This window comes from Streptomyces prunicolor NBRC 13075 (genome assembly GCF_000367365.1).
GTDB lineage: Bacteria > Actinomycetota > Actinomycetes > Streptomycetales > Streptomycetaceae > Streptomyces > Streptomyces prunicolor.
Window position 1 is genome coordinate 112,706 of record NZ_BARF01000077.1, and the last position, 42,010, is coordinate 154,715.

The 42,010-nt window shown below is 68.5% G+C and carries 38 protein-coding genes (1 of these 38 only partly in view); 9 read left to right on the plus strand and 29 right to left on the minus strand.

What is annotated here, in order from left to right:
• Both SPR02S_RS32805 and SPR02S_RS32810 read left to right on the plus strand, forming a co-directional pair.
• Positions 1–235: the end of a hypothetical protein gene (locus tag SPR02S_RS32805; RefSeq protein WP_019061266.1), read on the plus strand. The gene continues 1,898 nt to the left of window position 1, outside the view; only the last 235 of its 2,133 coding nucleotides appear in the window; its start codon lies off the left edge, out of view; its stop codon occupies positions 233–235.
• On the plus strand, positions 232–1,773 hold the full coding sequence (locus tag SPR02S_RS32810; RefSeq protein WP_019061267.1) for an ABC transporter substrate-binding protein: 1,542 nt from the start codon (positions 232–234) through the stop codon (positions 1,771–1,773). The genes SPR02S_RS32805 and SPR02S_RS32810 overlap by 4 nt, the downstream gene beginning before the upstream one ends.
• A gap of 37 nt (positions 1,774–1,810) precedes the next feature.
• Here SPR02S_RS32810 and SPR02S_RS32815 read toward each other — a convergent pair whose 3' ends face one another.
• The 9 genes from SPR02S_RS32815 to hemL all read right to left on the minus strand — a co-directional run bounded on the left by SPR02S_RS32815 (position 1,811) and on the right by hemL (position 11,448).
• Positions 1,811–2,770, minus strand: a complete 960-nt coding sequence (locus SPR02S_RS32815) for a CU044_5270 family protein (protein WP_019061268.1) — start codon at positions 2,768–2,770, stop codon at positions 1,811–1,813.
• The gene (locus tag SPR02S_RS32820; RefSeq protein WP_020684233.1) at positions 2,767–3,387 is read right to left on the minus strand and encodes an RNA polymerase sigma factor; all 621 of its coding nucleotides are present in this window, start codon (positions 3,385–3,387) and stop codon (positions 2,767–2,769) included. Before SPR02S_RS32820 ends, SPR02S_RS32815 begins: the two co-directional genes overlap by 4 nt.
• A 98-nt stretch (positions 3,388–3,485) precedes the next feature.
• Positions 3,486–4,604: a c-type cytochrome biogenesis protein CcsB gene (gene ccsB / locus SPR02S_RS32825; protein ID WP_019061270.1), complete on the minus strand. Its 1,119-nt coding sequence runs from the start codon at positions 4,602–4,604 to the stop codon at positions 3,486–3,488.
• Positions 4,601–6,478, minus strand: a complete 1,878-nt coding sequence (gene resB / locus SPR02S_RS32830; protein ID WP_019061271.1) for a cytochrome c biogenesis protein ResB — start codon at positions 6,476–6,478, stop codon at positions 4,601–4,603. The genes ccsB and resB overlap by 4 nt, the downstream gene beginning before the upstream one ends.
• Before the next feature lie 3 nt (positions 6,479–6,481).
• On the minus strand, positions 6,482–7,249 hold the full coding sequence (locus tag SPR02S_RS32835; protein WP_019061272.1) for a cytochrome c biogenesis CcdA family protein: 768 nt from the start codon (positions 7,247–7,249) through the stop codon (positions 6,482–6,484).
• A gap of 6 nt (positions 7,250–7,255) precedes the next feature.
• Entirely contained in the window at positions 7,256–7,858 is a 603-nt protein-coding gene (locus SPR02S_RS32840) for a TlpA family protein disulfide reductase (protein ID WP_019061273.1), read from the minus strand.
• Between the two features lie 89 nt (positions 7,859–7,947).
• The gene (locus SPR02S_RS32845) at positions 7,948–9,252 is read right to left on the minus strand and encodes a polysaccharide deacetylase family protein (protein WP_019061274.1); all 1,305 of its coding nucleotides are present in this window, start codon (positions 9,250–9,252) and stop codon (positions 7,948–7,950) included.
• A gap of 166 nt (positions 9,253–9,418) precedes the next feature.
• The gene (locus tag SPR02S_RS32850) at positions 9,419–10,105 is read right to left on the minus strand and encodes a histidine phosphatase family protein (protein WP_019061275.1); all 687 of its coding nucleotides are present in this window, start codon (positions 10,103–10,105) and stop codon (positions 9,419–9,421) included.
• On the minus strand, positions 10,102–11,448 hold the full coding sequence (gene hemL / locus SPR02S_RS32855; RefSeq protein WP_019061276.1) for a glutamate-1-semialdehyde 2,1-aminomutase: 1,347 nt from the start codon (positions 11,446–11,448) through the stop codon (positions 10,102–10,104). The genes SPR02S_RS32850 and hemL overlap by 4 nt, the downstream gene beginning before the upstream one ends.
• 334 nt (positions 11,449–11,782) lie before the next feature.
• On the opposite strand from hemL, the gene SPR02S_RS60685 reads away from it, so the two are divergent.
• The gene (locus SPR02S_RS60685; protein WP_078623076.1) at positions 11,783–12,463 is read left to right on the plus strand and encodes a hypothetical protein; all 681 of its coding nucleotides are present in this window, start codon (positions 11,783–11,785) and stop codon (positions 12,461–12,463) included.
• A 250-nt stretch (positions 12,464–12,713) separates the two neighbouring features.
• On the opposite strand, the gene SPR02S_RS32870 is transcribed toward SPR02S_RS60685, so the two are convergent.
• Entirely contained in the window at positions 12,714–13,877 is a 1,164-nt protein-coding gene (locus tag SPR02S_RS32870; protein WP_019061279.1) for a PDDEXK family nuclease, read from the minus strand.
• A 156-nt stretch (positions 13,878–14,033) separates the two neighbouring features.
• Complete coding sequence (locus SPR02S_RS32875; protein WP_019061280.1) at positions 14,034–14,999, minus strand: AraC-like ligand-binding domain-containing protein; 966 nt, start codon at positions 14,997–14,999, stop codon at positions 14,034–14,036.
• Between the two features lie 209 nt (positions 15,000–15,208).
• Between SPR02S_RS32875 and SPR02S_RS32880 the strand changes: the two genes are divergently transcribed.
• Positions 15,209–16,228, plus strand: coding sequence for a phenylacetaldoxime dehydratase family protein (locus SPR02S_RS32880; RefSeq protein ID WP_019061281.1), 1,020 nt, complete (start codon positions 15,209–15,211; stop codon positions 16,226–16,228).
• A gap of 19 nt (positions 16,229–16,247) precedes the next feature.
• Positions 16,248–17,294, plus strand: coding sequence for a carbon-nitrogen hydrolase family protein (locus SPR02S_RS32885; RefSeq protein WP_019061282.1), 1,047 nt, complete (start codon positions 16,248–16,250; stop codon positions 17,292–17,294).
• 142 nt (positions 17,295–17,436) lie between these two features.
• On the opposite strand, the gene SPR02S_RS32890 is transcribed toward SPR02S_RS32885, so the two are convergent.
• The 12 genes from SPR02S_RS32890 to SPR02S_RS32950 form a co-directional block, all read right to left on the minus strand.
• Positions 17,437–18,528 (minus strand): hypothetical protein, encoded by a 1,092-nt coding sequence (locus SPR02S_RS32890; protein ID WP_019061283.1) that lies wholly within the window; start codon positions 18,526–18,528, stop codon positions 17,437–17,439.
• A 70-nt stretch (positions 18,529–18,598) separates the two neighbouring features.
• Positions 18,599–19,303 carry a hypothetical protein gene (locus tag SPR02S_RS32895; protein ID WP_218006590.1) on the minus strand — a complete coding sequence of 235 codons (705 nt, stop codon included), beginning with the start codon at positions 19,301–19,303 and terminating at the stop codon, positions 18,599–18,601.
• A 274-nt stretch (positions 19,304–19,577) separates the two neighbouring features.
• The gene (locus tag SPR02S_RS32900) at positions 19,578–20,831 is read right to left on the minus strand and encodes an MFS transporter (protein ID WP_218006591.1); all 1,254 of its coding nucleotides are present in this window, start codon (positions 20,829–20,831) and stop codon (positions 19,578–19,580) included.
• The gene (locus SPR02S_RS32905; protein ID WP_019061286.1) at positions 20,828–21,535 is read right to left on the minus strand and encodes a hypothetical protein; all 708 of its coding nucleotides are present in this window, start codon (positions 21,533–21,535) and stop codon (positions 20,828–20,830) included. The genes SPR02S_RS32900 and SPR02S_RS32905 overlap by 4 nt, the downstream gene beginning before the upstream one ends.
• Complete coding sequence (locus SPR02S_RS32910; RefSeq protein ID WP_019061287.1) at positions 21,535–22,305, minus strand: hypothetical protein; 771 nt, start codon at positions 22,303–22,305, stop codon at positions 21,535–21,537. The genes SPR02S_RS32905 and SPR02S_RS32910 overlap by 1 nt, the downstream gene beginning before the upstream one ends.
• Before the next feature lie 404 nt (positions 22,306–22,709).
• Entirely contained in the window at positions 22,710–25,340 is a 2,631-nt protein-coding gene (locus SPR02S_RS32920; RefSeq protein WP_019061289.1) for an AfsR/SARP family transcriptional regulator, read from the minus strand.
• Positions 25,341–25,658: 318 nt separating this feature from the next.
• Positions 25,659–26,303, minus strand: a complete 645-nt coding sequence (locus SPR02S_RS32925; RefSeq protein WP_026151068.1) for an MBL fold metallo-hydrolase — start codon at positions 26,301–26,303, stop codon at positions 25,659–25,661.
• Positions 26,304–26,673: 370 nt separating this feature from the next.
• The gene (locus SPR02S_RS32930) at positions 26,674–27,252 is read right to left on the minus strand and encodes an alpha/beta fold hydrolase (RefSeq protein WP_373283361.1); all 579 of its coding nucleotides are present in this window, start codon (positions 27,250–27,252) and stop codon (positions 26,674–26,676) included.
• Between the two features lie 181 nt (positions 27,253–27,433).
• Positions 27,434–28,495 (minus strand): aldose 1-epimerase, encoded by a 1,062-nt coding sequence (locus tag SPR02S_RS32935; protein ID WP_020684235.1) that lies wholly within the window; start codon positions 28,493–28,495, stop codon positions 27,434–27,436.
• Between the two features lie 32 nt (positions 28,496–28,527).
• Positions 28,528–29,334, minus strand: a complete 807-nt coding sequence (locus SPR02S_RS32940) for an ATP-binding cassette domain-containing protein (protein ID WP_019061293.1) — start codon at positions 29,332–29,334, stop codon at positions 28,528–28,530.
• On the minus strand, positions 29,331–30,368 hold the full coding sequence (locus SPR02S_RS32945; protein ID WP_019061294.1) for an ABC transporter permease: 1,038 nt from the start codon (positions 30,366–30,368) through the stop codon (positions 29,331–29,333). Before SPR02S_RS32945 ends, SPR02S_RS32940 begins: the two co-directional genes overlap by 4 nt.
• Before the next feature lie 200 nt (positions 30,369–30,568).
• Positions 30,569–31,699, minus strand: a complete 1,131-nt coding sequence (locus tag SPR02S_RS32950; RefSeq protein WP_019061295.1) for a substrate-binding domain-containing protein — start codon at positions 31,697–31,699, stop codon at positions 30,569–30,571.
• A 148-nt stretch (positions 31,700–31,847) separates the two neighbouring features.
• On the opposite strand from SPR02S_RS32950, the gene SPR02S_RS32955 reads away from it, so the two are divergent.
• Positions 31,848–32,915: a LacI family DNA-binding transcriptional regulator gene (locus tag SPR02S_RS32955; protein ID WP_019061296.1), complete on the plus strand. Its 1,068-nt coding sequence runs from the start codon at positions 31,848–31,850 to the stop codon at positions 32,913–32,915.
• 132 nt (positions 32,916–33,047) lie between these two features.
• Positions 33,048–33,869: an SAM-dependent methyltransferase gene (locus tag SPR02S_RS32960; RefSeq protein ID WP_019061297.1), complete on the plus strand. Its 822-nt coding sequence runs from the start codon at positions 33,048–33,050 to the stop codon at positions 33,867–33,869.
• Here SPR02S_RS32960 and SPR02S_RS32965 read toward each other — a convergent pair.
• The 3 genes from SPR02S_RS32965 to SPR02S_RS32975 all read right to left on the minus strand — a co-directional run bounded on the left by SPR02S_RS32965 (position 33,866) and on the right by SPR02S_RS32975 (position 36,688).
• Entirely contained in the window at positions 33,866–34,654 is a 789-nt protein-coding gene (locus tag SPR02S_RS32965; protein WP_019061298.1) for an alpha/beta fold hydrolase, read from the minus strand. The genes SPR02S_RS32960 and SPR02S_RS32965 overlap by 4 nt on opposite strands.
• 88 nt (positions 34,655–34,742) lie before the next feature.
• Positions 34,743–35,477: a GPP34 family phosphoprotein gene (locus SPR02S_RS32970; RefSeq protein ID WP_245607657.1), complete on the minus strand. Its 735-nt coding sequence runs from the start codon at positions 35,475–35,477 to the stop codon at positions 34,743–34,745.
• A 161-nt stretch (positions 35,478–35,638) separates the two neighbouring features.
• Positions 35,639–36,688 carry a zinc-binding dehydrogenase gene (locus SPR02S_RS32975; protein ID WP_026151071.1) on the minus strand — a complete coding sequence of 350 codons (1,050 nt, stop codon included), beginning with the start codon at positions 36,686–36,688 and terminating at the stop codon, positions 35,639–35,641.
• A gap of 74 nt (positions 36,689–36,762) precedes the next feature.
• Between SPR02S_RS32975 and SPR02S_RS32980 the strand changes: the two genes are divergently transcribed.
• Both SPR02S_RS32980 and SPR02S_RS32985 read left to right on the plus strand, forming a co-directional pair.
• Positions 36,763–37,338: a TetR/AcrR family transcriptional regulator gene (locus SPR02S_RS32980; RefSeq protein ID WP_043258634.1), complete on the plus strand. Its 576-nt coding sequence runs from the start codon at positions 36,763–36,765 to the stop codon at positions 37,336–37,338.
• 83 nt (positions 37,339–37,421) lie between these two features.
• Positions 37,422–38,810, plus strand: coding sequence for a histidine-type phosphatase (locus SPR02S_RS32985; protein WP_019061302.1), 1,389 nt, complete (start codon positions 37,422–37,424; stop codon positions 38,808–38,810).
• A 37-nt stretch (positions 38,811–38,847) separates the two neighbouring features.
• Here SPR02S_RS32985 and SPR02S_RS32990 read toward each other — a convergent pair whose 3' ends face one another.
• The 3 genes from SPR02S_RS32990 to SPR02S_RS33000 are packed head-to-tail and all read right to left on the minus strand — an operon-like array spanning position 38,848 to position 41,836.
• Positions 38,848–39,618 carry a GNAT family N-acetyltransferase gene (locus SPR02S_RS32990; protein ID WP_019061303.1) on the minus strand — a complete coding sequence of 257 codons (771 nt, stop codon included), beginning with the start codon at positions 39,616–39,618 and terminating at the stop codon, positions 38,848–38,850.
• Positions 39,605–41,053 carry a HAMP domain-containing sensor histidine kinase gene (locus SPR02S_RS32995; protein ID WP_019061304.1) on the minus strand — a complete coding sequence of 483 codons (1,449 nt, stop codon included), beginning with the start codon at positions 41,051–41,053 and terminating at the stop codon, positions 39,605–39,607. The genes SPR02S_RS32990 and SPR02S_RS32995 overlap by 14 nt, the downstream gene beginning before the upstream one ends.
• Positions 41,054–41,836: a response regulator transcription factor gene (locus tag SPR02S_RS33000; RefSeq protein ID WP_078623077.1), complete on the minus strand. Its 783-nt coding sequence runs from the start codon at positions 41,834–41,836 to the stop codon at positions 41,054–41,056.
• Positions 41,837–42,010 lie beyond the last annotated feature (174 nt).

Consider the following 42,010-nt stretch of genomic DNA (forward strand, 5'->3'; position numbering starts at 1 on the left):
GCATCTGACGGTACGGCGGCTGCTGCACGCGGTGTGGCAGGTGACGGATCCGCTGGTGCTGCCGGACGAGGAGGTCGCGGGGCGGATGCACTTCGATCTGGAGCAGTTGTCGAACATCTGGCCCGCGGGCAGTGAACCGCTGTGGCGGGCCGCCCAGCAGTGGCCCGAACAGGCCCTGGCCGGGCGCCCGTTGCGGGTGCCGGGCGGCGAAGACCGAGACGGGGGCGGGCGATGAGAGCGTGGCTGCACGAACTGGTCCAGCGGATCCGGACGCTTCCGATCTACCGCTACACGGCCCTCGTGCTCGCCGCCGCGCTGGTCTTCGGGCTGGTCCAGCTGACCCGCACCCTCCTGCACGACGACCGTTCCTGCGCGGCCGGGGTGGCCCGGCCCGAGGACAGCGGGGAGTGCGTGGGGGTGTCGACCTCGGCGTTCGACTTCGGGCAGCGCCGGTTCGCCGCCACCATCAGGGCGGTGGACCACGAGAACCGTTCCCTCAAGGCCGGTACGTACGTCACCGTCGCCCTGTACGAGCCGTTCAGTTCGAGCGACGCCGACAACCTGAACGACGTGCTGCACGAGTTGCAGGGCGCGTATCTCGCGCAGTACCGGGCCAACCACGACGACAACGGCGAGACCCCGTACATCCGGCTCGTGCTCGCCAACCCCGGTGCCGACGGCGCCTATTGGGAGCGGACGGTCGACCGGCTCTCGGCGATGACGGACACCTCCGACCGGCTGCGCGCGGTCACCGGGATAGGGACCAGCACCGACAACAACAAGAAGGCCGTCGCGGAACTGACCCGGCTCGGCATCCCGGTGGTCGGCTCCTCCATCACCGCCGACGACCTCGCCAACGGCCAGCAGGGCAAGGACCCTTACCCCGGCCTGGCCCGCGTCTCCCCCACCAACACCGACGAGGCCCGCGCCCTCGCCGCCTATGCCAAGGTGACGGCCGACCGGGCCCTGCTGGTCTACGACAAGCCCGGCGACCCGTACACGAAGACGCTCCAACAGGCCTTCGCCACCCTGCTCAAGGGCTCGCCGTACGGGTCGTGGCCGTTCACCCCGCCCGCGAACCGGAGCCAGGAGGGCAGTACGCCCAACACCTTCCGGCAGATCACCGACCTCGTCTGCGACACGGACGCCAAGCTGAACACCGTGTTCTTCGCCGGACGGCACACCCAACTCCGCCAGTTCATCAACGCGTTGGGCCGCCGCGGCTGCCAGTCCCGCACGTTCACCGTGCTCACCGGCGACGAGGGCTCGTACCTCACCGGCGACAAGAAGCTCGACCGCAGCGCCCTGCAACACGGCGTCGCCGTCCGCTACACCGCCCTCGCCCACCCGGACGCCTGGGTCAACAAGCCCCCGGCGACGGGTGGTTCGGCCCAGGACACCCAGGACCTGAAGAAGCTGGTGGCCGCCGCCAGGACCTCCCCCGTCGGCCCGATCGGCCCGGCGTCCCTCGACGACGGCCAGGCGATCATCGCCTACGACGCGATGCGCCTCGCCGTCCACGGCATCCGCGAGGCCACCCCCGACCAGCAGAAGATCCCGCCCCTCGCGGACGTCGGCCTCCAATGGCCGCAGGTGAAGGGGTCGTTGCGGGTGAACGGGGCGAGCGGCTGGATCTGCCTGGACATCCACGGCAACCCGTACGACAAGGCCGTACCGATAGTGGAACTCACGCCGAAGGGCACCGCCCGCTTCGTGAAGATCGCCTGGCCGGAGAACCGGCCTCCCGGGAAGGAGTGCCTGCCTCCGGCCTGAGCACCGCGGTTTGCTACGGCCTCAACACCCCTGTTTCCTACGGCCGTTCGCCCGCCTTGTCGACGATGGCCCGGCGCAGGACGGCGGTGTTCGCCGTGACCGTGCCCTTCTTCACGCCCGCGTTGTCCTTGGTGGCCACCTCGCGCTCACCGAGGAACTCGTAGGTCTTCGCGTCGAAGATCCACTCGTCCCTGAGCGGGTTGTAGGGGTCGGTCCGGGCGATGGCGACACCAGGGCGCCCGGTGGCGTCCTTCACCCCCTCGACCGTCGCCACTCCGGGAATCCTGGCCACCGCCCGGAACAGCGCCGCGCTCTGCTTCGGCGGCACGATGGAATCGCGGAGGAGATCGCCGACCAGCACGAACATGGCCTGGTTCTTGTCATCACCGCCGTACTTCGGGGCGGTGGTGGCCAGGTAGTCGTACATCGCGTCGGCGTCGGTCGGCAGCGTCTTCACGTGGTTGTAGAAGGACGAGACGTCCCAGCCGGCCTTGCCCGGCTTGACGTCGACCGGGACGGAGTGCGACCCCATGCCCGCCTGCCGCACCAGCCCGACGTGCAGGCCGTCCACCGACGTCCACACCTCCTGCCGGTGCAGCGGATCGATCGTGGCCTTCGTTCCCTCCCCGTCGTGTGTGTACGACACCTGGCTCTCCACGTACACGAACTGGTCGTCGCGGACCGTGCCGTAGGACTTCTCGTGCTCGGCCGCGAGCGCGATGTCCTCCAGGAGCGCGGCCGTCGACTTCCGGGGCGGCTTCGCGGGCGGCGTCGGCGAGGAGCCGGACGAAGGCAGCACCACGAAGGCGACGGCCGCGGCGGTGGCGACGGCGGTCGCCGCGATCGCGGGCCGTAGCCACTTGTTCCGCCGGGGCGCGGGCGCACCCTGCTGGACAGCTACAGCCTCGTGCCGGATCTCGGTCATCAGATGCTCCTTGAGGAGTCGGTGACGGCCCGGCGGGAGGTCTCTCTCGGGGAGTTCCGGGAGCTGGTTCATCGCTTGTCCTCCCTCAGGGGCCCGACCGCACTGCCGCGGTCACCTTTCATCTGTCCGTCCCTCGGGAGGAGTTCCGTACTTTTGAGATGTTTCGCGAGCTTTGCGCGCGCCCGCGAGAGCCGCGACCGTACGGTCCCCACGGGCACCCCGAGCGCCTCGGCGGCGGCCTGGTAGTCGAGCCCGGACCACACGCACAGGGCGAGCACCTCGCGCTCGGCGCGGCGCAGGGTGGCCAACGCGGCGCGTACGAGGGCGAGTTCGGCCCGGTCGTCGAGGCGGGCGGCGACCTCGTCGGCGAAGTCGCGCTCGACCTCGTCGCGGGGCAGCCGGGAGAGCGCCGCCGCGTGTCTTCGGGCGGCGCGGCGGGTGTTGCGCGTGACGTTGGTGGCGATGCCGAGCAGCCAGGGCCGTAGCGAACCGCCCTCCTCGTCGACCTTGCCGCGCAGGCGCCAGGCGTCCAGGAAGGTCAGCGACACGAGGTCCTCGGCCTGCGCCCAGTCCCCCGTGAGCCGGAAGGCGTGGTTGTAGACGGAGCGTGCGTACGCGTCGAAGAGCTCGCCGAAGGCGTCGTGATCCCCCGCGCGGATGCGTTTCCTCAACCGCAGATTCGTATCCACACCCCTTTACCTGTCCGGACGACGAAGGCCGGTTCCGGTGACCCATGTCACACGGAACCGGCCTCTGCCGTAAGGGAGTTGCGGCTTCGGGATACGGCTTACACGCCGGCGTAGGAGTGCTTGCCGCCGACGAAGATGTTGACGCCGTAGTAGTTGAAGATCCAGCAGCCGAAGGCGATCAGGGCCAGGTAGGCGGCCTTGCGGCCCTTCCAGCCGGCCGTGGCGCGGGCGTGCAGGTAGCAGGCGTAGGCGACCCAGGTGATGAACGCCCAGGTCTCCTTCGGGTCCCAGCCCCAGTAGCGGCCCCAGGCCGACTCGGCCCAGATCGAGCCCGCGATGATCGTGAACGTCCACAGCGGGAAGACGGCCGCGTTCACGCGGTAGGAGAACTTGTCGAGGTTCGCCGAGGCGGGCAGCCGCTCCATCACCGAGGTGGAGAAGGCGCCGGGCTTGCCGCCGTTCGCGAGCTTGCTCTCGTACGAGTCCTTGAAGAGGTACAGGAGCGTGCCTACGGCGCCCACGTAGAAGACCGCGCCGCAGATGATCGCGGTCGAGACGTGGATGTACAGCCAGTACGAGTGGAGGGCGGGAACCAATTGATCGCTGGCGGTGTACAAGACAGTGACGGCGATGCCGAGATCGAGGAGGACCGTCGTGACCAGGAACAGGCCGAGCCAGCGCACGTTCTTCTTGAGCAGCAGCAGCGTCAGGTACACGCCGACGGCGACCGTGGAGAAGGTGATGTTGAACTCGTACATGTTGCCCCAGGGCGCCCGCTCCACCGAGGCCGCGCGGGCGATGACGCCGCTCAGCTCGATGAGGAAGGCAAGCACCGTGAGGGACACGGCGATACGGCCGTAGAGGTCGCCCTGTTCGTCCCCGCCGTGCGCGCCGGGACCGTCCGGCACGTCACGCGAGCCGGACGCGGCCCGTACGACCACCTTCGGCCGCTCCAGCACGGCGGTGCCGCCGGCGTTCTGCACGGTGACGGCGGGCGCCGCCGCCTTCTTCGCCTCGGCACCGGTCAGCGCGGCGGCCGTACGGCCGATCTTGCTGCGGCTGCCGAAGGTCCATTCGGCGATGTACGCGAAGAAGGCCAGGGTGTAGACGGCCATCGACGAGTAGATCAGCGTGTTGCTGAGGTTGGCCAGGTGCTCGTTGGTGGCAGCGGCCAGATTGGTCACGGAGGCGATGTCGGTTGCGGCGGCGAGAGTCACTTCTCAGCCCCTTCGGCGGGTACGGGCGGTTCGACGCCGGAGTCGGAGTCGTGGGTGTCGGCGTCGGAGTTGGGGGTGTTCGGGTCGTCGGCGGGGGGTTTTGGGGCGTCGGCGGTCTTGGGGGCGTCGATCTTCGGGCCGTCGGCCGGCTTCGTCGGGGCCCGGTCGTGCACCAGCGCGGCCAGGTCGCCGAGTTCCTCGGGGAGTTTCGCGGACTCGCTGCGGCCGAGGCCGGCCATCTCGACGACCGTCACTCCGTCCGCGCCGCGCGTAGCCCGCACCCAGACGCGGCGGCGCTGGATGAACAGGGAGCCGGCCAGACCGAGGATCGCGGTGAGGGCGCCGGCCAGGGCCCAGGTGGTGCCGGGCTGCTGGACGACCTGGAAGCCCGCCCACTCCTTGATCTGCTTGTCGAAGGTGATCGACCCGGCGCCGTTCGGCAGCTTCATCGTCTCGCCGGGCAGCAGCTGGGCCTTGAGGATCTTGCCCTTGGAGTCCTTGAACTGCTTCAGGTTCTTGGTCTCCAGCTGGTACACGTTCTGCGGGATGCCCGAGTTGACGCCCAGATCACCGTGGTAGCCGGTCACGTTGAGCACCGGGTAGTCGAGCCCGGGGTACTGGGAGAACATCGTGCCGCTGCCCTTGGCGTACGTCGGCACGAACAGGGCGGCGAAACCGAGCTGTTCGGCGACGCCCTGGGCGTTCTTGTAGCCGTCGAGGACCTTGATGGCGCCCTGCGAGGTGACGTTGGAGTCGATCGGCAGCATCGGTACGGCCTGGTGGAAGACCACGTTGCCCTTGCCGTCCCGGACGGTGACGACCGGGGCGTAGCCGTGGCTGACGAGGTAGACCTTCGAGTCGCCGATCTCCAGCGGCTCGTTGACCTTGATGGTGTGCTTCTCGGACTTGCCGTAGGCGCCGATGCTGTAGCTGATGTCGGCCTGGAAGGTGCTCGGGGTGCCGCGGTTGGGGCCGGTGCGCTCGTACGTGCCGATGAAGTTCTTCAGGTTGAAGCTGAACGGCACGAGGTCGTCGTCGCTGAAGAGGTTGCCGGACTTGAAGTCGTCGTACTGGGTGAGGGTGTTGGAGAAGCCGTCGCCCTCGACGATCAGCTTGTCGCCCTCGGACTTGAAGAGCTGGCCCCAGGCAAAGGCGATCAGCATCACGATCAGCGCGAGGTGGAAGAGGAGGTTGCCGGTCTCGCGGAGGTAGCCCTTCTCGGCGGCTACGGCGTCCCCGGCGATGTGCGCGCGGAAACGCCGCTTCTTCAGCGCCGCGAGGGCGACTTCGCGGACCTGCTCGGGCTCGGCGGCGGTGCGCCAAGTGGCGTACGCGGGAAGGCGGTTGAGCCGCTTGGGCGCGCCCGGCGGACGGCCGCGGAGCTGGCCGACGAACTGCCAGGTGCGCGGGATGATGCAGCCGATGAGGGAGACGAAGAGGAGGACGTAGATCGCGCCGAACCAGGCGGAGCCGTAGACGTGGAAGAGGCCGAGCTTCTGGTAGATCGGCCCGAGCGTCTTGTGCGCGTCCTGGAACTCGGAGACCTTCAGCGCGTCGGTGCCGGACTGCGGGATCAGCGAGCCGGGGACCGCGCCGAGCGACAGCAGGAACAGCAGCATCAGCGCGACCCGCATCGAGGTCAGCTGGCGCCAGAACCAGCGCGCCCAGCCGAGCGCCTCGCGACCGGTCCAGGCGAGCCAGCCGGTGAGGCCGGGCCTGCGGTTGCCGCCGAAGGAGCCGGGCATGGCCGTCTCGACGGGGGCCGTGGAGAGCTGGGAGCCTGCGGCGCCGAGATCCTGGTCGTCGGCGGAGGAATCGGCCCGGGGCGAGTCAGCGGGCGTCTCGGCGGGCGAGTCGGCGGTCGTCTTGCTCATCGATCAGATCCCTACAGTGAAGCCGTCGGACCAGCCCTGCATGTCCTGCACCAGCGCGTCCCAGGCGCCGGTGAGCAGCAGCACGCCGGTCACGATCATCATGGTGCCGCCGACGCGCATCACCCAGACGTAGTGGCGCTTGACCCAGCCGAAGGCGCCGAGGGCCTTGCGGAACGCGACCGCGGTGAGGACGAAGGGGACACCCAGGCCGAGACAGTACGCGACGGTCAGTATGGCGCCGCGACCGGCACTCGACTGCTGCGAGGAGAGCGCGATCACGGAGGCGAGCGTGGGGCCGATACAGGGCGTCCAGCCGATCCCGAACAGCGCGCCGAGGATGGGCGCCCCTATCAATCCGGCGGTCGGCCTCTTGTGGAAACGGAACTCACGCTGGGTCAGCCACGGCATGAGCCCCATGAAGAAGACGCCCATGAGGATCATGAAGACGCCGAGGATCTTGGACAGGACGTCCTTCTGCTCCTGCAAGGTCTGCCCGAAGTAGCCGAACAGCGCCCCGCCGGACACGAACACAGCGGTGAAGCCAAGGACGAAGAGGGAGGCGCCGGCGACCATCCGGCCCCGCCGGGCATCGCCCAGGTCGGTGCCGCTGACCCCGGTGACGTAGGAGAGGTAGCCGGGGACGAGGGGCAGGACGCACGGCGAGAAGAAGGAGACGAGCCCACCGAGTACGGCGATCGGCAGGGCGAGCAGCAGGGCCCCGCTGAAGACCGTCTCGTTCTGGCCCGGCAGGGCGGCGGCGGCGAGCAGCACGTCAGCTCACTTCTCCGCGATGACCGGGTCGAGCATTTCGCGCAGCTTCTCCTCGCTGAGTGCCTGGAGTGCGCGCGCCGCGATCTTCCCGTCCCGGTCGATGACGATCGTGGAGGGGATGGCCTGCGGGTTGAGGGTGCCCTTCTTGAAGCGGAGCATCAGCTTGCCCGTCGGGTCGTAGAGACTCGGGTACGGGACCTGGTACTTCTTCTCGAACGCCACGGCCGGGTCGGTGCTGGTGTCGCGGGTGTTGAGGCCGACGAACTGGACGTCCTTGTTGGCCGTGGCCTTGGCGACCTGGACCAGGTTGTCCGCCTCGGCGCGGCACGGGGAGCACCAGGAGCCCCACACGTTGACGACGAGGACCTTGCCCTTGTAGTCGGCGGTGCTGAGGGTCTTGCCGTCGATGGTCTTGCCGGACAGATCGGGGGCGGCCTGGCGGTCGCCCTTCTTGACGGTCGCGATGCCGTCGGAGCCGGTGATGAAGTTGGTGTTGCCCGAACCTCCGGAGGTGCCTCCGGAGCTGCACGCGGACAGCACCAACGCGGCGACGGCAACACCGGCGGTCGACAGGACGGCGCGGCTACGGGCGCGACTGGCGGCACTCATGTGAAAAGTTTCGCATGCCCGTTCTGGGGATCTTGCGCGCCCCCCTCAACGGCGTACGGCGGGCGGAAAACCGCATTTCAGACGGCATTTCAGGCGGCGTCTCCAGTGGCCGTGGAGGAGGCCGACGAGGAGGTGCCGGGGCTCGCGGGCAGGAAGGACTTCCAGCCGCCGGCCGGTGCCTGGCCGACGTCGAGGGTGCGCAGCTTGGCCAGCACCTCGGGCTTCTGCACGTCGATCCAGTCGGTGAACTGCTTGAAGGAGACGAGCCGTACGTCCTCGCCCTTCTCCTTCAACTGGGCGATGTGCTTGAAGGCCTGCTCGACGGCGTCCATGTAGATGCCGCCGTTCCAGTGCTCGAAGTGGTTGCCGATGAAGAAGGGGGCGCGGTTGGACTCGTAGGCGCGCTGGAAGCCGGATATGTAGGCCTGCGCGGCCTGGGTACGCCAGCCCGGGTAGTTGTAGGCGGGCGCGTTGGTCGAGTTGACGGACTGGTTGGCCAGCATGTTGTAGTCCATCGAGAGGACTTCGAAGCTGTGCCCGGGGAAGGGGACCGCCTGGAGCGGGTAGTCCCAGACGCCGTTCCGCTTCACGGGCCAGACCTGGCGGCCGCCGGGCGAGGAGGCGTCGTAGCGCCAGCCGAGGGAACGGGCGGTGGGCAGCAGGTTGTCCTGGCCGAGGAGGCAGGGCGTCCGGCCGCCGACGAGCTCCTTCTCGTAGTCGAAGGGCAGGGACGGCAGGTCGGTCCAGCCGGTGTTGGTGCGCCACTCCTTCACGAAGGACTTGGCCTGGTCTATCTCGCTGCGCCACTGCTGAGGCGTCCAGTTGCCGACCGTGCCGTAGCCGGAGCAGAAGTGGCCGTTGAAGTGGGTGCCTATCTCGTGGCCCTCGAGCCACGCGCGGCGGACGTTGGTGAGCGTCGCCTTGACGTGTTCGTCGGTGAGGTAGCCGATGTCGGAGGCGCCCCGCGCGTTGTTCGGCGGGTTGTACAGGCGCTTCTTCGACTCGGGCAGCAGATAGATGCCGGAGAGGAAGAAGGTCATGCTCGCGCCGTGCTGCTTGGCGAGGTCGAGGAAGCGGGGGAACAGGCCGTTGCCCACCTCGCCCGCGCCGTCCCAGGAGAAGATCACGAACTGCGGCGGGGTCTGCCCGGCCTCCAACGGCACGGGCTTGGCGGGCTGCTTGGGCTGCGCGCCGGTGAAGGAAGTGGAGCCGTCACCGATGGGCTTGGCCCGGGGCTCAAGCGACTTGGTGGGACCGCCGGAGGACCCCTTCCCGGAACCGCCGGAGGAGGGCTTCGACCCGTCCGAACCGAGCGTCCCGCACCCCGCGAGTCCTACGGCCGCCGCGGCGCCCGCACCGACTCCGAGCGCCCCTCGTCGAGTGAGACTCCGCATTGTTTCCCCATCCGTCGCGTCCTCTGTGGTCTACCTGTGAGAGGACGCGCCGGACAAGAAAGTTCACCGTGAACGATGTGGGTTGCGAAACAAATGTCACAGGGCTGTCACCAGCCCTGCCCCTGACGAGTGGTCAAACCCGCCTTTCCCGCCTTTCCCGCCTTTGTCAGGCGCCGAACGCCTTGTCCTTCCCCTTGACCGGCTTGGCGCCGGCGAGGAGATGGGCCGGGACGAGGTCCCGGGCCGGCTCGGTGTAGCCGACGGACACGATCTTGTCGCCGCGGTAGGTGAAGGTCGTCAGGGAGGCGAGGGTGCACTGCCGCTTGCGCGGGTCGTGCCACAGCCGGCGCCGCTCGACGTACGACCGCACGATCCAGATCGGCAGCTGATGGCTGACCAGCACCGCTTCATGCCCGCGCGCGGCGTCCTTGGCGGCGTCCAGCGCGGCCATCATGCGGACGACCTGGTCGACGTAGGGCTCACCCCAGGACGGCTTGAACGGGTTGACGAGGTACTTCCAGTTGTCGGGCTTCTTCAACGCCCCGTCGCCGACCCCGAAGGTCTTGCCCTGAAAGACGTTGTCGGCCTCGATGAGCCGCCCGTCGGTCGCGAGGTCGAGCCCGTGCGCCTTGGCGATCGGCGTGGCGGTCTCCTGCGCGCGCTCCAGCGGGGAGGCGACGACGTGCGTGACATCGCGGGAGGAGAGGTGCTCGGCGACCCGGTCGGCCATCTGCCGCCCGAGTTCGGAGAGGTGGTAGCCGGGGAGACGGCCGTACAACACCCCTTCAGGGTTGGCGACTTCGCCGTGCCGCATCACATGCACGACGGTGATGTCACTGGTGTTGTCACTCATGCTGCTGTGGCCTCCGCCGCCGCTCGGGCCGCCGCCGGGAGGGCGTCGGCGATCCGCTGGATGGCCCGTTCGTCGTGGGCCGTGGAAACGAACCAGGACTCGAAGGACGAGGGCGGCAGATAGACGCCGCTCGCCAGCATCGAGTGGAAGAAGGCGGTGAAGCGGTACGACTCCTGCGCCTTGGCGTCCTCGTAGTTGCGCACGCTCCGGTCGGTGAAGAACACGGAGAACAGGTTGGAGGCGTTCTGCAGCCGGTGCGCGACACCTTCCTTGCTGAGCGCCTCGGTGACGAGCGACTGGATCTGCGCGGATACGGCGTCGATCGTGTCGTAGGCCGCGTCGTCGAGGAGCCGCAGCTGGGCGAGGCCGGCGGCGGTCGCGACCGGGTTACCGGAGAGGGTGCCGGCCTGGTAGACGGGCCCCGCGGGGGCGAGGTGCGCCATGATGTCGGCGCGCCCGCCGAACGCGGCGGCGGGAAAGCCACCGCCCATGACCTTCCCGAAGGTCATGAGATCGGGTACGACCCCGTCGATCCCGAACCACCCTGCCCGGCTGGTCCGGAAGCCCGTCATCACCTCGTCGGAGATGAAGAGGGCACCGTTCTTCGAGCAGGCGTCCTTGAGCCCCTGGTTGAACCCGGCGGCGGGCGGCACGACGCCCATGTTCCCGGGCGAGGCCTCCGTAATAACGCACGCGATCTCACCGGGATGCCGGTGGAAGGCCTCGTTGACGGCTTCGAGGTCGTTGTACGGCAGGACGATCGTGTCGCCGGCCTGGGCGCCGGTGACGCCCGGGGTGTCGGGCAGCGCGAAGGTGGCGACACCGGAACCGGCGGCGGCGAGGAGCGCGTCGACGTGACCGTGGTAACACCCGGCGAACTTGATCACCTTGGGCCGCCCGGTGAACCCGCGGGCGAGCCGGATGGCGGACATGGTCGCCTCGGTCCCGCTGGAGACGAGCCGCACCTGCTGCACGGGCTCGACGCGGGCGACGATCTCCTCGGCGAGCGCGACCTCGCCCTCGCCGGGGGTGCCGAAGGAGGTGCCGCGCGACACGGCGTCGTGGACGGCGGCGATCACGTCGGGCTGGGAGTGCCCGAGGATCATGGGACCCCAGGAGCAGACGAGGTCGACGTACTCGCGCCCGTCGGCGTCCGTCAGATAGGGACCGTTGCCGGAGACCATGAACCGGGGCGTGCCGCCGACGGCGCGGAAGGCGCGCACCGGGGAGTTCACGCCGCCCGGCGTGACGACCGACGCACGGTCGAAGAGAGCCTGCGAGACGGGTGCGTCGTAGGGATACGGCAGGGCGTGCGGCGCCCCGCTCGCCCCTCCGCTGGGCATTTCGCTGGGCGTTCCGCTTGGCGTTTCGGTCATGACCTGCGACTTCTCCGGCTTCTCGGACTTCTCGGATTACTGGGGCTCCGGTGACTCAGTGACCTCCTCAGGGTAGGCGGCGGGAGACCGGGCAGGGGCCCCCACCCGTCTGCGAGACTGGGACCTGATACACACAGAGACACACAGCTCATGCGGGCGCCGGTGTTCAGGGGTTGCGCAGATCCTGCGGACAGGTGTTTCAGCGCACGTTTCGGCGGGCGGCCGTGGGGGAGGTCACTGACACGATGATCGGGTTGCGCGGCGAGGGCCACGCGTCCTGGAAAAGCAGTCGGGTGGAGATATGCATCGCGGTGGCGGACTGGGCGAGGGGACTGACGATCTGGGTCCTCGGCGTGCCCGGCGGGGGAAGCACCGGCGCGACGCGGAGGAGGCCGCCGAGGCGGCACGGCAGAGTGGTCCCGGGTCCGGTGGATCAGGTGGGTCCGGTGGATCCCATGTGGGTTCGGATGAGTCGGATCGGGACGAGCGCCGTATCGAACGTCGGATCGATCAGTTGCGGGCGGGGAGCAGGAATGGTGGTCGGGTGGGGGTGACGTACAAATACTTCGGTGCGCCCGACGGCGCGACCGCGGCCCGCGTCCCGATCTCGATGCGCCCCGAGGAACTCGGCGGCGACGAGCTCGGGATGAACGGCATGTTCACCAAGATCAAGCCGGAGACGATGGCCGCGATGGTCCTCACCGGCATCGAGGGCGTCCCGCTCAACAAGGTGCCCCCGCTGGAACTGGTCGTCCTGCACCCGGACTACGCGGTCGTCAAACTCCCGATGACGGTCGTCGACCCCCTGCGCGGAATCGGCGAGGAGGCGGTCGGCGCGGCGGCGTTCATCTGGTCGACGGTGCCGGACCGGGGCGGGCCTCGGGATGCGTTCAATGTGTACCAACTGCTGCACGAGTGGCAGGACTTCAGCCACCGGCTGCATGAGGCGGGGCATCAGCCTTATTGCCTTGTTTGGCCGTGAGTTGGGGGTTCCTGGGTGATGGGCGAGGTCTTCGGGCCTCGCCTTTTTCATGTTTCTGGAGGGGGCGTCAGGCGGGCGCGCTGTCTCCCAAGGCGCCCCGGCCGAGGCTGCGCCGTAGGGAATGGGCGGCGCAGTTCTGCGCACGCGATCAGACAGAAGACTCCGGACAGTCGATGGCCTCTGGACCGTCGATGGTCTCTGGACCGTCGATGGTCTCTGGACCGTCGATGGTCTCTGGACCGTCGATGAACTACTGACCGTCAATGAGCTGCTGACCGTCGATGAGCTGCTGAATCGCGGACAGAATCCCCTCTACAGCGGAGGGCTCGGACGCGAGGACGGCCAGGGAGACGGATGGCCATCCGTTGTAGCCCTTCGCCGGCAGAGCCTCCAGCTTCTCCGCCAGGCCGGGGAGGGTCGGCAGGGAAGCCGCGAACGCCGCTGCCCGCGCATGGCCGAGGTGGTAGGTGATCGAGCCGAAGGCGAAGGAGAGGTCGTCCTTCGTCGGGTCGTCGCGCAGCGAGAGCGTCGCGATCGGTACGTCCCGACCGGAGACGCGGTAGTAGATGCGCATGCTCCGGTACTTGGCCGTACCGCACTCCAGCCGCCCCTCGCCCGCCGCGTGATCGAGCAGGGCGGTCGCGGTCCGCCGTACGTCCGGGTCGGGACGCGACGCGATCGCCGCGTCCATGTCGGCCCGGGTGGTCCGCTGCGTGGTGCGGTGACCCGAGGGCGACTTCGCCGCGGTGGCGACCTCGCCGTGCACACGTGGGACGAGGACACGGAGGTCGCCGCCACCGCGGTACTGGGTCAGCTCGACCGCGTACACGTCGGTCTGCCGCAGTTGGCGGTTCAGGAACTCGACGATCGCCCGCAGCTCCAGCGGAATCTGATCGGCGACGAACAGCAGCCGCATCTGCCCGGCGGCCAACCGCTCCTCGACCGTCGTCCAGAACTCCTCCGCGGACCGGTCGCCCTGGTCGCCGAGGAGTTCCCCGTACGCCTCCTGCAGCGATCGGCCGTCCTTGGCGCAGGTGTCCTCGAAGGAACGCCGGAGCAGTGCGGCCGGCCAGTAACGGGCGGCGTTCGCCGCGTAGTCGAGCATCTGGCCGACGACCTCACGCCGGATGCGGGTGTCCGTGGCCCGCTTGACCTCGACCAGGGTCGGTACGCCGTCGACGTCGACGAAGAGATGATCCAGCCAGTACGCCGGGGCGCTGTCCGTGCTCGTCGGCACCCCCATCTCCCGGGCCACCAGCACCAGCCGCAGCGGACGGCCATCGGCCAGCGAGCCGAAGTCCAGCACCCGTGGATGACGCGCGAGCAACTCCTGGAACTCCGCCTCGGTCTCGAACTCGGCCCGCTCCAGGGCCTGTAGTTCCTCGCCCAGGACGAACACCGGCTGGTTTGTCATGTGTTCCCGCCCCCGTGATCCGGCTTCCACGATCATTGATCGTTTTCTACGCCGGTGGATACAGGACGTTACCGACAACGACGCCCTGTCTCCCGCCACTTGACGGTTGTCTGTCGCATGGGCGTTGCGTCGTGGAACTGGGCGCCGGCCGGCCCATCAGGCACCGTCGCTCCTGCCCTGCCATTCGCGCGGGGACATCCCGTACGCCGCCCGGAACACCCGGCTGAAGTGCGCGGGGTTGGCGAAGCCCCAGCGGTGGGCGACGGCGGTCACGGTCGGGCTCATGCGGCCGGGGCGGCTCAGTTCGCGCCGGCATTCCTCCAGGCGACGGTGCTGGATCCAGCGGCTGACGGTGGGGCCTTCGTCCTGGAAGAGGCGGTGCAGGTAGCGGACGGAGATGCGGTGGGCGGCGGCGATCGATTCCGGCGAGAGGCCGGGATCGGCGAGGTGGTGGTCGATGAAGGCCCGGATCCGCACCAGCAGCGCGCGGTGGGCGGCGTCGCTGCCGGCGGTGTCCCGGCCGAGGTGCTCGGCGATGAGGGTGGTGAGCAGGTCCACGGCGTTGCGCGCGAGCATTTCGCCGATCTGGGGGCGGCAGGAATGGGCTCCGGCGGCGAGACCGGCCAGGAAGGGGGCCACCAGGGCGGCCGGTCCCTCGTCGCCGCGGAGGGTGATGCCGGTGATACGTCGCAGGTCGGACTCCCGGAGTCCGAGCGCCTGTCGCGGCAGCTGGAAGACCTTCATCTGGAAGCGGTCGGGGAAGCTCAGCGTGTACGGCCGGGTCGTGTCGTAGAGAGCGAAGTCGCCCGGGCGAAGGTAGGCGTCCCGGCCGTCCTGGGTGATGACGGCGGGGCCGCGCCCCTGCAGGCCGATGAGCATGTACTCGTCGCTGTCCCGGGCGATCAGCCGCGGCGTACGGAAGACCCGTTCCGGGTCGGCGTCCACGGTGGAGATCTGGAGGTGGCCGAGGCGGTCGGTCCTGACCGCTCCGGAGAAGGGCGCGTCCGCGGGGTCCTTCGGGGTGGAGACGTCCAGGGGCACGAACGTGCGCCAGACGGCATCGTGCCAGTAGGCCCGCCGCTCGCCTGCGGGCACGGAGTCCGTGGAAAGGACAAGGCTCACGGCGCCTCCACCGGATGTCCGACTTACTCGTCCTATATAGCCCGCCCCACCGCTTCTCCGAGGTCACGTGCGCGTATCGGTTTTGTGACCCACCGGCCCGCGAACCCGCGAGTTCACTCTCGGGCAAGTTCCGGTGCGCTGGTGGTCAAGCCGCGGCCGTCGGGCGGCCCACGCTTCGAGTCACGGACAGTTCGTCGAAGGAGCGCGCCATGCCGAGAACGGCCCCGCCGGGGCACACCCCTCGTTTCACCGCCTACAGTGCCCGGTTCCCGGAGGGCACGGACGCCTTCGTCTTCGCGCAGTACGGCTGCCAGGCGCCGTCCCGGGAGGAAGCCGAGCGGGGCGCGGCAGGCCTCGCCGCACTGTTCACCGGGCCGGACGGACCGGACCTGGTCGACCGCGGATCGTTCTACGACACCGCCGGAGCGCACAACGTGGCGTTGCTGGCGTACTGGTACGACCCGAGCCGCCACCGGCGCTGGCGGGAGTCGGAAGCCGTCCGCGCCGCCTGGGACGGCCTCCCCGTGCGGGGGCCGGTCGGGCACTGGCGCGAGGAGTCGGTCATCCCCGTCGAGCGGAACGAGACGCTGCACACCCACCGCCGTGAGGACTACGCGACCAGTGGTCTTTCGCAGTCCGGCGCCCTCGAACTCCCCGAGACCCAGGTGCACGACTACTGGGGTGCCGCCCGTGACCGTATCGCGGCGTCGGCCTCCGAGGCGCTGGAGCCCGAGATGCCGGCCTTCGAGCCGCAGGATCCCGGGTCCCAGGAGACTCGTGGCCGCCGCGTCAGTGTCGACGTACCGGGAAACGTGGCGCTGATCCGCACCGCGCAGGACTGGTCCGCCAGCACGCTCTACCGCGAGACGTACCTGGCCGACGTCAAGCCGGTCAAGGACCGGGGTGTCGACTTCCTGGCGCAGAACGTCGGGTCCGGCTGCATCGCCGCCCGCAACCTCGCCGAGGAGGCGGCCGACGGCGCGCCGCTCGACCGCGCCTGCACCATCGCCTGGTTCGCCTCGCTCGAACACCTGATGACCTGGTGCCGGTCGCACCGCACGCACCTGGACATCTACGCCAGCTTCTTCCGGATGGTCGGCGGCGGCGAGGGGCCGCTGGACGTCGCCTTCTGGCACGAGGTCTCCGTGCTGCCGACCGGCTCGGTGACCGCCGAGTACGTCAACTGCGATCCGCACACCGGCTTCCTGCCGCTGTCCCCAACCACCTGACAACAGAGGAGAGTTGACCATGGTCGAGTACACAGGGGCCTTCAAGGCGGCCGCCGTCCAGGCCGAGCCGGTATGGCTCGACGCCGACGCCACCATCGACAAGAGCATCGGCCTGATCGAGGAGGCCGCACGCGCGGGGGCACAGCTCATCGCCTTCCCCGAGACCTTCGTTCCCGGCTACCCCTGGTGGCTGTGGCTGGACTCCCCGGCCGCCGGCATGCGGTTCGTCGGGCGCTACCACGAGAACTCCCTGACCCTGGAAGGCCCGCGCTTCCAGCGACTGCTCGACGCCGCACGCGCGAACTCCATCGCGGTGGCCCTCGGATTCAGCGAACGCGGCGGCGGCAGCCTGTACATGGGCCAGGCAGTCATCTCCGCCGACGGCAAGCTCGTCGGCGCCCGTCGCAAGCTCAAGCCCACCCACGTGGAACGCACCATGTTCGGGGAGGGTGACGGCTCCGACCTGGTGGTCCACGACACCGAACTCGGCCGCGTCGGTGCCCTGTGCTGCTGGGAACACCTCCAACCGCTCACCAAGTACGCCATGTTCAGCCAGCACGAGCAGGTGCACGTGGCCGCCTGGCCCAGCTTCTCGGTGTACAAGGGGGCGGCCTACGCGCTCGGCCCGGAGGTCAACACCGCCGCCTCCCAGATCTACGCCGCCGAGGGCCAGGTCTTCGTACTCGCCCCGTGCGCCGTGGTCGGCGAGGCAGCCGTCGAGCTGTTCTGCGACACCCCCGTCAAGCAGCAACTGCTCCAGCGCGGCGGCGGCTTCGCCCGGATCTACGGCCCCGACGGCAGCCCACTGGCCGACCCGCTGCCCGAGGACGCCGAGGGCATCCTGTACGCCGACATCGACCTGACCGCGATCCCCTTCGCCAAGGCCGCCGCCGACCCGGTGGGGCACTACGCCCGCCCCGACGTCACCCGGCTCCTCCTCAACCGCACCGAGCGACGCCCCGTGGAGTACACCACCTACGCCGGCCCGCCGGCCGAGCACTTCGACGATGCCGAGGCGATCATCACGGAGCCGGAGCGAAAGCCGGAGGCGACAGCGGTGGGCTGAAGCCCCGCGCCATGCCGGGTGAGTGACCGCACTGCCCTGATCAAGCCCCGGTGGGCACAAGCCCTCGTCTCACGCGTGCCCCTGTGGGCGCCCACCCGCAGGGGCACATCCAGGGCACGTCGAGTTACTGCACGAGTCCGGGTCAGAACGGCTCGCTGCGGGCCGTTTTAGCTCCGACGAGCACGGACCGCTCCCAACCGGCCCACATGATCTGGTCGATCTCATCGACCCCGGGTGTGCCGGCGGCTGTCGGACTGATGCCGTATCCGGACTGCCAATCGTCGATCGCAGCGGCCAACGTCGCGGAGGTGGTGGCCACAGCGCGGCGTCGCTCCGGCACAGTGGCTACCTGCGCAGCGATGAGGGTCGGCGAGTTTTTCCCCATGCGCTGGCTCACTGCGGCGCCTATGGCTTCCCGCTGCCGATGGTTCTCCATGAGCCAACTGCCAGTGACCACGGCACAACCAGCGGTAGGAACGACGGAGCCGCCTCGGAAGCGAACCCCGACACGGTCGCCGACTGCGGCGAGCGGGCCTCGCCCATGCAGCAGGACCTGAGCGGCAAGCTGTACGGCCTCGGCGTTCTCCGGGGTGCTCAGGCGGAGCGGGATGCTGATGTAGACCCGGCTGTCGGCACCAGGCACGCCTTCTCCTGACCCGATACTTCCGCATTCGGGATGAGAAGTGGCTCTGCTGACTGCGGAGTTGGACGGTCTCATGGCTTTCGCCAGGAGCAGCCAGTCCTCCGGCGGTCTCGGGCCGACGATCACCATCCGCTCAGGAAAGGCAACGCATTGCAGGGCCGCATGCGTCTGCAGGTCCTGCTTCGCTATGGCCGAACTCGTTCCGATGCCGCACTCGTCGAAACGGGCCAGCTGAGGCCGCCGAGTGGCAAGCGCCGCAAGCTTGTAGCCGGCAACGAGCAGCGGATTCCCGAACCATTCGGCCAGTTCGACATCGATTGCACGGCATTCCCGCAGCCGGACGTCGTCATCGATCCTCCCTTCAGCCAGCATCCGGTGGGCAGTGGTCATCGCTGTGACAAGCTCGTGGTCCGCCTCGGCAAGCACCGTTGCCGAGACACTCATCGTGTCCGCGTGGGTTTGAGCCTGTGCCACCATCGGCGCTGTCATGATCGCGCGCAGTGTCACCAGATACAGATGCTCGTACAGATGGGCCACACCTGGCGCATGCATGGGATCGTGACCGAATCCGAACGCGTACGTGGCGATCACGGAAGTCGTCGGGGACCCAGGCCGGTGCCCCACGATCGCGCTGCCACCATTGCCCGGCAATTGGAAGATCTCACCATTCACGAACGGCCTCGCGCAGTTGGGTAATGGTCGCCTCCGGCAGTCGGCCGACCACGGCGACGGCGGGAGCGGACAGGCCGTCGGGTCCGGCAGGATCTCCTGCCGGGCCCTGAAAGGGATCTTCCGACGGGTGGATCGCCTCATAGAGTCCGGCGCTTGCCCGCAGGTGGGGCAGCTGCGTGTTGGGAATCCCGAAGTCTCGGATGCGGCGGAGTTCGTCTCGTACGGCTTCGAGGAGAGTGACCACGTGGTCCGCCACGGTACTGAGGCCGATGGTGAGACAGGCGGTGCCGTGCTCCTGAACAGGCATCGCAGCTGCCGCGTAGTACGGCACCTGACGCCGCGCGAGCGTCTGGACGAGGCTGCCAGGAGCACCGAGGCGTCCCAGATAGGTGGCCGCGATCAGCGCGGGCTCTGCTCCGGCGATCCCGCCGGGCCAGGGCAACTGCACGCCCACGGCAAGTCGTTGCAGGTCACGGGCGCCGTAGTACATGCCACCGCGCCACTGGAGCGCATCCTTCCATTCGCCCGGATGCGCTTCCGTGTGGATGAGTTCCGTGACGTCGTGAGCGTGCTCGACGATCTGCTGGTCGGTGATCGCGGCTGCTGCGGCCCCGCTGGGCAGTGCGTCCACACAGGCTTCGCCCCAGCCCGCCAGGTGAAGTGCGCGCTGGACGAGCTGGCCGCGGTCGTTCATCCGGTGGGCCCGCCGCGTGACGAGCGTGCGACGGAGCGTGCCGAGATCAACTTCGTTCAGCCGTTGGTTCAGCAGATCTCGGGTAGCGCCTGAAGGCACGCTGACCGCGGAGCAGCGATGACCCACCCGGTACGCATCGACACCGAAGAGGGCTGCGCAGGTCAGGGCCGTCAGCCCGGGCGCGTTGGACGGCTCGGTGGCCGTACCCCACGGGATCCACCGCGCTGCGGGTCCAGCGGGTGCTGGGGCGGTCAACCGCCCCAGAGATACGAAGCTACTCACCTCTGCCGTCCGTGCTTGCTCTGTAGTGCGGCAGCAACAGCAGCGTGGTGGTCGTGAGATTGACCGCACCCGCGACCATCAGGACCGGAGCAGGATGGTCAGTCACTTCTCCGATGAGGGGGACACAAATGTAGGACGCCGTCATGAGCAGGTTCAGCATTGCCCGGCGGAACGCGAAGATCCGGCCGATGACGTCATTGGACGTCGACGACTGATAGACCACGGTCGCGGCTCCAGCGATCATCACGTTGCCGGCTCCGCCGAGAAGGCCGACCACGACGACCGCGGCCCAACTCCAGGATCGGTCGCTGAGCACCAGCGCTACGGTTGCCAGGGTGGACACCGACGCCCCGGTCCACATGATGAGCGGCTGCCGGTTGAACCTGCGGACGAACAGGTACGACCCGACGATCCAGCCAATGCCCGCCAGTGTCTGGTAGACGGCCGCCGCGGCAACGCCCACCGTCTCCTTGAAGACCGCCAGAGCGATGACTGTTTCAGAACCGAGGAAGAGGAAATACGACGCTTCGGCGAGCGCTACCCGGCGTAGTTGTGGTTCGACACCACTCCAGCGCAGAGGTTCCAGTCGCGCCTGCGGCCGGCCGTCGCCGGACCGTACCGTTCGACCCGGTATTTCGGCTGTTGACGGGCGCAACAGCATGGCGAGGAGCCCGGAAACCACGAACGAGGCGAGGTTGGCCCACAACGCCCCTTCGATACCGACCCCCGCCGAGAGTGCCGCGCCGATCAGTGGTCCGAGGCTCATGGCAGCCCCGAAGACCACCTCGAACTTGGCGATTACCGGGCGGGCCTCGTCAGCGGAGATCCGTTCCTTGAGCAGAGCCTGGACTGCCGGAACCGACGCGCTGCCGACTGCTTTGAGGAGAGCCGAGATGACGTAGACGACAGCGAGGTTCTCGGCCCGTACGCCCACAACCAGGATCAGGACCAGCAGCGCGCAGAGCATCTCGCAGATGATGAACACCCGCAGCCGGTCGAACCGGTCGACGATCCGACCTGCGACTGGAGCGCAAAGGACCACTGGCAGGGTGCCTGCGGCGAAGGTTATGCCGGTAGCCGTATAGGACCCGGTGACCGCCAGCACCCACAGCGGTAGTGCGAGGCTCTGAACATAGTTGCCGAGCAAAGAGCATGCGTTCGCGAGCAGCAGGATGCGCCAGCTCTGCCATGGCCCTGCGGTCGGAGCCCGGACGTCGGACGCGGCCGCCTGGCTGTCCGTGGTCAAGGCCGGCTCCAACCGAGGCGGCTGGCGGCGAACTGCGGTTTCGTCGTCTGGGCGGGGGGACACCCGAAGTGCGCGGAGAACTTCTCGGCGACGTCGGCCAACTGGGCCAAGTCGACTCGGCTCGCCTGATTCGTCTCCACCTCGACAACCGCAAACGTGTCTACCAGACGTGAGGTGGGATCCCGCAATTCGACGGCATCACAGCTGAGGGCAACGATGGCCCCTTGCTCAGTGAGCAGAGCCGCCTTGGTGCGCCGTTGGGAGAGATACCCGAACACCCGTATCTCCTGCACTGCGGGAACCTTCCGCGCCAAGTGCCGACCGGGCCTCGCAGTGAGCGCACCCGTGCTTGACAGAGCCTTCACGTCGGGAACGTATTCCGACATCTCTAGTACGTCGCGGCGCCCGTCCACCCAATGGATGGTCTCCTTCGCCACCAACCACGACGGTCCCTGGTTCGTGTTGACCAGCGCGGTCAAGGAGCAGTCGGCCGTCGACAACGACCACTCCCTGTCGTCGAAGCACAGCGTGTGCTGCAAGATCGACGCCTGATCGTCAAGGCGCAGCCCGGAGACCTCGACCAGTTGGCCGCGCAGTTCGTCGCGCGCGCCTGTTTCGGCGAGCGTGGCCGCCGGCACCACCCACCGGTACTCGTGCTCCACACCGACCCGCGGTATCCGCAGAATGCGTTCCAGATCCATCATCACGTCGCTTCCACAAGTCGATAGGTCGAACTCACGTAGTCCTGGTCGGAGAAACCACCCACGGTGAAGACGTCAACTCGATGGGTCGGTACGCCGAACATTTCCGCGCACACCTCCCGCACGACGGCGCCTGTGGAGGGCGGCGGCCGGAAGTGACCGGATTTGGTATTCGCCACCACCGCATGCACCTGCGGCGCGCCGATCAGCACGATCTCGCCGGCCGTACGCACGCGCAGCCGGTCGGGCACCAACATGGGGTGGGCCACGGGAACGCCGTCGACCTGTGACTTGGCGCGCCCGAAAATGAGCTCACGGAGGCTGAACCGGCGTCGCCATATGAGGAGGCGTCCCCGGTCATCGATCACGAACATGTGCGGCGCGCCTGTGACGAACTCGGCCGGAACCTCGGGAGAACGGACATGCCACGTCTGCTTGATCGCCGTCTCGGCTGCCATGGCATAACGCTCCTGGAACACCTCGCGATCGAACTCGATGACCAGCGGGTCTCTGTGCACCACACGGGTGGGGTGGTCATGGCGAACCGTCAGCTGACGGGCATAGGCCGCGCGGATGTCGTCAGCGGTACGGGCCAGCCGATCGCGCAGGCCGGGGACAGGGCCGCCGCACATGTGCGCGTGCCATAGCCGGACCAGCTCCTCATACTTGAGAAAGACCACCGCCTGAGAGGACGGCCCGTACTTGACGGCTGCTTGTGCGGCAGCCGTGCGCAACTTGTCGGCTTCGTCAAGGTAATGCGCGTCAGCAACCATGAGTTGAGCCCTCCCTTGGCAGTGGAAGGGCACCCGGCCCTGAAAGGGCCGGGTGCCGGTGAGAGGCCGCGTGCGCCTGTTAGCTCCAGGTCTCGGCTGCCTGCACGGACATCAGTGCGTCCAGGCCGTCCTCGGTCCCGTCGAGAGACTCGATGACCTCGATGATCTCCACAACCTGCTCCATGGTGACTTCTCCTCTCGAAAATGCCCGAATCATGTGACAGCGGATGAACGAGACGTAAGGCGATGAATTTCTCACCGCACTCCGCCCCGCCGTCTGTCAGCGGTTAGCTTCGTCCGAGCTTGCATCGCGTCGTCATCCACTTTTCATCCACAGGCGCTGACCAGGGCGGACGGCATTCAGTGAGGCATGCAGACGATCGGGCGAATTCATCAGGGGCAGTTCACGCCGGACGGCGATCGCCATCCAGTTCACCGAGCAGGCGCTCCATCTCCATCTCACCCGTGACGTCGTTGTTCTGGCGGTAGACGTCCTGCGCCTTCCGAAACCACTCTTCTGCGACGGCAAAGTCGCCGGAGCCGAGAACTGCGTGCCCGATGCGGGCGAGGGTGTCCGCCTCGGCTGTGCGGAACCCGGACTTCCGCATCAGTGCAAGCCCTTCGTGCAGGTACGCCAGGGCTTCCGGATAGTTCTGCTTGCGGATGAACAGCGCACCGATGCTGCTGAGAATCTGAGCCTCGTGGTGCCGGAGACGGTGCTCCCGGGCGAGGGACCGTCCGGCCTGCAACCGTTCCAGCCCCGCCTCGATGTCGTCGAGGGCTATCAACGCGTCCGCCGAGTTGTTCAGCGCGTGCACGATGAGCGTGGTGTTCTGTGCTGCTCCGGCGAGACCGAGTGCCAGCTCGTGCTCGGCCAGCGCGTCGTGGTACCGGCCCTGCAACTCGTAGGCGAACCCAAGGCCGAGACGTGAGCCGGCAGCGCCGTCCGGGTGCCCTTCCCGCTCATAGAGCTCGGCCGCCGGGAGGAGGTGCTCGATCGCGCCCTTGAGGTCATGCGTGACCACAAGGGCACCACCAAGCGCATGGTGCAGGTGGGCCCGGAGCAGTGGATCGTGGATCCTGTGTCCGTTCGCCCCGCACTGCTTCCAGGCATCCAGGTCCGCGGTGGAGAAGCCGGTACGCAGGAAGTAACTGTGCAGGTGATAGAGCAGCTCCACTGCCCGGTCGATATCGTGACGGACCGCGGCATCGGTGACCGGTGCCAGGTTCTCCCTCTCCTGGTCGAGGAACGTGATGGCGTCGACATCCTTGGCGAATGGCCCGATGAAGGTCTCTATCAGCGGTCCTCGATCGGCGAAAGCATCGCGATCGGGCCGCAGCACGCCATTGGCCATGGCAGCCACCGACACGTACCAGCTCAAGAGACGATCAAGGGCCTCGGCCGATCGGTCATCTCCGGCCTGGGCGTCAAGACATTCCGCGGCGAAGGAACGGACCAGGTCATGCATGGTCAGGTAGTGGTCACCAGTCCTGGCAAGCAGGTGCAGCGCGATCAAGTTGTTGAGGCTGCGCTGCGCGGCCGACAGCGGAACCGCCGCGATCGCCGCCGCTGACTCCGCCCGCACCCGACGACCGGGGTGAACCGCCAGCAGTCGAAAGAGCCGTGCGTCATCCGCTGACAACGTTGCGCAGCTGTTCGCCAATACTGAGCGGACACTGCGCGTGTCGCCGTCGATGGTGAACCCGTCGAGTGGCACGTCGTCGCGAGAGAGGCCGGCAGCCAGTTCCTCGACCGTCAGGGAGCTGTCCGCCATCATCCGCGCGGCGAGGATACGCAGCGCCAGCGGCATCCCGTCGCACAGATCGAGCAGACTCTCCAGCGCCGGACTGTAGCTCGCCGATGGTTCGTCCGCGGCTCTCGTGAGAATGGAACCACTTTCCATCCGGCCGAGTCCGCCAAGGGCCAGCCCCTTGACCGCGACATGGGCGTAGAGGGCCGCAAGGTTGTTGCGGCTGGTCACCACCAGTTGCGAGCGCCCGCTGGGCGGCACGGCCGGCAGAATGTGATCGATTGTGCCGGCGTTATCCAAAATGATCAACAGCTTCATGTCGGCCACGATCGAGCGGTACAACGCAATTCGCTTCTCCAGCGAGCCGGGTATCTTCTGCGGCGGGAGGTTCAGGCTCTCCAGGATATATTCGAGCACGCTTCCCGCCGAACGGCTGGTATCCGCGCTGTGGCCGCGCAGGTCGAGGAATATGTGGCCGTCAGGGAAGTTGTTCCGGACCTGGTGCGCCCACTGCACGGCGAGCGACGTCTTACCCATGCCGGCCGCGCCGGCGACTACAAGCACCTGTGCCTCCCCGCGGTATTGCGAGAGCAGGGACAATTCCCCTTGACGTCCAGCGAAGGAGCCGTCCGACGGAGGAATCTGACTCGGTACCGGCGGTGAGTGCATCGCATTGACGGGAGGCGTGGCGACCGTGATCACCTCGTCGGCCGTCGGCCCCAACAGAATCGGATCGCTTTGCAGAATTCTCTTGTGCAGCTCTTGCAGCACGGGGCCGGGATCGATTCCCAACTCGTCATTCAGCCGGGCGCGTGCCTGCTGATAGGTCTGCAGTGCGGCCGTCTGCTGGCCCGTGCGATACAGCGCCGTCATGAAAAGTCCAGTGAGCTGCTCACGGAATGGGAATTCCGCAACAAGTGCGGCCAGCTCGGTTACCGCACGACCATGCAAGCCGATCTGCAGCTCCAGTCGCATGCATTCTTCCCAGGCTGCGGAACGCTCCTCGTTAATAAGCACGGCGTTCCTCTGGATGACCTGGCTGTCGACGCCGGCGAAGGCAGGTGCCCGCCACAGCGCCAGCGCCTCCCGCAGTTTACCGACTGCCTCAGGCAGATCGCCCGTCTCGGCGAGACCACTGGCTTCGGCGACCAGAACACGAAAGACGTGGAGATCTATACGGTCCAAATCAACGTCGAGGGAGTATCCGGCCCGGCCCGTTCGGATGACCTCGTTTGCCTCGGTCACACCGGCGCCCAGCCACGCCTGACGGAGTTGCGACGCCACATTCTGGACCTGCCGTTCCGCTGATGCGGGCGGCGCGCCGTCCCAGAGTGCCTCCGCGAGCGCACCGATTGACACGAGTGTGTTCGGGCTCAGCAGCAGACGCGTCAGGAATCGCGCGTGGCGAGGGCGGAGCGGAGGGAGTCGACGCTCAGACCTTCGTATCTCCAGATGCCCGAGCACTCGAAATCTCATTGACCCTACCTTCGACAAATAACCTCAACGAAGATAGCGCGAGAAGGACTCTGCCGAGTGGTCCGGTCACCTCCCAGCCAATTACCTCACAACGCCCCCGCGCGCTCGTCGGAATTCGAGAAGAGCCTACCAACCGCGCGTCTTCCATTCGGCGAGTGAAGGCCGTTCGACGCCGAGTGTCGTATCCCGACCGTGTCCCGGATAGACCCACGTCTCGTCTGGCAGGTTACCGAAGATCTTCCCCTCGACGTCCTCGAAGAGGGAGGCGAATGCGCCGGAGTCACCGAAGGTATTTCCCAATCCGCCAGGGAACAGCGAATCACCGGTGAACAGGTGCGGATGACCGTCCGGGTCGTCGTACAGCAACGCGATACTCCCCGGGGTGTGACCGGTCAGCCGGATCACCCTCAACTCGAACGCGCCACAGGTAATGATGTCGCCGTCGCTCAATGGAACATCAGTGGGCACAGAAATACCCGGTACATCAGGCTCTCCGGCGTAGGTCGTGGCTCCTGTCGCATCAACCACTGCGGCAAGCGCGCGCTCCCAGTGGTCCCGATGTTGATGAGTGGTCACGACAGCATCAAGGCGGCGATCGCAAAAATCCAGCAAGACTTCCGGCTCATTCGCCGCATCGATCATCAACCGTTGTCCGGTCGAAGAGCAATGAAGCAGGTAACAGTTGTTGTCACCAGGTCCGACTGAGACCTTGCTAATGGTCAGCGCGGAAAGCTCACGAACTCCTGGGGCCGCACCCGTGTATACCGTCATGCCCCGATCATAGATGACCACAGGAGGAAGACCAGGAGCTGTGGCCTGAACCACTCGACGAATAGCCCGGCTTGGACAATATTCAGAGGATCCTCAAAGCGGCCGCACATCCCGCCCTAACCGTAAGCCGTGCCTCTGGGATCGTCTCGGCGTTCCATAGGTAGCGGGACCGCTGGACACCCTCGGAGAACCTGGCCGAAAATCTCTCGCGGACCATGCCGCGCCCGACGATAGGCGACAAAAGCCAGAATGTGTCCAGAGGATACCGACTTGCCCGATCCTTCCGCTTTTAAAGGCACGCTCGACCCTTCATTGGGCTCTCGGAACGCCGTACCCCTCACCGAGCTGCGCCAATTCGGATCAGAGGACGTCAGGCGACCCGAGGCCAGACGATCTCGTCGAGGAAATCCTCCACCGCTGTCGCGACGCGGCCGAGCACGGCGGCGGATTCAGCAAGGCGCCCAGGCACGTGCATGCCGTGATCGGCCCCCTGAACTTCCAGCACATGTGGTGACAACTCGGCGGCGAGGGCTCTATCCCAATGCCTGTCCGCTGTGCCGCCGACCAAGAGGAAAGGAGCTGTGGCCACGCGAAGGGACTGGATCACCTCGGTGGTGGTCAACAACGGGGTGAGCCAGATCGCCGGCAGTCTCCGTTCGGCGGCGACGGCAGCCGTGTGGGTGCCAAGGGATTTACCGATCACAACGGGCACACTGTCCGGTGAATTCGCGGCCACATGGTCGATTACCGGGGCAACCTGGCCAAGGACCCAGGAGTTGACATGGCTGTCGTCCTGCTGTGGCGGATCCCAGGTGATCCGCTCAATCCTGGCCCCCCTGACTTTGGCGGCGTAGGCCGCGTACGCGAGAAGGGGGACATTGGGGCCGTACATTCCGCCGGGGATCACCACCGCAGCCCTCGGCGCCGCTGTCTGCTCACTCACGACCATAACCATATCCAAGGAAGACCGGTGCCTCCGACGGGATCTTGGACGAGAGGCACCTGGCCCAGGTGCCGCCAAGGCCCGGGGAGCCCCTCATCTGTGGCCGTGAGCTGGGGGTTCGTGGCGTGTGGGCGGGGTTCTCGGACCCCGCCTTCTTCATGTCCTGGCGGGGCCCTCGGGCGACAGCTCAGTGCGTCGAGGGCAAGTACCCGACCCCGAAACGGAATTCCCGCTGCCGGCCGGGCTCCAGTGACAGGGCGCTGGCGTGTTCCGGACGGTTGTAGGCGTCGGTGGGTACCTCGACGGGTTCCAGCGCGATGGAGGCGCGCCGGTCGCGGGCGAGGGTGTCGCCGGTGAAGACGTGCATGTAGCCGCCGTACTGCCACACCCGTAGGGCGTCTCCGGTCGCGGGGTCGCTCAGTACCGTCTCGGTGCGGCCGTCAGGTCCGGGGGCCAGGTCTGCGAAGCAGGCGTCGATGACGGCGTCGCCGAGCCTCCTGGGCGTGCGGAAGTCCATGTCGGGGCAGCGGTCCAGGGGCAGCAGGGCCTCCTTTCCGGGCAGGGGGATGAGGGAGGCGTCGGTGCGGATCAGGGTGTGGGCGGGGATCTGCAGGACGAGGTCGTCGATGAGACGGGGGTGGGGGCGGGACAGGGTGAAGTAGGGGTGCCAGCCCGACGCGTAGGGAGCGGTGGACTCCCCCACGTTCGTCGCCCTGATCTCTATGCCCAGCTCGCGGCGGCCGATCGTGTACTCCACGTCGAGGTCGAGCGCGAACGGGTAGCCGGCGTAGCGGCCCGGTCTGATGCTCGTGCTGCGCAGAAGTAGCCGTGCGGAGTCGGCCGTCGTGGTGGCCGCGACGAGCCGGAACGGCGCTTCGCGCGCGAAGCCGTGGTAGATCGTGCGGTCCTCGACGCGGCCGGGCAGCAGGTCGTGGTCGCAACCGCCGTGGTGGTAGCGGCCGTTGGCGACGCGGTTGGAGAACGGGGCGAGCAGGCCCGCCCGTACGCCGTCCTGCGACCGCAGTTCCGCCTCGTCGCGGTAGCCATCCGTCAGTTCCGTGAGCTGCCCGGCTGCTCCGCGTGCAACCTGCCAGCTCAGCAGCGTCGCCCCGCGCAGGGCGAGGACGACGCGTACGGCACCGTCCGGCGCGGAGACGGTCACGGTGGGTTCGTCGCCGAGACGGCCTTCGGTGATCCGGTACTCGTAGGGCATCCGGTGCTCGTCGGCCGTACCGCCCCCGCCTGTCACCCAGCTTCCGGAAGGAGCCTCCTCACTCCCCGTCACCTCGCTTCCGCAACAAGCTTCTTCGCCCCCGTCATGATCGCCACCGCGTCCTCCATCGAATGCGACTGCGGGGTGATGACCCCGGCGCAGCCGCCGAGGCGTTGGATGTGGATGCGGTCGGCCACGTCGAAGACGTTGGGCATGTTGTGGCTGATCAGGATGACGCCGAGGCCCTGGTCGCGCAGGTCGCGGACGAGTTTGAGGACCTGGCCGGTCTCGCGGACGCCCAGTGCGGCGGTGGGTTCGTCGAGGATGACGACCCGGCCGCCGAAGGCTCCCGCGCGGGCGACGGCCACCGACTGGCGCTGGCCGCCGGAGAGCGTCTCCACGGCCTGGTTGATGTTCTGCAGGGTGCTGATGCCCAACCGCTTGATGTGGTCGGCCGCCTGACGCTTCATCTCGCCGGTGTCGAGCATGCGGAACACCGAGCCGAGCACACCCTTGCGGCGGATCTCGCGAGCGAGGAACAGGTTGCTCGCGATGTCCAGCGCCGGGGCCACGGCGAGGGTCTGGTAGACCGTCTCGATGCCGGCCTCGCGGGCGTCCTGCGGGCGTTTGAAGTTCACCTCGGAGCCGTCGACCAGGATGCTGCCCTGGTCCGGGACGAGCGCCCCGGAGAGACACTTGATCAGGGTGGACTTGCCGGCGCCGTTGTCGCCGATGACGGCGAGGACCTCGCCGGGGTAGAGCGTGAGGTCGACGTCGTTCAGGCCGACCACCCGGCCGAAGACCTTGACCAGGCCCTTGGCCTCGAGAACGGGGGCGGAGGTGGGGGTGGGTGTGGGTGTGGGCGCAGTCGTCATGCCTTCACGCTCCTTATCCACTGGTCGACGGAGACAGCCGCGATCACCAGCACGCCGACCGTCAGGACTTGGTAGTTGGGGTCGATCCCGGCCAGCGCCAGGCCGTTGACGAAGACCTGGACGATGAGCGCGCCGATCAACGAGCCGAGCACCACGCCCCGTCCGCCGAACAGGCTGGTGCCGCCGATGACAACCGCGGTGATGGACTGCAGGTTGGCGTTGAGGCCGCTGTTCGGGTCGCCGCCGCCGACCCGGCCGACCAGGATCCAGGCGCCCACCGCGATGGCGAAGCCGCCGACCACATACGCGCTCAGCAGGACCCGGTTGACGGAGATGCCGGCGAGCCGGGCTGCCTCGATGTCGTCGCCCACGGCGTACAGGTGCCGGCCCCAGGCGGTGTAGCGCAGCGCGTAGCCGATCACCGCGTACAGGGCGATCATGAGCAGGACGCCGGTGGTCAGGTTCAACTGCCCGATGGAGACCGTGTCCGCGCTCCACATGAGGATGTTGCCGGGCTGCAGCGAGACAGTCTGGCCCTTGGCGTAGATGAGCGTGATCGCGGTGAAGATGCTGAGGGTGCCGAGCGTGACGATGAACGGTGGCAGCTTGATCTTCGTCACCAGCAGCCCGTTGACGGCCTGCGCGGCGATCGCTACGGCCGCTCCCGCGAGCAGGGCCAGCACGCCCGGCACGCCGTTGTCCGCGACGAGCTTCGACATCAGCAGCGAGGCCAGCACCATGACCGCGCCGATGGACAGGTCGATGCCGGCGGTGAGGATGATGACGGTCTGGCCGACGGCCAACGAGCCGATGACGGCCACCTGTTGGGCGACGAGCGACAGGTTCTGCAGCGCGTAGAAGCGGTCGTTGATGAGGGAGAACACGATGGCGGCGAGCACCAGGACGATCGCCGGGCTGAGTGCCGGCTGACGGTGCAGCACCGACTGGATGCGTTGGGCCGGCGTGGCGGGCCGGTTGAGGAAGTCCTCCGCCGGCGCCGGTGTCGCTTCACTGTCCACGTGGGTGGTGGTCACAGGGGGTCCTTCCGGTTCGTTCCCTCGTGCAAGGCTTCGTACGGGACTTGGTGCCGGCCTGCGTACGGGACTTCACGCCGACCTTCGTACGGGCTCGTCGACTCGTACGGTGCGGATGCGCCGCCGGTGCCATGACGGCTACCGGCACCGGCAGCCCACCCGACCGACCAGCCGGCCGATCAACCAACCAACCGACCGGATCAGCTCCCCCAGCAGGCGGAAGCCGCCTGCTCCGGCGACTGCACCGTCAGCCCCCCAAGCGCCTTCGCCGCGACCAGCGCGGTCCCGGTGTCGTAGAACGACTTGCCGTTCGTGACACTCGGCTTGCTGCCGCCGCGGGCCAGCTTCGCGATGGAGCTGACACCGAGGGCCGCCATCTTCCCCGGGTACTGCACGGCGTCGGCCGCGAACTTGCCGCTGGTGACGTTCTTCAGGCCCGAGCAGCTGCCGTCGATCGCGTAGATCGCGACGCTCTTCTCCTTGCCCGCCGCCTTCAGCGCGTTGTACGCGCCCTCGCCCGCCGGCTCGTTGATGGCGTAGACGACGTTGATGTCCGGGTTGGCCGACAGACAGTTCTCCATCGCGGTGCGGCCGCCGTCGATGGCGCCCTGGGTCGGCTGGTGGCAGGCGATCTTGTACGTGCCGCCCTTGCCGCCGGTGTACTTCCCGGACTTGGCCTCCTTGCCGTTCTCGGTCTTGCTGCCCGGGTCGATGCCCATGCCCTCCAGGAAGCCGTGGTCACGGTCGATGTCCACCGAGACGACCTGGTTGTTGAACAGGTCGAGCATGGCGATGACCGCGGGCTTGCCGTCCAGGGCCGCCGCCGCGTACTGGCCGTCGAGCTTGCCCGCCTGCTCGTTGTCGGTCGCGTAGGTGATGTCCGCGACGTTCGCCGGGTTCGGTGCGGTGTCCAGGGCGATCACGAAGAGGCCGGCCTGCTTGGCGCGCTTCAGCGCGGTGTTCACCGCGTCGCCGTTGGTGGTGATCAGGATGCCCTTGTCGCCGCGCGAGACGGCGTTGTCGATGGCGGTGATCTGGGTCTGGGTGTCGCCGTCCGACGTTCCCGCCGCCACCGTGAGGCTCACCTTGTCCTTGGTGGCCTGCGTCTTGGCGTCCTTCTCCATGCTCACGAAGTACGGGTTGCTCAGCGTCTTCAGGATCAGTGACACGCCCACCTTCCCGCTGCCGGACGACGAGGAGCTGGAGTCGGAGGAACCGCAGGCCGCGAGGGTGGCGCCGAGGCAGAGGGTGACGCCGACGGCTGCCGCCCGGGTGCGCCGACTGCGGAGGCCCGATGCCTGGGTGGAGGAGAGGTTCATGACGTGGTTCATGACGTGATCCCTTTCGAGCCGGCCCTTGGTCGACGCTGAGACAACGTTGACTCGACGGGATAGTGGGCCCGTATGGACGAGCGCGTCAAGACACTGGTAAACATGCGTCGGCAACGAGTCGGTAACGCGCAATCAGGGGGAGACAACGATGACTCAGGGCGAGCCGCCGTCCCCGTCCCCCCGCAGCCGCCCCACGATGCGCGAGGTCGCGGCACTTGCGGGCGTCGCCATCAAGACGGTCTCGCGCGTGGTCAACGAGGTGCCCACCGTCGATCCGGCCATCGTCGCCCGGGTGCGGGAGGCGGCCGACAAACTGGGCTACCGGCCCAACCTGACCGCCAGCAGTCTGCGCCGCGGGGACGGCCGTACGGCCACGATCGGGATGCTCGTCGAGGACTCGGCGAACCCCTTCTCGGCGGCCCTGAGCCGCACCGTCGAGAACGTGGCGCGCGAGCGCGGAGTGCTCGTGCTGGTCGGAAGCCTCGACGAAGACCCGGCCCGGGAACGGGAGTTGGCCCGCGCCCTCATCGATCGGCGGGTCGACGGCCTGGTGATCGTGCCGGCCGGCCGTGACCACAGCTATCTGATCAGCGAGCAGCGGTCGGGCACCTGCCTGGTCTTCGTCGACCGCGAGCCCAGCCTGCTCGACGCGGACACCGTCCTCTCCGACAACCGGCAGGGCGCCGTCACCGCCGTCAACCACCTGCTGAAGGCCGGCCACCGCCGCATCGCCTACCTCGGCGACCGCGCGACCATCTCCACCGCCGCCCAGCGTTTCGACGGTTACCGGCACGCCCTGGAGGTCGGGCACATCGAGTACGACGACGAGATCGTCCGGCACACCGGGGCCAGCGAGGAATCCGCGATCACCGCGACCGAGCGGCTCCTGGCGCTGCCGAACCCGCCCACCGCGCTGTTCACCAGCCAGAACGTCGTCACGATAGGAGCCGTACGCGCCCTGCGCGCCCTCGGTCTACAAGACACCGTCGCCCACGTGGGCTTCGACGACTTCCCCCTGGCCGACATCCTCAGCCCGGGGATCTCCGTCATCGCCCAGGACGTCGAGCAGTTGGGCAGGACGGCCGCCGAGATGCTCTTCCGCAGACTGGACGGCGACCGCTCCCCCACCCGCGCCGTCACCATTCCGACCCGGCTGATCGAGCGGGGATCGGGCGAGATCACGGCACTCGCGCCATCACCGAGGGCGTCGATCTGACGGTCTCCCGGAAGCCGTCCTACGGCCGACGGGAACTTCGGGAACCGTATTGCCCAGTGCGGCCCTGTGTTCGACGGCAGACATGTCAGGATGATGATCTGACAGCCACTGACCAAGACGGAGCCTGGCCCCATGACCTCTCCCAGCGGGGACGGCAGTGGCGCGCAGCCACTGATCATCGACACCAGCAAGCCCCACCCGGCACGGATGTACGACTACTTCCTCGGCGGCAAGGACAACTATCCGGTCGACCGGGACGCCGCCGAGCAGTTCATCAAGGCGGCGCCTGAGGTGCGGGAGGGCGTGCGGGCCAACCGGAGCTTCATGCACCGGGCCGTCCGGCATGTGGTGGAGGAGGGCGGGGTCCGGCAGATCATCGACATCGGGACCGGGCTGCCCACCGAGCCGAACGTGCACCAGATCGCGCACGCCGTCGCCCCGGACACGCGGATCGTCTACGTCGACAACGACCCGATCGTCAGCACCCACTCGATGGCCCTCATGGAGGACAGCGACACCTCGGTCATCCTGGCCGACCTGCGCGACCCCCGCTCGATCCTCGACCACCCCGAGGTGCGCGAGGCCATCGACTTCGACCGGCCGGTCGCGGTCCTGCTGGTCGCCGTCGTCCACTTCCTGTCCGACGAGGGTGACGACCCCTACGGCATCGTCGCCACCCTGCGCGACGCGCTGCCGGCCGGTTCCTACCTCGTCCTGTCGCACGCCACGGGCGACGTCCACGAGGACGGCCGGCACGACGCGGCCTCCGTCTACAACCGGGCCACCGCCACCCTCAACCTCCGCTCACACGCCCAAGTCCTGGACTTCTTCGGCGACTTCACCCTCGTCGACCCGGGCCTGGTCCGCGTCACCCACTGGCGCCCCGAGGAGACTCCGGCCCCCGGCGCCGCGCCGATCGGCATCTACGGCGGGGTGGCCCGCAAGGACGCCTAACGATCCGACCGGAACGACGACTCAAGGACAGCCTCGCGCAGGAAGTCGGCCAACAGGGCCGTCACCTCAACCGGCCTTTCCAGGCTGGGGAGATGACCGGCCCACGGCAGTTCGACGTGCCGGGTGTCGGCGAACAGGTCCGGGAGCCGGGCCGCGATCAGCCGGAAATCGGCGAGGTCGCGGCCACCGGACACGGCGAGACACGGCGCCTCGACCGCCGCGAGATCGACCTCCACCTTGTTCCGCCCGGCCCCCTCGGGAGCGGCCAACTGCACGTCGAAAGCCCGCCGTTGCATCCCCCGCACCGCCTCCCGGGCCGCCTCGTCGGCGTCCGGCCCGAGCCAGGTCTCCACGTTCAGTTCTACGGCCCCGTCGACATCGCCCGCCTCCAGCAACTCGTCCTCCCGCTGGCCGAACTCCCGTAGCGCATCGGTGGGTTGATGCCCCGGCAGCCCGCCGCACAACAACACCATGGCGGTGACCCGTTCCGGACGGCGCGCGGCGATCTCCACGGCGACTTCTCCGCCGTACGAGGAGGCGATCAGGGCGGCCCGCTCGATACCGAGGGTGTCCAGCAGGTCGAGTACGTCCTCGGCGTCGTTGTGCCGCCGGTCGGGCAAGGGAGTCTCGCCGAAGCCGCGGAAGTCGGGGCGCACCACCCGGTATCCGGCGTCGACCAGGGCCGCCCACTGCGGATCCCACATCCTCCGGTCACACACCCCGGAGTGCAGCAGCACCAGGGCGGGGCCGTCGCCGGTCGCGTCGTAGTCGTACTCAAGAGTCATGCGGGCGACCCTAGGGGGCGAGGGACAGAAGCGCCCTTGGTTTTCCGGCAACGGCGACGGCACCGACGTCCACGCCCACGCCCGGCGATCAGTCGCCGATGGTGATCGTCCTGCCCTGCCGGGCCGGCAACGAGAAGCCCAGCACGGTGCTCGTGTCGCGCAGGGTTTCCGGGAGGGCTCCGGCGGCGCCGATGCCACGGGCGCGTTCGAGACGTTGCGGGCGGGTCAGGGTGAGACCGAAGTCCTTGGCGAGACCGGCGCCGTCCAGCAAGTCGCAGAGGAACAGCATGTGTTCGTCGAGGGGTACGTGTTCGGCACGGACGGCGCGGACGCCGTTGAGCAGGGCGGCGCGGAGGGCGGGGTCCGGGTAATGGCGGGTTCTGGTGAGGAGGGCGCCGGGTCTGTGGCGCAGTACGCCCCGCTCGGTGAGTGCGGTGGTGTGCAGTGCGAGCGCTTCCCGGCCGCGTTCTCTGAGCCAGCGGGTCACTGTCAGAGGGCGGGGGACGAGGGTGGCGGTACGGGTGTGTAACGCGGAGAGCAGGTCGTCCGCCCAAGTAAGGCCTGTGCCAGGCGGGTTGGGCATGGTGGGCGCGTTGGGCCTCAGCTCGATCTCGCCTCGCAGCCGGTAGACCTCCAGGCCCAGTTTTCTGGTCTTCCGCGGTCTGACCAACAACCGTCTACGCAGAGCCAGTTCACCGAGTTCCGCCGCCGCGCAACCGGCCGCCGTCTGCGCGGAGTTGGGCACCCTGCCGTTCTCCCCGTACGACAACAGGGCGAACTCCTCGGGCAGGGACAGGCGTTGGAGCGGTGCGGGTCCGAACATGCGGTGCATTCTGCATGGCGGGGCGGCCGTCCGGGGTCAGGTCGCGGCACCGGGCAGGTCGAACCACACCGCCTTGCCCTCCGGGCGGGACGGGCCGTCGTACGGTACGGCGACGCCGTGGCCCCAGCTGCCGCGGGTGAGTGGAGCCGGATGGAACGAACTCAGGGGTGCATGACGATCTTCCCCACGTGCTCCCTGCGAGCCAGTTCTTCCTGCGCCTGAGCAGCCTGGTCCAAAGGGAAGGTCGCGGCGACGACGGGCTGGACCTCGGCCCGGCGGGCCAGGTCCATGAGGAGGTCGAAGTGTGTGGGCGTGTGCATCGAGGACCCGACGACCTGGGCGTTGTGCAGGTACAGGCGGCGCACGTCGAAGGTCACGTCGTATCCGCCGAGTGCGCCGGCGATGACCCACCGGCCCCCTTCGCACAGCAACGGCAGCCCCTCGCCGACCAGTTCACCGGCCACGACGTCGAGGGCGACGTCGATGCCCTCCGGGGCGGCGGTGCGGATCTGCTCGGCGACGTCTCCCGCGCGGTCGATGACTTCGTGCGCGCCCGCTTCGCGCACCGCGTCGATCTTGGTTCCGCTGCTGATGGCGAGCACCCTCGCGCCGCGCGCGCGGGCGATCTGCACCAGCGCGAGGCCGACGCCGCCGGACGCTCCCGAGACCAGGGCGGTCTCCCCCTTCCGCAACTGGCCCCGCTCGATCATGCCCAGCGCCGTGCCGTAGGCGGTCGGCAACGCCGCGAGCTGGTCGTCCGTGAGCGGGGATTCCGTCACGTCATGCACGCGCTCCACCGGCGCTGTCACGTACTCGGCGTATCCGCCGTCGCGTTCGCTCCCCATCAGGCCCACCGGGTTGGCGTCCGGTCCGTCGGTGTCGTAGATCGCGGGGTCGACGACCACCCGGCGTCCGACGAGGCTCCCCTCCACCCCGGTCCCGACGGCCACGACGCGGCCGGCCACGTCAGCGCCCTGGATTCGCGGGAAGTCGATCGGGCCGCGCCAGCCCGACAGCGCCTTCGGGTCTCCCGGACGGCCGTAGGCGCCCTCCCGGGTCCACAGGTCGGTGTTGTTGAGGGCCACCGCGCCGACCTGGACCAGTACCTCTCCGGCCCGCGGGGCAGGGACGGCGACCTCCGCCGACTCAAGGACCTCCGGCCCTCCGTGCCCTGTGATCCGCACCGCTCGCATGAACCTGGGCGCACTCATCGCTCGAACCTCCTCGCAGGTATACTGATCAGTGAACATCTCTCACCGTACACCGATCAGTGAAGGGGCCTGCAGTGCAGGAAGCGCGGCCTTTGACCCCGGCCGGCCGCCGCATCGTGGCGGCCGCGGAGGAGCTGTTCTACGACCGCGGAATCACAGCGGTCGGTGTGGATCTGATCGCCGAGCACTCAGGGGTGACCAAGCGGACCCTGTACAACCAGTTCGGTTCGAAAGACCACCTCGTCGCGGCTTATCTCACGGGCCGCGACCAGCGCTGGCGGTCAGTGGTCCGTGCGGCCGTCGACGCCGGTGACACTCCCGTCGAGGCCGTCACCGCCCCCTTCGAGGCACTGCGGACCTGGTGCGAGACCAACACCCGCGGCTGCGCCTTCATCAACGCACTCGCCGAACTCCCCGACCCCGCCCATCCCGCACACCTCATCGCCGCGAACCAGAAACTCTGGCTCCTGAACCTGTTCAAGGAACTCGCCGTCGCGGCGGGCTGCGCACACCCGGCCACCCTCGCCACCCAACTCCTCGTACTGCACGAGGGCGCTCTCGCCACACAGCCCCTCCCCCTCGACACCCTCGCGGAGAGCACCGCCCTGGCACGAGCCCTGGTCCGAACCGGCACATCGCCCCACCGCTAGCCGGGAAAATGCAGAGCAAGCCAGGCCCCCGTAGTCACCCCCAGTGCACCCGCCATTCACGTCCCCCGCGAACCATGCGCCTCATGAGACGTGTCACTCCCGCCCTGGTCCTCGGCATGACCGCGCTGCTGGCCACCCCGTTCGCCGCCCAGGCCGCCCCCGGCAACAGCGGCGGCTACGGCAACGCCCACACCGACAGCTTCGGCACCAAGGCCGTGTACGCGCCGGAGCAGAACTCCCGCTCGTACCAGAAGGTCCCGGCCGGATTCACCCCCGTCTTCACCGAGAACGTGTCCCGGCACGGATCCCGTTCCGCGACCGACAGTTCGGACGGCGACCTGATCCTCGCGCTCCTGGACAAGGCCCAGGCCGAGGGGCAACTCACCGCGAAGGGGCGGGAGTTCGGGCCGAAGGCGCAGGCCCTCGAAGCCGCCATGAGCACCGTCGGGTACGGCGACCTCAGCGCGCGCGGCAAGGAGGAGATCCACGACACCGCCGTACGGATGGCGAAGCGGCTGCCGACCCTCTTCGCGTCGATCGCGAAGAACAAGGAGCCCATAGATGTGGTCAGTTCGGGGCAGGGGCGTGCCGTCGACAGCGCCAATCTCTACGGCGCCGCCCTCGCCCAGACCGACCCCGACCTGACCTCCCTCATCGGCACGACCCGTACCGACAAGGACCTCCTCTACTTCCACAAGGCCGACGGCGGTGCCGCCTACCGCGACTACATCGCCAACGACAAGCGCCTCGCGACCACCCTCACGTCCGTCACCGACCAGCCGAAGACCCACCGCGCCGCCCGCGACGTACTGAAGAAGCTCTTCAAGCCCGCGTTCGTGGACCGGATCACCGCGGGCGAGTTCTCGTCGATCGGCACGGACGTCGAGGCCGCCACGGCCGTCTACAACCTGTACGCCATCGCCCCCGCGATGAGCGAGGAGAGCCCGGACGGCAAGGGCTGGGGCATGGACCGGTACATCTCGGCGGCCGACGCCGACTGGTTCGGGTACATCTCCGACGCCGAGGACTTCTACGAGAAGGGACCCGGCTTCGCGGACAGCGACATCACGTACAAGATGGCGAACGTCCTGCTCGACGACTTCTTCAAGAAGGCCGAGGCCAAGCGCGACGGCACCGGCGATCTCGGCGCCGAACTCCGGTTCACCCACGCCGAGGAGATCATCCCGCTGGCCGCACTGATGGGCCTGCCGGGCAGCACGAAGGGCGTCACCACGGCCAAGCCGTACACCTACGGCAGCAACCCGTGGCGGGGCGCGGCCGTCGCACCCCTCGGCTCGAACATCCAGTGGGACGTCTTCCGCAAGGGCAACACCTACCTCGTCCGCATGCTCTACAACGAGAAGGAGACGGCGTTCAAGGCCGGCTGCCGTCCCGTCTCGAAGGGCAGCAAGTTCTACGATCTGAGCGAGCTGGAGCGCTGCTTCGGGCGTACGACGACCTCGAACGGCTGACCCAGCGGCTGATCAACTCCCGTCACCGACACCGGCGTTACGACGGCCCCGCGCTTCCCCAGGCGCGGGCCACCGCCGCCCCGAACAGCCGCCCGCTCATCCCGGCCCGCCGGTACGCGGCGACCGCGGCCGTGTTGTCCGCGTCCACCATCAACGCGGCCCGCCCGTACTCCCGTACGAGGGCGGCTACGACGAACCGTGAGACGGCCGCTCCCAGGCCCCGCCCTCGCGCCTCCGGACGCGTCACGACCCCGGCCATGAAGCCGCAACCGGCCCCCGACCACGCGTCTCCGGCCACCGCCAGCAACGTGCCGGCGCCGTCGGGGTCGTAGGCCCCGGCCCAACGGCGTGTTCCGGGGCGGCCGGGCTGGGCGTAGGAGTCGGGGAAGCAGTGGTCGAAGACCGTCGCCGCTTCCTTCTCGCCTCTCCCGTCGAGCCACGCAACTCCCTCCGGTACATCGGACGGCGGGGCCGTCGTCTCCATCCACAGGAACTCGGGTCCGGCGGCGGCCGTCAGCCCGGGGGTCCCGCGTACCAGCGCGGCGATCAACTCCGCGTCCCCGAACGGGCGGTAGCCCGGTCCGGTCGCCGCCAGAACCTCGTCCCGTACGAGAACGAGGGCGTCCTCCTCCTTCCCGTCGACCGCGATCCGGTCCCGGCCGGAGAGGGCGGGGCTGACCACCGCCGTCGCCGAGCCGTGGCGGAAGACTCGTACGCCGGGCCCGAGTTGGCCCTCGGGCCGCAGTTGCGCGGCCCAGAGCAGGTGTCCTACGGCGTCCCTGTCGTCGAGTCCGTCAGCCTCGGCCACGTGCGCCCGGCCCCGGCTCCACCACGCCGCCCACCGTGAACCCGATCACCGAGCCGCCGCCGTCCCGCCGTAGCGCGAACGGTGCTCCGCCGTGGGCCAGGGCCACCTCGCGGACGATCGAGAGGCCGAGGCCCGAGCCGGGGAGAGAACGGGCGTCCGCCGCGCGGTAGAAGCGGTCGAAGATGCGGAAGAGGTCGGTCTCGGAGACTCCGGGGCCTCGGTCGAGGACTTCGACGCGGACCGTGCCGGGGCGGGCCGGGCCCGAGACCGCGATCTCGATCGGGGTCTGGCCCGCGCGGTCGAACTTGGCCGCGTTCTCGACCAGGTTGGAGATCGCGCGCTGGAGCATGCCGGGGCGGCCGTCGGTCGTCGTGTCGCCGCTCGCGCGGACGGTGATGTCGCGGCCGGTGCGGCGCCGGGCGAGGCCCGCCACGTCCTCCGCGATGTCGGCGAGGTCGACCTGCTGAGGCGGTTCGGTGTCGGACTGGCCGGCCGCCAGATCCACCAACTCGTTGACCAGGTCGGTGAGTTCGCGGGCTTCCTGACTCAGGTCCGCCACCAGTTCCTCACGGGTGGAGGGGGGCAGCTCGTCCATGCGCCGGAGCAGGGAGATGTTGGTACGGAGGGAGGTCAGCGGGGTGCGGAGCTCGTGGCCCGCGTCCTGGATCAGGCGGCGCTGGTCCTCCTCCGACTGCGCGAGGCGGCCGAGCATCCGGTCGAAGGCCCTGCCCAGGCGGCCCACCTCGTCGTAGCCGGTGACGGGGACCTGGACGCCGAGCCTGCGGGTGCGGGCCACGTCCTCGGCCGCCGCGGTGAGGATGATCAGGCGGTGGGTGATACGCCGCGCCAGCCACCAGCCGCACAGCCCGGCGAGCACGACCACCGCGGCCATCAGCACGAACGTCCGCTGCTGCAACGCCCGCAGCAGATCCTCCGTGTCGCTGAACTCCTGCGCGACCTGCACCGCGCCCCGCCCCTGGCCGAGCGAGACGGTCGCGATGCGGTACACGTCCTCGGCGACGGCGACGTCCTTGTGCTCCGCCGTCTTCCCGGCCACCCGGTCGCCCGCGATCGCCCGGTCGTCGCCGGTGACGGGCAGCGCCGGGCTGCCGCTGTCGAGGACACCGCCGTCCCGCCCGAGCACCTGCACATCCGTACGGGCCGGCCGCACGATGTCGTGGCCGGGCGCGGAGGAGGAGAAGTCCTCGGTCGTCATCCGGTGCGTCCGCACCTCGTCCTGCAGATCCTGGACGACCTGGTCGAACACGGACTCCTGGTCGACCCGGACCAGCCGGGCCGCCGCGCCGTACGACAGCACGCCGACGAGGAGCGTCACGGCGGCGGTCACCGCCGCGAAGGACAGCACGAACGTGGTGCGGAGCGAGGCCAGCCTGGGCCGCCGGCTCACCACCAGCCGCCGCAGGCGTGCGCCCACTCAGTCCTCCCGCAGCACGTAACCCACGCCGCGCACCGTGTGGATCAGCTGCGGCGCGCCGGGCTCGTCGAGCTTGCGGCGCAGGTAGCCGACGTAGACGGCGAGGTTCTTGGAGCCGGGGCCGAAGTCGTAGCCCCAGATGCGGTCGTAGATCGTGGAGTGGTCGAGGACGATGCCCGCGTTGCGCACGAGCAGTTCGAGGAGCTCGAACTCGGTCCGGGTCAGCTCCAGTTCGCGCTCGTCGCGCCAGACGCGGCGGGCCTGGAGGTCCATCCGGAGGCCGGCCGCCGCGATCTGCTTGTCGGAGGGGGCGAAGGCCGACGAGGAGTACGGCTGCGGTCCGTCCCTCAGTACGTCGGCGGCGCCGGACGAGCCGGGGATTCCGGCGGTTCCGGGGACGCCGTTCGCCGGGACCGGGCTGGTGCGGCGGAGCAGGGCGCGGAGCCTCGCGAAGACCTCCTCGACGTCGAAGGGCTTCACCACGTAGTCGTCGGCGCCCGCGTCCAGGCCCGCGATGCGGTCGGCGGTCTCCACGAGTGCCGTCAGCATGAGGATCGGGGTGCGGTCGCCCTCGGCGCGCAGTACCCGGCAGACCTGGAGGCCGTCGATGCCGGGCATCATCACGTCGAGAAGCAGCACGTCCGGTGGGGTGCGGTGGGCCTGCGCGAGCGCCTCGACACCGTCGGCGACCGCGGTCACCTGGTAGCCCTCCAGGGTCAGGGCCCGCTCCAGGGCATGACGGATGGCACGGTCGTCTTCGGCGAGCAGCACAGTCTGGGGCACGCTACCCAGTGTGCCAAGGCCTCCGGCGGTTGGCCGGTGGGGGCAGGTCTACGATCACCCTTTTTACCTGGCTCTCACCGAGGTGGGCGCAACCTGGGTTTAGCTCCTACCGTCTTCTCACGGTCGGGTGTGGCGGGCTGGGGCGGGGTTGGGGCGGGCGTACCTGGGGGCTGC

Bases quoted from the DNA above. Each gene is read 5' to 3' on its own strand.
- SPR02S_RS32895 (WP_218006590.1), bottom strand. From the start codon at position 19,303: ATGAACGACCGCGGCCAGCTCGTCCAGCGCGCACTTCACCTGGCGGGC.
- SPR02S_RS32925 (WP_026151068.1), bottom strand. From the start codon at position 26,303: ATGACGGTATACACGGGTGCGGCCCCAGGAGTTCGTGAGCTTTCCGCG.
- SPR02S_RS32810 (WP_019061267.1), top strand. From the start codon at position 232: ATGAGAGCGTGGCTGCACGAACTGGTCCAGCGGATCCGGACGCTTCCG.
- SPR02S_RS32930 (WP_373283361.1), bottom strand. From the start codon at position 27,252: ATGGTCGTGAGTGAGCAGACAGCGGCGCCGAGGGCTGCGGTGGTGATC.
- SPR02S_RS32870 (WP_019061279.1), bottom strand. From the start codon at position 13,877: ATGACAAACCAGCCGGTGTTCGTCCTGGGCGAGGAACTACAGGCCCTG.
- SPR02S_RS32950 (WP_019061295.1), bottom strand. From the start codon at position 31,699: ATGAACCACGTCATGAACCTCTCCTCCACCCAGGCATCGGGCCTCCGC.
- SPR02S_RS60685 (WP_078623076.1), top strand. From the start codon at position 11,783: ATGCATCGCGGTGGCGGACTGGGCGAGGGGACTGACGATCTGGGTCCT.
- SPR02S_RS32815 (WP_019061268.1), bottom strand. From the start codon at position 2,770: ATGAACCAGCTCCCGGAACTCCCCGAGAGAGACCTCCCGCCGGGCCGT.
- SPR02S_RS32850 (WP_019061275.1), bottom strand. From the start codon at position 10,105: ATGAGTGACAACACCAGTGACATCACCGTCGTGCATGTGATGCGGCAC.
- SPR02S_RS32975 (WP_026151071.1), bottom strand. From the start codon at position 36,688: ATGAGTGCGCCCAGGTTCATGCGAGCGGTGCGGATCACAGGGCACGGA.
- SPR02S_RS32885 (WP_019061282.1), top strand. From the start codon at position 16,248: ATGGTCGAGTACACAGGGGCCTTCAAGGCGGCCGCCGTCCAGGCCGAG.
- SPR02S_RS32840 (WP_019061273.1), bottom strand. From the start codon at position 7,858: ATGAGTGCCGCCAGTCGCGCCCGTAGCCGCGCCGTCCTGTCGACCGCC.
- SPR02S_RS32880 (WP_019061281.1), top strand. From the start codon at position 15,209: ATGCCGAGAACGGCCCCGCCGGGGCACACCCCTCGTTTCACCGCCTAC.
- SPR02S_RS32965 (WP_019061298.1), bottom strand. From the start codon at position 34,654: ATGACTCTTGAGTACGACTACGACGCGACCGGCGACGGCCCCGCCCTG.
- SPR02S_RS32905 (WP_019061286.1), bottom strand. From the start codon at position 21,535: ATGATGGATCTGGAACGCATTCTGCGGATACCGCGGGTCGGTGTGGAG.
- resB (WP_019061271.1), bottom strand. From the start codon at position 6,478: ATGAGCAAGACGACCGCCGACTCGCCCGCCGAGACGCCCGCTGACTCG.
- SPR02S_RS32845 (WP_019061274.1), bottom strand. From the start codon at position 9,252: ATGCGGAGTCTCACTCGACGAGGGGCGCTCGGAGTCGGTGCGGGCGCC.
- SPR02S_RS32940 (WP_019061293.1), bottom strand. From the start codon at position 29,334: ATGACGACTGCGCCCACACCCACACCCACCCCCACCTCCGCCCCCGTT.
- SPR02S_RS32960 (WP_019061297.1), top strand. From the start codon at position 33,048: ATGACCTCTCCCAGCGGGGACGGCAGTGGCGCGCAGCCACTGATCATC.
- SPR02S_RS32970 (WP_245607657.1), bottom strand. From the start codon at position 35,477: ATGTTCGGACCCGCACCGCTCCAACGCCTGTCCCTGCCCGAGGAGTTC.
- SPR02S_RS32985 (WP_019061302.1), top strand. From the start codon at position 37,422: ATGAGACGTGTCACTCCCGCCCTGGTCCTCGGCATGACCGCGCTGCTG.
- hemL (WP_019061276.1), bottom strand. From the start codon at position 11,448: ATGCCCAGCGGAGGGGCGAGCGGGGCGCCGCACGCCCTGCCGTATCCC.
- SPR02S_RS32910 (WP_019061287.1), bottom strand. From the start codon at position 22,305: ATGGTTGCTGACGCGCATTACCTTGACGAAGCCGACAAGTTGCGCACG.
- SPR02S_RS32955 (WP_019061296.1), top strand. From the start codon at position 31,848: ATGACTCAGGGCGAGCCGCCGTCCCCGTCCCCCCGCAGCCGCCCCACG.